At 69.1% G+C, this 44,269-nt stretch carries 45 protein-coding genes and 2 pseudogenes; 17 read left to right on the forward strand and 30 right to left on the reverse strand.

Features of this window, described 5'->3' with window-relative positions; all coding sequences use genetic code 11:
• Positions 1 to 453 precede the first annotated feature (453 nt).
• Both ABS78_RS21830 and ABS78_RS21835 read left to right on the forward strand, forming a co-directional pair.
• Positions 454 to 2,313 (forward strand): ribonucleoside-diphosphate reductase subunit alpha, encoded by a 1,860-nt coding sequence (locus ABS78_RS21830; protein ID WP_293384627.1) that lies wholly within the window; start codon positions 454 to 456, stop codon positions 2,311 to 2,313.
• A 232-nt stretch (positions 2,314 to 2,545) separates the two neighbouring features.
• Complete coding sequence (locus ABS78_RS21835; protein ID WP_293384630.1) at positions 2,546 to 3,598, forward strand: ribonucleotide-diphosphate reductase subunit beta; 1,053 nt, start codon at positions 2,546 to 2,548, stop codon at positions 3,596 to 3,598.
• Between the two features lie 16 nt (positions 3,599 to 3,614).
• Here the strand turns inward: ABS78_RS21835 and ABS78_RS21840 are convergent, their stop codons facing one another.
• The 5 genes from ABS78_RS21840 to ABS78_RS21860 all read right to left on the reverse strand — a co-directional run bounded on the left by ABS78_RS21840 (position 3,615) and on the right by ABS78_RS21860 (position 8,809).
• The gene (locus ABS78_RS21840; RefSeq protein WP_293384633.1) at positions 3,615 to 4,031 is read right to left on the reverse strand and encodes a hypothetical protein; all 417 of its coding nucleotides are present in this window, start codon (positions 4,029 to 4,031) and stop codon (positions 3,615 to 3,617) included.
• Positions 4,032 to 4,079: 48 nt separating this feature from the next.
• The gene (locus ABS78_RS21845; protein WP_293384636.1) at positions 4,080 to 5,519 is read right to left on the reverse strand and encodes a hypothetical protein; all 1,440 of its coding nucleotides are present in this window, start codon (positions 5,517 to 5,519) and stop codon (positions 4,080 to 4,082) included.
• A 9-nt stretch (positions 5,520 to 5,528) separates the two neighbouring features.
• The gene (locus ABS78_RS21850) at positions 5,529 to 7,523 is read right to left on the reverse strand and encodes a caspase family protein (protein WP_293384639.1); all 1,995 of its coding nucleotides are present in this window, start codon (positions 7,521 to 7,523) and stop codon (positions 5,529 to 5,531) included.
• Positions 7,524 to 7,712: 189 nt separating this feature from the next.
• The gene (locus ABS78_RS21855; RefSeq protein ID WP_293384642.1) at positions 7,713 to 8,294 is read right to left on the reverse strand and encodes a hypothetical protein; all 582 of its coding nucleotides are present in this window, start codon (positions 8,292 to 8,294) and stop codon (positions 7,713 to 7,715) included.
• A 110-nt stretch (positions 8,295 to 8,404) separates the two neighbouring features.
• Positions 8,405 to 8,809, reverse strand: a complete 405-nt coding sequence (locus tag ABS78_RS21860; protein ID WP_293384645.1) for an MAPEG family protein — start codon at positions 8,807 to 8,809, stop codon at positions 8,405 to 8,407.
• Positions 8,810 to 8,945: 136 nt separating this feature from the next.
• Here ABS78_RS21860 and ABS78_RS21865 point away from each other — a divergent pair, with 136 nt between their 5' ends.
• Positions 8,946 to 9,152: a KTSC domain-containing protein gene (locus ABS78_RS21865; protein WP_293384648.1), complete on the forward strand. Its 207-nt coding sequence runs from the start codon at positions 8,946 to 8,948 to the stop codon at positions 9,150 to 9,152.
• A 72-nt stretch (positions 9,153 to 9,224) separates the two neighbouring features.
• Here the strand turns inward: ABS78_RS21865 and ABS78_RS21870 are convergent, their stop codons facing one another.
• From ABS78_RS21870 to ABS78_RS21880, 3 genes are all read right to left on the reverse strand, one after another.
• The gene (locus tag ABS78_RS21870; RefSeq protein ID WP_293384651.1) at positions 9,225 to 10,451 is read right to left on the reverse strand and encodes an argininosuccinate synthase; all 1,227 of its coding nucleotides are present in this window, start codon (positions 10,449 to 10,451) and stop codon (positions 9,225 to 9,227) included.
• 69 nt (positions 10,452 to 10,520) lie between these two features.
• Positions 10,521 to 10,892 carry a hypothetical protein gene (locus ABS78_RS21875; protein WP_293384654.1) on the reverse strand — a complete coding sequence of 124 codons (372 nt, stop codon included), beginning with the start codon at positions 10,890 to 10,892 and terminating at the stop codon, positions 10,521 to 10,523.
• Position 10,893: 1 nt separating this feature from the next.
• On the reverse strand, positions 10,894 to 12,828 hold the full coding sequence (locus ABS78_RS21880) for a potassium transporter Kup (RefSeq protein ID WP_293384657.1): 1,935 nt from the start codon (positions 12,826 to 12,828) through the stop codon (positions 10,894 to 10,896).
• A gap of 162 nt (positions 12,829 to 12,990) precedes the next feature.
• On the opposite strand from ABS78_RS21880, the gene ABS78_RS21885 reads away from it, so the two are divergent.
• Positions 12,991 to 13,791: an SDR family oxidoreductase gene (locus ABS78_RS21885; RefSeq protein WP_293384660.1), complete on the forward strand. Its 801-nt coding sequence runs from the start codon at positions 12,991 to 12,993 to the stop codon at positions 13,789 to 13,791.
• 9 nt (positions 13,792 to 13,800) lie between these two features.
• Here the strand turns inward: ABS78_RS21885 and ABS78_RS21890 are convergent, their stop codons facing one another.
• Positions 13,801 to 14,487 carry a MarC family protein gene (locus tag ABS78_RS21890; RefSeq protein WP_293384663.1) on the reverse strand — a complete coding sequence of 229 codons (687 nt, stop codon included), beginning with the start codon at positions 14,485 to 14,487 and terminating at the stop codon, positions 13,801 to 13,803.
• A gap of 60 nt (positions 14,488 to 14,547) precedes the next feature.
• Between ABS78_RS21890 and pyrF the strand changes: the two genes are divergently transcribed.
• On the forward strand, positions 14,548 to 15,270 hold the full coding sequence (gene pyrF / locus ABS78_RS21895) for an orotidine-5'-phosphate decarboxylase (protein ID WP_293384666.1): 723 nt from the start codon (positions 14,548 to 14,550) through the stop codon (positions 15,268 to 15,270).
• Between the two features lie 10 nt (positions 15,271 to 15,280).
• Here the strand turns inward: pyrF and ABS78_RS21900 are convergent, their stop codons facing one another.
• The 3 genes and pseudogenes from ABS78_RS21900 to rdgB all read right to left on the reverse strand — a co-directional run bounded on the left by ABS78_RS21900 (position 15,281) and on the right by rdgB (position 17,032).
• Entirely contained in the window at positions 15,281 to 15,823 is a 543-nt protein-coding gene (locus tag ABS78_RS21900; RefSeq protein ID WP_293384668.1) for a hypothetical protein, read from the reverse strand.
• Between the two features lie 256 nt (positions 15,824 to 16,079).
• A pseudogene (locus ABS78_RS21905) lies at positions 16,080 to 16,436 on the reverse strand (radical SAM protein); the annotation flags it as partial.
• Positions 16,433 to 17,032 carry an RdgB/HAM1 family non-canonical purine NTP pyrophosphatase gene (gene rdgB, locus ABS78_RS21910; RefSeq protein ID WP_293384671.1) on the reverse strand — a complete coding sequence of 200 codons (600 nt, stop codon included), beginning with the start codon at positions 17,030 to 17,032 and terminating at the stop codon, positions 16,433 to 16,435. The gene rdgB and the pseudogene ABS78_RS21905, both read right to left, overlap by 4 nt.
• Positions 17,033 to 17,448: 416 nt before the next feature.
• On the opposite strand from rdgB, the gene ABS78_RS21915 reads away from it, so the two are divergent.
• Both ABS78_RS21915 and ABS78_RS21920 read left to right on the forward strand, forming a co-directional pair.
• Positions 17,449 to 17,976, forward strand: coding sequence for a DUF2975 domain-containing protein (locus ABS78_RS21915; protein WP_293384674.1), 528 nt, complete (start codon positions 17,449 to 17,451; stop codon positions 17,974 to 17,976).
• Between the two features lie 19 nt (positions 17,977 to 17,995).
• Positions 17,996 to 18,235 (forward strand): helix-turn-helix transcriptional regulator, encoded by a 240-nt coding sequence (locus tag ABS78_RS21920; protein WP_293384677.1) that lies wholly within the window; start codon positions 17,996 to 17,998, stop codon positions 18,233 to 18,235.
• Between the two features lie 9 nt (positions 18,236 to 18,244).
• Here ABS78_RS21920 and ubiB read toward each other — a convergent pair whose 3' ends face one another.
• Together ubiB and ABS78_RS21930 are read right to left on the reverse strand one after the other, a co-directional pair.
• Positions 18,245 to 19,738 carry a 2-polyprenylphenol 6-hydroxylase gene (ubiB, locus tag ABS78_RS21925; RefSeq protein WP_293384681.1) on the reverse strand — a complete coding sequence of 498 codons (1,494 nt, stop codon included), beginning with the start codon at positions 19,736 to 19,738 and terminating at the stop codon, positions 18,245 to 18,247.
• A 4-nt stretch (positions 19,739 to 19,742) separates the two neighbouring features.
• On the reverse strand, positions 19,743 to 20,501 hold the full coding sequence (locus ABS78_RS21930; protein WP_293384684.1) for a class I SAM-dependent methyltransferase: 759 nt from the start codon (positions 20,499 to 20,501) through the stop codon (positions 19,743 to 19,745).
• A gap of 150 nt (positions 20,502 to 20,651) precedes the next feature.
• Between ABS78_RS21930 and mutM the strand changes: the two genes are divergently transcribed.
• The 5 genes from mutM to dnaA all read left to right on the forward strand — a co-directional run bounded on the left by mutM (position 20,652) and on the right by dnaA (position 25,486).
• On the forward strand, positions 20,652 to 21,533 hold the full coding sequence (gene mutM, locus ABS78_RS21935) for a bifunctional DNA-formamidopyrimidine glycosylase/DNA-(apurinic or apyrimidinic site) lyase (protein ID WP_293384686.1): 882 nt from the start codon (positions 20,652 to 20,654) through the stop codon (positions 21,531 to 21,533).
• A gap of 11 nt (positions 21,534 to 21,544) precedes the next feature.
• Entirely contained in the window at positions 21,545 to 22,417 is an 873-nt protein-coding gene (locus ABS78_RS21940; protein ID WP_293384689.1) for a TraB/GumN family protein, read from the forward strand.
• Positions 22,418 to 22,462: 45 nt separating this feature from the next.
• A complete protein-coding gene (locus ABS78_RS21945; RefSeq protein ID WP_293384692.1) occupies positions 22,463 to 23,242 on the forward strand; it encodes an enoyl-CoA hydratase in 780 nt (259 codons plus the stop codon).
• A 121-nt stretch (positions 23,243 to 23,363) separates the two neighbouring features.
• The gene (gene rpsT, locus ABS78_RS21950; RefSeq protein WP_293384695.1) at positions 23,364 to 23,633 is read left to right on the forward strand and encodes a 30S ribosomal protein S20; all 270 of its coding nucleotides are present in this window, start codon (positions 23,364 to 23,366) and stop codon (positions 23,631 to 23,633) included.
• 395 nt (positions 23,634 to 24,028) lie between these two features.
• On the forward strand, positions 24,029 to 25,486 hold the full coding sequence (gene dnaA, locus ABS78_RS21955) for a chromosomal replication initiator protein DnaA (RefSeq protein ID WP_293384698.1): 1,458 nt from the start codon (positions 24,029 to 24,031) through the stop codon (positions 25,484 to 25,486).
• Between the two features lie 277 nt (positions 25,487 to 25,763).
• On the opposite strand, the gene pseC is transcribed toward dnaA, so the two are convergent.
• Positions 25,764 to 26,915 carry a UDP-4-amino-4,6-dideoxy-N-acetyl-beta-L-altrosamine transaminase gene (pseC, locus tag ABS78_RS21960; protein ID WP_293384701.1) on the reverse strand — a complete coding sequence of 384 codons (1,152 nt, stop codon included), beginning with the start codon at positions 26,913 to 26,915 and terminating at the stop codon, positions 25,764 to 25,766.
• 5 nt (positions 26,916 to 26,920) lie between these two features.
• The gene (pseB, locus tag ABS78_RS21965) at positions 26,921 to 27,973 is read right to left on the reverse strand and encodes a UDP-N-acetylglucosamine 4,6-dehydratase (inverting) (RefSeq protein ID WP_293384704.1); all 1,053 of its coding nucleotides are present in this window, start codon (positions 27,971 to 27,973) and stop codon (positions 26,921 to 26,923) included.
• A 91-nt stretch (positions 27,974 to 28,064) separates the two neighbouring features.
• Between pseB and ABS78_RS21970 the strand changes: the two genes are divergently transcribed.
• Entirely contained in the window at positions 28,065 to 28,478 is a 414-nt protein-coding gene (locus ABS78_RS21970) for a Tat pathway signal protein (protein ID WP_293384707.1), read from the forward strand.
• 6 nt (positions 28,479 to 28,484) lie between these two features.
• On the opposite strand, the gene ABS78_RS21975 is transcribed toward ABS78_RS21970, so the two are convergent.
• Positions 28,485 to 28,775 carry a 4a-hydroxytetrahydrobiopterin dehydratase gene (locus ABS78_RS21975; RefSeq protein ID WP_293384710.1) on the reverse strand — a complete coding sequence of 97 codons (291 nt, stop codon included), beginning with the start codon at positions 28,773 to 28,775 and terminating at the stop codon, positions 28,485 to 28,487.
• A 9-nt stretch (positions 28,776 to 28,784) separates the two neighbouring features.
• The gene (locus tag ABS78_RS21980) at positions 28,785 to 29,429 is read right to left on the reverse strand and encodes an HAD-IA family hydrolase (RefSeq protein ID WP_293384713.1); all 645 of its coding nucleotides are present in this window, start codon (positions 29,427 to 29,429) and stop codon (positions 28,785 to 28,787) included.
• 73 nt (positions 29,430 to 29,502) lie between these two features.
• On the opposite strand from ABS78_RS21980, the gene ABS78_RS21985 reads away from it, so the two are divergent.
• A complete protein-coding gene (locus tag ABS78_RS21985; RefSeq protein WP_293384716.1) occupies positions 29,503 to 29,874 on the forward strand; it encodes a hypothetical protein in 372 nt (123 codons plus the stop codon).
• Positions 29,875 to 29,921: 47 nt separating this feature from the next.
• Positions 29,922 to 30,677 carry a hypothetical protein gene (locus tag ABS78_RS21990; protein ID WP_293384719.1) on the forward strand — a complete coding sequence of 252 codons (756 nt, stop codon included), beginning with the start codon at positions 29,922 to 29,924 and terminating at the stop codon, positions 30,675 to 30,677.
• Positions 30,678 to 30,701: 24 nt separating this feature from the next.
• Here the strand turns inward: ABS78_RS21990 and ABS78_RS21995 are convergent, their stop codons facing one another.
• A complete protein-coding gene (locus tag ABS78_RS21995) occupies positions 30,702 to 32,219 on the reverse strand; it encodes an MFS transporter (RefSeq protein WP_293384722.1) in 1,518 nt (505 codons plus the stop codon).
• 234 nt (positions 32,220 to 32,453) lie between these two features.
• On the opposite strand from ABS78_RS21995, the gene ABS78_RS22000 reads away from it, so the two are divergent.
• A complete protein-coding gene (locus ABS78_RS22000; RefSeq protein ID WP_293384725.1) occupies positions 32,454 to 32,966 on the forward strand; it encodes a hypothetical protein in 513 nt (170 codons plus the stop codon).
• Position 32,967: 1 nt separating this feature from the next.
• On the opposite strand, the gene ABS78_RS22005 is transcribed toward ABS78_RS22000, so the two are convergent.
• The 7 genes from ABS78_RS22005 to ABS78_RS22035 form a co-directional block, all read right to left on the reverse strand.
• Complete coding sequence (locus ABS78_RS22005; protein WP_293384728.1) at positions 32,968 to 33,555, reverse strand: hypothetical protein; 588 nt, start codon at positions 33,553 to 33,555, stop codon at positions 32,968 to 32,970.
• 53 nt (positions 33,556 to 33,608) lie between these two features.
• The gene (locus tag ABS78_RS22010) at positions 33,609 to 34,268 is read right to left on the reverse strand and encodes a hypothetical protein (RefSeq protein WP_293384731.1); all 660 of its coding nucleotides are present in this window, start codon (positions 34,266 to 34,268) and stop codon (positions 33,609 to 33,611) included.
• Entirely contained in the window at positions 34,265 to 34,888 is a 624-nt protein-coding gene (locus tag ABS78_RS22015) for a HupE/UreJ family protein (RefSeq protein WP_293384757.1), read from the reverse strand. The genes ABS78_RS22010 and ABS78_RS22015 overlap by 4 nt, the downstream gene beginning before the upstream one ends.
• A 131-nt stretch (positions 34,889 to 35,019) precedes the next feature.
• Positions 35,020 to 35,826 (reverse strand): hypothetical protein, encoded by an 807-nt coding sequence (locus tag ABS78_RS22020; protein WP_293384733.1) that lies wholly within the window; start codon positions 35,824 to 35,826, stop codon positions 35,020 to 35,022.
• Positions 35,826 to 37,310, reverse strand: a complete 1,485-nt coding sequence (locus ABS78_RS22025) for an autotransporter outer membrane beta-barrel domain-containing protein (RefSeq protein ID WP_293384736.1) — start codon at positions 37,308 to 37,310, stop codon at positions 35,826 to 35,828. Before ABS78_RS22025 ends, ABS78_RS22020 begins: the two co-directional genes overlap by 1 nt.
• A gap of 187 nt (positions 37,311 to 37,497) precedes the next feature.
• Positions 37,498 to 38,022, reverse strand: a complete 525-nt coding sequence (gene eco / locus ABS78_RS22030; RefSeq protein WP_293384739.1) for a serine protease inhibitor ecotin — start codon at positions 38,020 to 38,022, stop codon at positions 37,498 to 37,500.
• Between the two features lie 270 nt (positions 38,023 to 38,292).
• Positions 38,293 to 39,120: a polysaccharide deacetylase family protein gene (locus ABS78_RS22035; protein ID WP_293384742.1), complete on the reverse strand. Its 828-nt coding sequence runs from the start codon at positions 39,118 to 39,120 to the stop codon at positions 38,293 to 38,295.
• A 146-nt stretch (positions 39,121 to 39,266) separates the two neighbouring features.
• On the opposite strand from ABS78_RS22035, the gene ABS78_RS22040 reads away from it, so the two are divergent.
• Positions 39,267 to 40,448, forward strand: a complete 1,182-nt coding sequence (locus ABS78_RS22040) for a glycosyltransferase family 4 protein (protein WP_293384745.1) — start codon at positions 39,267 to 39,269, stop codon at positions 40,446 to 40,448.
• Here the strand turns inward: ABS78_RS22040 and ABS78_RS22045 are convergent.
• The 4 genes and pseudogenes from ABS78_RS22045 to ABS78_RS22055 form a co-directional block, all read right to left on the reverse strand.
• Positions 40,414 to 41,184: a hypothetical protein gene (locus ABS78_RS22045; RefSeq protein ID WP_293384748.1), complete on the reverse strand. Its 771-nt coding sequence runs from the start codon at positions 41,182 to 41,184 to the stop codon at positions 40,414 to 40,416. The two genes, ABS78_RS22040 and ABS78_RS22045, sit on opposite strands and share 35 nt — an antisense overlap.
• A gap of 108 nt (positions 41,185 to 41,292) precedes the next feature.
• A pseudogene (locus ABS78_RS23965) lies at positions 41,293 to 41,460 on the reverse strand (NAD(P)-binding protein); the annotation flags it as partial.
• Positions 41,457 to 42,509, reverse strand: coding sequence for a DegT/DnrJ/EryC1/StrS family aminotransferase (locus tag ABS78_RS22050; RefSeq protein WP_293384751.1), 1,053 nt, complete (start codon positions 42,507 to 42,509; stop codon positions 41,457 to 41,459). The gene ABS78_RS22050 and the pseudogene ABS78_RS23965, both read right to left, overlap by 4 nt.
• Positions 42,510 to 42,556: 47 nt before the next feature.
• A complete protein-coding gene (locus ABS78_RS22055) occupies positions 42,557 to 43,561 on the reverse strand; it encodes an NAD(P)-dependent oxidoreductase (protein ID WP_293384754.1) in 1,005 nt (334 codons plus the stop codon).
• Between the last annotated feature and the right edge of the window lie 708 nt (positions 43,562 to 44,269).

Raw genomic sequence — 44,269 nt, forward strand, 5'->3', positions numbered from 1 at the left:
GCCGAGAACCGCGGAAGCCCGCGGAGAGACGCGGAAGGCGAAGCTGCGCTTTCCGCGCCCTTCCGCGTTTTCCGCGGTCCCATGACGGAGCCTCCGCTCGCGCGGAGGCTCAGGACAACCAGGCCCCTTGCGGGCCCCTTCCGTGTTTTCCGTGTTTTCCGTGGTTCCAAACTGACTCAGAGACGGCATTCCCACGCCATCCCGTCCGCGGTTCCGCCCCGCCGCACCGCTGTTCACACTCTCGTGAGGCCGGCGCCGACGCATTGGGCGCCCCCGAGGGGGTGCGGCGGCGCGTTAATCCCTCGTTAGCGAAAAAGTTTGGGGACGCCGGGCTCGCCTCATTGACGAGTCCGGGGGGCTCATGTGTCCATATGTGGGCTGGTTCGGGGGGCAGAACCACAACATGTAGGGCTGACGCGGCAAGGGGCCGGGTCATGGGGCAAAGGCAGGGACATGAGTGAAGCGGCGAAGGTTGGGATTGCCGAGACTTCTGAACGGGTTGCGCCCGAGAAGGCGCGCCCGCAACTCCAGCTCGTCCGCAAGGTCGAGGTCGACCGGTCGCGCGACGCGTTGCTGACCGACTTCGGCAAAACGACTCTCGAAGACCGCTACCTTCTGCCGGGCGAGAGCTATCAGGACATGTTCGCGCGCGTCGCGACGGCCTACGCCGACGACGCCGACCACGCCCAGCGCATCTACGACTACATCTCGAACCTGTGGTTCATGCCGGCGACGCCGGTCCTGTCGAACGGCGGCGCCGACCGTGGCCTGCCCATCTCGTGCTTCCTGAACGCGGTGCCCGACAACCTCCAGGGCATCCAGAGCGTCTGGAACGAGAACGTGGCCCTGGCCTCGAACGGCGGCGGCATCGGCACCTACTGGGGCGGCGTCCGCTCGATCGGCGAGAAGGTGAAGGGCGCGGGCCAGACCAGCGGCATCATCCCCTTCATCCGCGTGATGGATTCTCTGACGCTGGCCATCAGCCAGGGCTCGCTGCGCCGCGGCTCGGCCGCCGTCTACCTCGACATCCATCACCCTGAGATCGAGGAGTTCCTCGAGATCCGGAAGCCGTCGGGCGACTTCAACCGCAAGAGCCTGAATCTCCACCACGGCATCAACATCACCGACGCGTTCATGGAGGCCGTCCGCGACGGGGCGATGTTCGGCCTGCGCTCGCCCAAGACAGACGAGGTGATCCGCGAGGTGGACGCCCGCTCGCTGTGGCAGAAGATCCTCGAGATCCGGCTCCAGACCGGCGAGCCCTACCTGATCTTCTCCGACACGGTGAACCGCGCCATGCCGCAGCACCAGCGCGAGCTGGGCCTGTCGGTGCGCCAGTCGAACCTGTGCTCCGAGATCATGCTGCACACCGGCAAGGACCATCAGGGCCTGGAGCGGACCGCCGTCTGCTGCCTGTCGTCGGTCAACGCCGAGACGTTCCTGGAATGGCGCGACCATCCGACCTTCATCGAGGACGTCATGCGCTTCCTCGACAACGTGCTGGAGGACTTCATCGGCCGGGCGCCGCCCGAGATGAAGAACGCCGTCTACGCCGCCCGCCGCGAGCGCAGCGTGGGCCTGGGCCTCATGGGCTTCCACTCGTTCCTCCAGGCGCAGAACGTCCCGTTCGAGAGCGCCATGGCCAAGAGCTGGAACATGCGGCTCTTCAAGACCCTGCGCCGCCAGTGCGACGCGGCCTCGCGCAAGCTGGCGGCCGAGCGCGGCCCGTGCCCCGACGCGGCCGAGCGCGGCGCCATGGAGCGCTTTTCCCACAAGCTGGCCATCGCGCCGACGGCCTCGATCTCGATCATCTGCGGCGGCGCCTCGGCGGGCATCGAGCCGATCCCGGCCAACATCTACACCCACAAGACCCTGTCCGGGACCTTCGCGGTGAAGAACCCCTACCTGGAGAAGCTGCTGGACGAGAAGGGCCGGAACACCTCGGCCGTCTGGGATCAGATCCTGGCCAACGAGGGCTCGGTCCAGCACCTCGATTTCCTCAGCCAGGACGAGAAGGACGTCTACAAGACCGCCTTCGAGATCGATCAGCGCTGGGTGGTGGAGCTGGCGGCCGACCGCACGCCCGACATCTGCCAGTCCCAGTCGGTGAACCTCTTCCTCCCCGGCGACGTGGAGAAGTGGGATCTGCACATGCTGCACTGGCAGGCCTGGGAGCGCGGCTGCAAGTCGCTCTACTACCTGCGCTCCAAGTCGGTGCAGCGCGCCGCGCACGCCGGCGGCGAGACGGTCGAGGTCGGCGAACTCCGCATCGAAGGCAAGACCGACTACGAGGAATGCCTCGCCTGTCAGTAGGGTAGGCCTGCCGGTAGGTTGGCCCTCAAGGAGTCGGGCCGTCAGGTGTGCGTGGCGTCGTCGCTGCGCGGCCGGCCGGCTGGCTGTCGGACTGTCGTCAGAACTTTCCGGGAGATATCCACCGGGTCGTCCGACTTCCTCTGGAAAACCCTAAATGACGTGGTTCCCATGCTTGCCGACCACAAGATGTTGATACACTCTTAACGCAACTCCAGACGAGGCAGGCGACTCGATGACCGCGAAGTCCGATCCCAACATCCGCCAGCTTCCAGGCCTCCTGACCCCGTCCTACGCCTACAAGCCGTTCCGGTATCCCTGGGCGTACGACTTCTGGAAGAAGCAGCAGCAGGTCCACTGGATGCCCGAGGAAGTGCCCCTCGGCGAGGACCTGAAGGACTGGGCCTCCAAGCTGAACGACCGCGAGCGGAACCTGCTCACCCAGATCTTCCGCTTCTTCACCCAGTCGGACGTCGAGGTGAACGACAACTACATGGAGCGGTACAGCCGCGTCTTCAAACCCACCGAGGTGAAGATGATGCTGAGCGCGTTCTCCAACATGGAGACGATCCACATCGCCGCCTACGCGCTGCTGCTCGAGACGATCGGCATGCCCGACGCCGAGTTCACGGCCTTCCTCGACTTCCAGGCCATGCGCGACAAGCACGACTACATGCAGCAGTTCGGCGTGGAGTCGGACGCCGACATCTGCCGCACGCTGGCGATGTTCGGGGGCTTCACCGAGGGGCTGCAGCTCTTCGCGTCGTTCGCGATGCTGATGAACTTCCCGCGCCACAACAAGATGAAGGGCATGGGCCAGATCGTCTCGTGGTCGGTGCGCGACGAGAGCCTACACTGCGAGGGGATCATCAAGCTCTACCACGCCTTCAACAAGGAGACGGGGGCGGTCACCAAGGCCGTGGCGGACGACATCGTCGACTGCTGCCGCACCGTCGTGGGCCTGGAGGACAAGTTCATCGACCTCGCGTTCGAGGCCGGCGAGGTCCAGGGCATGACGCCCGACGACATCAAGCAGTACATCCGCTTCATCGCCGACTGGCGGCTGCGGCAGCTGGCCCTGCCCGAGGTCTACGGCGTCAAGGAGAACCCGCTGCCCTGGCTGCAGTCGATGCTGTCGGGCGTGGAGCACGCCAACTTCTTCGAGGCCCGCTCGACCGAGTACTCGAAGGCCGCGACGCGCGGCCAGTGGCATGGCGGCGAAGGCGTCTGGTCCGAGTTCGACCGCATGATGTCGCGCCGCGGAGAGAACGTCCTCCCGGCGGAGTGATCCGCCGCGGGCCCGGTCAGAAGACCGGCTCTTCCAGCTTGGGCTGCGGCGGGGCGACGGGCTCGGCCTTGGCGACCGGCGGCGGCGGGGCGATCGGCGTCACCACCGATTCCGGACCGGCGGGCGCGCCCTTGGCCGCCTCCGCCTTGGCGAGCGCTTCGGCCTCGGCCTTGGCCTTCTTCTCGGCGTCCAGCGCGGCCTTCTCCTCGGGCGTCAGCTCCTCGGGCTCGGGCCGGCCCTCGATGCGTTCGTCCACCAGGGGCGTGGCGTCCTGGGCCTGGAGGATCTCGGCGTCCACCCCGCCCGCGGCTTCGCCGGGCAGGCGGCCGGGCGGCTGGGCCGTGACGATCCCCATCGCGAAGGCGCCCACGGACGCGAGCCCGAGCAGGCACGCGACGAGCTGAAGCACGGGGCGGGGCATCGACCAGATCATGGCCGGACCCTAGTTCGCCCCGCGGCCGCAAGGAAGGGCGATCCTCGCCTAGCTCCGGCCCAGGTTCGCGAGCATGGCGTAGAGCACGCTCTCACGGCGCTGGGCGCTCTGGATGTCGGTCATCAGGGCCGAGAGCCGGTCCTTGCCGTCGGTGCGGGCGGCGATGACCGACTGGTTGTAGGCGCGGATGTTCGTGGGACCGGCCACTGCGGGCGGCGGCGGAGCCTTCGCCGCCGGCGTCGCCTTGCCCCAAGCGTTGCGCCCCGCGGCCGCCTGTTGCACCGGAGCCGAGCCGGGCGGACCCACCTCGGCGGCGCGGACGAAGCCTGTGGCGCCGCCCACGTCGACTTCCCACCAGCCGCCCTCGGCCTGCGAGGTCTTGGCCTGGATCGAGGTTCCGACCGGCAGGTTGCGCACCGGCGCGGCCGAGGCGACGGGCGCCGAGCGCAGCACGGCGGCGCGGACGGCCACCAGCGCGGGCGGCGGGGCGGCGGGCGGAGGCGCCGCCTGCTGCGGTCCGCCGGCGGGCGCCGGGCCCGCCTGCATCGACAGGCGCGTCGTCGCGGCCGCCGAGGCATAGGCGGGCGTCTGATTGCCGAGCACGTCGGCCTCGGAGGCGTTGTCGGTCATGGCCCGTCCCTGGGTGAAGGTCTTGGCCATGCCCGTGTGCTGGTCGACCACCGACCCGGTGACGTCGATGTCCTTCTTCAGCGCGCCGATCAGGTCGGTTCGTTCGCGCCGGATCGCGCGGCGGTCCTTGTCGGTGCTGGCGCTGGCCAGGCGGGTGTTGATGTCCTCGAGCTGGGTGGCGCGGCACTCCACCAGCGCCTGGCCGCTGCTGGCGATCTCGCGGCTGACGGCGAGCTGGCGTCCGGCGTCCTGGTCGATGTTGAACGAGGCCTTCTTCAGGTCGCCGCCGGCTTCCTGCTCCTTGAGCTTGGCGTAGGCGTCGGCCGTGGCGACGATGGCCACCAGCACCGCCAGCGCGGCATAGGCCTTGGTGTTGTCGCCCCCGCTGAAGCCCACGTTGCTGATGCCGGGCACGTTGAGGCCCATGGCGCCGGTCAGCATGTCCTGGCCGAACATCATGCCCGCGTTGGGCGCCGCCGCCGGGGCGCCGGCCTGCTGCTGGGCGGCGCTCTGCATGGCCATGCCGCCCACGGCGCCCATGATGCCGCCCACGCTGCCGAAGCCGCTGCTCAGGCCGCCGAACCCGCCCCCGGTGGCCCGGCCGCCGATCTGGCCGCTCATGACGCCCTTGGCCAGCACCATGGCCCCGGTCTTCAGCCCTTCGCCGATCGCCGCGCTCATCTTCGAGCGCTTGAGGTCGTCGTACTCCTTGTCGAGCCTGACGAGCGGCGCGCGCTGGGTGTCGCAGGCGTTCAGGACCGTATCGCGCCCGCCCCGCTGCGCCCACGACGGCTGCGCGTTCATGCTGAGAAGGGCGACCACGCTGACCGCGAGCCGGAACCTGCGCGAGTACTCCATCGAAACCCCCTATCGCACGCCGAGGCGCGCCAACTCCTCCCTGGAGACGTCGTCTCCCGCGGCGGCGGCCTTGCGGTACCAGTCGACCGAACGCTTCCGGTCGGCGCGCACGCCCTGGCCGGACTCGTACATGATCGCCAGGTTGCGCATGGCCAGCGCGCTGCCCCGGTCGGCCGCCGCCTGGAACAGGCGCACCGCTTCCCCCGGATTGGCCGACACGCCGGCGCCCCGCGCCGTCAGGCTGCCCAGGCCAAGATAACCGCGCGCATCGCCAGCCTGCGCCGCCAACCTATAGTACTCGGCGGCCCGGCCATAGTCCTGAGGCAGGCCCGCGCCCGTTTCCAGCATGACGGCCAGGCTGGACATGCCCTCGCTGTTCCCCAGCTCGGCGGCGCGCTGATACCAGGTGGCGGCCTGGATCTCGTCCTTGGCGATCGCCTCGCCGTCCTCGTAGGCGTAGCCCAGCCGAACCATGGCGTCGGTGTCGCCGGCGACCGCCGCCCGCTGGTAGAGACCGAAGGCCCGGCGCGCGTCGCGCGGTACGCCCTGGCCGCGTTCATACAGGTCGCCGAGTTGCGCGATGGCGGGTCCGTCGCCGGCGTCCACCGCTTTCTGAAGCCAGCCGGCGGCCTGTCGGGCGTCGGTCTGGACGCCGCGACCGCGGAGGTAGGTCTCGCCCAGCATCCCCATGGCGGTGGCCGAGCCCCGCTCGGCGGCGGTCTGGAGCCAGCGGACGCCGTCCGCCTCGTCGCGCGCCGTGCCGAAGCCGTTCAGCCGGCAGAGCGCCCAGTTGACCATGCCGCCCGAATGCCCCGCGTCGGCCGACGCCTTGAACCACTTCGCGGCGGCCGCCACGTCCTTGGGCGCGCCCTGGCCCGTCAGGGCCATGACGCCGAGATTGTACATCGCCGCGCCGTTGCCCATGCCCGCGGCGGCGTTCCAGTCGCGCGCGGCCGCGCGGTGGTCGCCGCGGGCGAAGGCGTCCCGGGCCGAGGCGACGAGGTCCTGCCCCGGCGCGGCCGAGCGCGAAGCCACCTGGAACGAGCCCACCGGCTGGCGTTCCAGCGCCCGGATGCGGTTGGACGCCAGCTTGCGGAACGAGCCCGTGATCTCGCCCCGGTCCTGGGCGTCCATGTAGGCCTTGAAGTCTGCCGGATCGTCCGAATCCTTGATCGAGGTCCAGAAGACCTGGTCCTTCTCCCACTTGATCTTGGTCAGGTCGGCGGCCGGCGCCGCGGCCAGCTGGGTGCGGCCCTTGGGATCGAAGCTCCAGTGCACGTTGGGCCAGATGCCCTGGAGGTCCGGCGTCTGCTGGCCTTCGGTCATCCGCTCGACCTCGGCCTGGACGTAGCTGGGCAGCTCGCCGACCGTGATGCCGGGACGGGTCATGCCCTGGGTCAGCGCGATGGCGAAGGGGCTGTTGCCGGTCGCGCCGTCCTGGGCCACTTCGCCCGGCCCGGCGGCCATCAGGGTGACGACCTGGACGTTGGCGTTGCTGCTCTCGCGGGCCAGACCCCGCGTGCCGCCCCCGATGCTGCGGGTGGCGGTAGGATTGTTGCGGCAGGCGTCCAGGATGATCAGCCGGACCGACTTCGCCCCGGTCAGGGAGCGGCCCAGGCTGGACGATTCCAGCGAACTGGAGGTCAGGGCCGTCTTGCTGTTGATGATGGCGTCCTTAGGCAGCAGGTAGTTGACGCCGTCGATCATGGCGCCGTGGCCGGCGTAGTAGATGATCGCCGCCTCGGACCCCTGGGCTGCGGACTCGAAGTCGCCCAGGCCTTCGATGAGCTGGAGACGGCTGGGATCCATCAGGACCTTCACCTCGAAGCCCAGTTTCTGGAGCGTCTGCTGGACCAGCTTGGCGTCGCGGGCCGGGTTCGCGAGGCTTGGGACCTTGTCGTACTTGGAGACGCCGATCACCAGGGCGACCTTCTGCGCCGCCCAGGCGCCGCCCGCGGCGGTGGCGTTGAGGGCCACGGCGATCACCACCGCGGTCCAGCGCATGGTCGAGGAATGTTGGCCCCGACGCCGGTCAGAGCGGGGCCGCACCGCCAAACGCATCACTGTCACCCTCCAGCCGAACGCCGGCATCATAGCCGAAAAAGCCAAGCATGACCGCCGCGACGCGATCAAGCGTGCGACGGTCACCAAGGTTATTCGTGCGACGAACCCGTTCGGAGGCGCGGCGAACGCCTACTTTGCGGCGGGATATTGCACGCGGGGCCGGAGATTCTCGATCACCGCCCGGGCGTCGAAGGCGCGGGCCTCGCCCTGCGGCTTGGCGCCCCGCTCCATCACGATCTCGGCCGAGGCCTCGAACCGCTCGACGGTGCGGACGTCCACCCGGTCGGCCCAGAAGGGGTCGCCCCAGAAGGGGTCCCAGCCGCGCCAGCCGTACCCGCGCCCATAGTAGCGCCACGAGGGCCGCCAGAAGCCGTAGCTGCCGTACCAGGGCCGGTAGATGGGATCGGGCTCGACGTAGGTCCGCGACTTGCGGTCGGTGTCGCGCTCGATCACCGAGAACCAGTCGTAGCCGTTCTGGACGGTCAGTTCCGCGGCGCGGAACAGGAGGTAGCCCTCCACGGTCTCGCGGCTGGTGAGCGTGTTGCCGGCGAAGTTGACGCGGAAGCGGTTGGGCTCCAGCCGAACCTCGGAGTAGCCGCCCGAAGTCGATGAGCCCGGCGCGGCCGGCTGATACGGCGTGGGCGTGGCGCAGGCGGCGAGGCCGGCCGCGAGGACCACGGCGACGGCGGCGACGATGGATTTCCTGGACATTTTCAGTTCTCGAACTCGCACGTCCCTCAAGGGCATTCCGGAAGCGTCCCTACCGAGGAAGACGTAATCATCACAACACCTGGCCGCAATTGTGGTTGCGCTTGCGGCCCTCACGCTCCCGTCACCGCCAGCACATACACCAGCCGGCCCAGCGACCCGAACAGCAGCACGGCGACCGCCAGAGCCTGGATCATGAAGCCCAGCTCCCGCTTCCTGGGATCGGCCACATAGCCCCGCTGATACAGGATGCGGCCCACGATCCAGACCAGACCCACGATCGCGGCGACGAGGTCGCTCCAGTAGATGGCGAACAGCCAGAGCGGCACGAGGAACAGCGGCAGCCATTCCAGGGTGTTCACGTGCGCGCGGATGGCGCGTTCGAGCACCGGATCGCCGGTCATGGCCGGCGCGGCGATCCCGCTCCTGCCCCGCGCCCGTCCTACCTGGAGGCCCATCCAGAAATAGGTGAGGAGCGCCAGCAGCGTGACGATGGCGACATAGGCGTGAGACGGCATGGTTCCCCCCGTTGGTCCCTCGTGGTCCGGCGGACGCGCGCCGCCTTGCAAGCGGGACCTTGGCGCCTTATCGGCGCGCTGGGAACCGGCCGCCGCCGCGCCGGGTTGTCTTTCGCATCGCAGGGAGGACACGGACATGGACGTGGACTCGACCGCCATCCGGACGATCGACTACGACGGCGAGCGCGCGAAGCTGTTCGTCCGCTTCGCCAGCGGAGAACGCTACGTCTACGTCGGCGTCCCTCGTGAGGTCTGCCGCTCGTTTCTGGACGCCGACTCCAAAGGTCGGTTCTTCCTGGCCGAGATCCGGGACTGCTACCCCTACAACCGGCTGACGAGCTGAGCGGTCTTTCGGGCGTCGAACTTCGGGAGTCGAACAGAGGCGCGCCACGTCTGTCGGGACGCGCCTCCCCGGTCAGCCCCGCTTGTCGCGCTTGGCGGCCACGCGCAGGCGCAGGGCGTTGAGCTTGATGAAGCCCGCCGCGTCGCGGTGGTCGTAGGCGACCTTACCCTCCTCGAAGGTGACCAGTTCCTGGTCGTAGAGGGAGTAGGGCGAGGTGCGGCCGATCACGGTGACGTTGCCCTTGTAGAGCTTCACCCGCACCTGACCGGTGACGTTCTTCTGCGACAGGTCGATGGCGGCCTGGAGCATCTCGCGCTCGGGCGCGAACCAGAAGCCGTTGTAGATGAGCGATGCGTACTTCGGCATCAGCTCGTCCTTCAGGTGCATGGCGCCCCGGTCGAGCGTGATCGATTCCATGCCGCGGTGGGCGTGGAGCAGGATCGTGCCGCCGGGCGTCTCGTAGACGCCCCGCGACTTCATCCCGACATAGCGGTTCTCGACCAGGTCCAGGCGGCCCACGCCGTTGTCGTGACCGAGCTGGTTCAGCTTGGTCAGCAGGGCGGCGGGCGACAGCTTCTGGCCGTCGATGGCCACGGGGTCGCCGTTCTCGAAGTCCATCGTGAAGACGGTGGGCTTGTCGGGCGCCGCCTCGGGCGAGATCGTGCGCATGTGGACGAACTCGGGGGCCTCGACGGCAGGGTCTTCCAGCACCTTCCCCTCGGAGGAGGAGTGCAGAAGGTTGGCGTCGACGCTGAAGGGCGCCTCGCCGCGCTTGTCCTTGGTGATCGGGATCTGGTGCTTCTCGGCGAAGTCCAGCAGGGCCTCGCGGCTCTTGAAGTCCCACTCGCGCCAGGGGGCCACGACGTGGATGTCGGGTTCGAGCGCATAGTAGGCGATCTCGAAGCGCACCTGGTCGTTGCCCTTGCCGGTCGCGCCGTGGGCGACGGCGTCGGCGCCGATCTTCCGGGCGATCTCGATCTGCTTCTTGGCGATCAGCGGCCGCGCGATCGAGGTGCCCAGCAGGTACTGGCCCTCGTAGACCGTGTTGGCCCGGAACATCGGGAAGATGTAGTCGCGCACGAACTCCTCGCGCACGTCCTCGACGAAGGCGTACTCGGGCTTCACGCCCAGGGTGATGGCCTTGTGGCGCGCGGGCTCGACCTCCTCGCCCTGGCCCAGGTCGGCCGTGAAGGTCGCCACCTCGGCGCCCAGCTCGGTCTGGAGCCACTTGACGATGGTGGAGCTGTCGAGGCCGCCGGAATAGGCGAGGACGACCTTCTTGACGGGCTGATCGGCCATGAGCGTGCGGAAGCCTTCGGGCGAGGGGTGAATCGGTCGCGCGCCTTTAAGGGCACGCGGCGGGCGGGTTCAAGGCCTAAGCGCGCCTTCGGCGTCCAGCGTGCGCACGACGGCGCGCAGCCACAGCATGTGGACCAGGGCGAACACCGGCGCGATGGCCATGCGCACCAGGAAGAGGACCAGGGGATCGCTCGCGTCCAGGCCGGGCGCGCGGGCGGCGGCGGAGAGTCCCAGCCCCACGATCAGCGGGAGGCCCACGGCGAGGGCGAAGGCCGGATTGCGCCGGGCGCGCCAGCCGGGCCTGCCGCCCGCGCCCCACTGCATCGGCAGGCGCGCGTCGGCGGGAATCGTCTTCACCGCGCGGCGGGTCGCCGAGGCGATGGTCGCCATCACGAAGATCCAGACGGCGTCCCCGAGGATGGCCAGGAGATCCAGCGACATCTCAGACCGTCACCTGGGCGCCCATCTCGACCACGCGGCCGGGCGGGATCTTGTAGAAGTCGGTCGGGTTGGCGGCGTTCTTCATCAGGAAGATGAACAGCTTGTCCTGCCACAGGGGCATGCCCGACTGGGCCGACGGCACCACCGAGCGGCGTCCCAGGAAGAACGAGGTGGCCATGATGTCGAACTTCAGGCCCAGCTTGCGGCACTGGCCCAGCGCCTTGGGGATGTTGGGGCTCTCCATGAAGCCGTAACGGATCTCCAGCGTCTTGAAATCGTCGTTCACCGCATCGATCCGGACGCGGTCGTCCTCGCGGACCCGCGGCGTCTCGGCGGTGTGGACGGTGAGGATGATGTTCTTCTCGTGCAGCACCTTGTTGTGCTTGAGGTTGTGCATCAGCGCCACCGGCGCGGTGTCGGGATCCGAGGTGAGGAAGACCGCCGTCCCCGGCGCGCGGTGCGGCGCGCGCGCCTTGAGGATGTCGGCCAGCTCGACCAGCGAGACCGAGTCGCGGCGGGTCTTCTCGGCCAGGATCTGGGCGCCGCGGGTCCAGGTCCACATCACGAGCACGAGACCGCCGCTGATCAGCAGGGGCGCCCAGGCGCCCTGGGGGATCTTCAGGAGGTTGGCGCCCACGAAGACCACGTCCACGAGGCCGAAGGCGCCCGCGCCCAGCACGGCCTGCCACGCCGGGCGCTTCCACATGTGGCGGATGATGAAGAAGAACAGCAGGGTGTCGACCAGCATCGCGCCGGTGACGGCGATCCCGTAGGCCGCGGCCAGGTGGTCGGAGGTCCGGAACAGCGCCACCAGGATCAGCACGCCCACCAGCATCATGATGTTGACCTGGGGAACGTAGATCTGGCCCGCCTGGGTCTCGCTGGTGCGGCGGATGTCGATGCGGGGGAACAGGCCGAGCTGGACCGCCTGCTGGGTGACCGAGAAGGCGCCGGTGATGACGGCCTGGCTGGCGATGATCGTCCCGGCGGTGGCGAGCGCGAGAACCGGCCAGAAGGCGGCCTCGGGGATCATCTCGAAGAAGGGGTTCACGCGCGACTCGGGATGGGCCAGCACCAGCGCGCCCTGGCCGAAGTAGTTCAGCAGCAGGCAGGGCAGGACGACCAGCGCCCAGGCGGCGCGCAGCGGGCCTCGGCCGAAATGGCCCATGTCGGCGTACAGCGCCTCGGCGCCCGTCACGGCCAGGAACACCCCGCCCAGGATCAGGAAGCCCAGCAGGCCGTTGTCGATCAGCATCAGCACGCCGTGGTGGGGCAGGAGGCCGTGGAGGATCGTCGGGTCGTCCGAGATGTGGATGGCTCCGAGCCAACCCAGCGTCAGGAACCACAGCAGCGTGATGGGTCCGAAGAACCGCCCCACGCTGGCGGTGCCCCGCGACTGGAGCGCGAACAGCGCGATGAGGATGGCCACGGAGATCGGCAGGACATAGGGCGCCATCGACGGTCCGATGCCGGGCGCGAGCTTGAGGCCCTCGACGGCGCTGACCACGGAGACGGCGGGGGTCAGCACCCCATCTGCGTAGAACAGCGCCGCGCCCAGCATGCCCAGGGCGAGCAGGACGAACGATCGGCGGCCTTCAGTCACGCGCTGGGCCAGGGCCATGAGCGCGAGCGTGCCGCCCTCGCCCTTGTTGTCGGCGCGCATGAGGAAGACGACGTACTTGATCGTCACGATGACGATCAGCGCCCAGGTGATCAGGGAGACCACCCCCAGCACCGTCGCGCGCTCGGCCCCGCCGCTCTCGGTGTTCGCGAGGGCGACGCGCATGGCGTAGAGCGGGCTGGTGCCGATGTCGCCGAACACCACGCCGATGGACCCGAGCGCGAGCGCCCAGAATCCTTCCTTGCGGGGGTGACCGTTCCCGGAGGGCGACGTGTCTTCGGACGCTTTCTGAGCGTCGACGGCCTGGTCAGCCATCCGATGTCTCCGGAGAGCCCCGCGGGGCGGGGACTCCAAGGCGGCCCTATGCCGTCGCGGCGGGCGCGAATACACCCAATCCAGGCGCCGTTCAATCGCAGGCGGGGCGCCGGTGTGTCGCAGCCCGGCCATGACAGCCCGGCCGGAAGAGGGAGATGTTCGATGACAAGGCGTCTGGCGCTCGTGACGGGCGCTTCCGCGGGCCTGGGGGCGGCGTTCGCGCGCCATCTGGCGGCGCGGGGCTTCGACCTTGCGCTCACCGCGCGGCGGGCCGACCGGCTGGAGGCGCTGGCCGGCGATCTGCGGGACCGTCACGGCGTCGAGGTCCTGAGCGTGGCCGCCGACCTGGCCCGGCCCGAGGCGCCGGAGGCGGTCCTGGGCGAGATCGCGGACGCCGGCCGTAGCGTCGACGTGCTGATCAACAACGCGGGCTACGGTCTGTCGGGGACGTTCGCCGACACGCGCTGGGCCGACCAGGCGGATTTCGTGCAGGTGATGGTGACCGCGCCCTGCGAACTGGCGCACCGCGTGGGGCCGGGGATGGGCGAGCGCGGCTATGGCCGGATCGTCAACGTGGCCTCGGTGGCGGGCCTGCTGCCGGCCGCGGCCGGGCACACGCTGTACGCCGCGTCCAAGGCCTTCCTGATCCGCTTCTCGCAGAGCCTGCACCTGGAAGGCCGCGCGCAGGGCGTCCACGTCAGCGCGCTGTGCCCGGGCTTCACCTATACCGAGTTCCACGACGTCAACGGCACGCGCGAACTGGCCGACGCCTCGACGCCCCGCTGGCTGTGGCTGGACGCCGATCGCGTGGTCGCCGACGGCTGGCGGGCGGTGGAGGCGAACCGGCCGGTCTGCACGCCGGGCGCGGTCTACAAGGTCATCACGGGGGCCGCGCGGCTGATCCCGGAATCCTGGGCTCTCAGCCTCATGGCCGGCCAGGGCGGACGGGTGCGGAAGACCTGAGGCGACCGCTCAGTGGCCATAGGGGTTGGCGACGGCCGGGACGATGAAGCCGCTCGTGCTCTCGGCGAAGCCCTGAAGGATGAACTGGATCGCCAGCGCGCAGAGGATCAGGCCCAGAACGCGCACCACGATGGTGAGGCCGATCCGACCCAGCAGCCGGCTGATGATCGGCGTCGCCAGGAAGGCGAGCAGGGTCGAGAGGGCGACCGCCGCGATGACGCCCACGCCCACCGCAGCACCCTGGAGGCCGTAGTTGCGGGCCTGGCTGGCGTAGATCACGACGCTGGAGATGGCGCCCGGCCCGATCAGCAGGGGCATGGCGAACGGCACGATCATCCGCTCGAACCGCTTGCGGGCCACGGCGCGGCCCGTGCCCTGAGGCGCGTCGGCGGCGTCGGCGTAGGTGGCCGTGAAGTCGTCGCGGGCCATCTCCAGGCCCAGCAGGAACAGGATGATGCCGCCCGCGATCCGGAACGCCGGCAGCGAGATGCCGAAGAACTCCAGCAGGCTGAGGCCCGTGAAGAAGAAGAACGTCAGGAAGCCCAGGGCGAACAGCGAGATGTAGAGCGCGATCCAGGCCCGGTCGCGCGACGCCGCCCCGACCGTCGCCGCGGCGAACAGCGGCACGTTCCCCACCGGATCGATGAGGGCGAACAGGGCGACGAAAAAGTTGACCGCGAACTCGGCCTGGCTCATGCAAGGTGCTTAGCCCAAATCTGCAACGGCGGAACCCCCGCCCCCCAACGGAGCCCCGTCATGGCCGCCGCCGCCGCGCTCGCGCAACCGCCCGTCAAGGCCGATCCGCGGCTGATCGTGCCCCTGGACCTGCCGTCCGCCGGCGAGGCGCGCGCGATGGCCGAGGCGCTGGGGGACTCCGTCTCGTTCTACAAGGTGGGCCTGGAGCTTTTCGCCTCGGACGGCATGGCGCTGGCGCGCGAACTGAAGGCGGCGGGCAAGCAGGTGTTCCTGGACTGGAAGCTGCACGACATCGGCACCACCGTTCAGCGGTCGGCGGCCGTGCTGGCGCAGTCGGGCTGCGACCTGTTGACGGTCCACGGGGAGCCCCAGGTGATGGCTGCGGCGGTGCGCGGGCGCGGCGCGTCCAACCTCAAGATCCTGGCCGTCACCGTCCTCACCAGCCTGTCGGACGAGGACCTGGGCGAGGTGGGCTATCACGAGACCGCCCGCCAGCTCGTGGAGCGCCGTATCCACCAGGCCATCGCCGCCGGTTGCGACGGCGTGGTGGCCAGCCCGCACGAGGCGGCGCTGGCCCGGGCGCTGGGAGGACGGGATTTCCTGGTGGTCACGCCGGGCGTGCGGCCCGACTGGTCGGCGAAGAACGACCAGGCCCGTGCGGCCACGCCGCGCGACGCGCTGACCGCCGGCGCCAGCCACATCGTCTGCGGCCGCCCGATCACCGCCGCCAACGACCCTGCGGCCGCCGCCCGCCGGATCGCCGCGGAGATGGCGGGCGCCTGAGCCGCGCGGCCTACGCCAGGTTCGCCGTGGCGAGTTCGGTGGTCACGCCGTCCAGCAGCCGCCGGCCGTCGGCCGTGGCGCGAAGCCTGAGGGGATCGTCGGCCAGGAGGCCCAGGGCCGTCAGCCGCCGCACCACGGGATGTTCCGGGGCGAGGCCCAGCGCCGCGACCTCGTCGAACCCGACGCCGCGAGCGATGCGCAGGCCGCTGAGCAGGCGCTCCTCGGCGGCCTCGACGGGGCTAAGCGCCTCGCATTCGGCGAAGCCGGCGCCGCCGGCGGCCACCGCGCGGATGTAGTCCGCGGGCCGGTCGTGTGATCGGGTCGCCTCGCGGACGCCGCCGCGGGTGATGCGTCCGTGGGCGCCCGGGCCCACGCCCAAGTAGTCGAGCCCCTGCCAGTAGACCAGATTGTGCCGTGAGCGCGCCGCCGGACCGCGCGCATGGTTCGACACCTCGTAGGCCTCGAAGCCCTCGGCCTCGAGCACGGTCTGCGTGGCGTCGTAGAGGTCGGCGCCGGCCTCGTCGCCCGGTGGCGCGAACAGGCCGCGCCGCACGGCCCGGTCGAACGCCGTGCCGGCCTCGATGGTGAGCTGGTAGGGCGAAACATGCTCGGCGCCGAGGTCGACGACAGCCCTCAGTTCGTCGGCCCAGGCCCGAACCGTCTGTCCGGGCCGGGCGTAGATCAGGTCGACGGACAGGCGGGGAAAGGCGCGCGCCGCCGCCTCGGCCTCGCGCCCGCGGGCCCGGACGACGTTGAAGTCGCAATAGGGGCAGCGACTGGAGTCCCAGCGAAAGCCGGTCGACGCCCGCGTCGGCCAGCGCGGCGAACCGTCCGGCCTCGGCGTCGGTCGGGTTGGCTTCCAGGCTGACCTCCAGGTCGCCCGCCGCCGTCCACAGGCGGCGCGTCGCGTCCAGGATCGCCGCCACTTGGTCCGGCGCCATCAGCGAGGGCGTGCCGCCGCCGAAGAAGACCGACACCAGGGACCGCGGCCCGGTCAGCGCCCGCTGGGCCTCCAGGTCGTCGACGATGGCGCGAGCCAGATCCGCCGCCTCGGCCTCGCGCCCGCGGGCCCGGACGACGTTGAAGTCGCAATAGGGGCAGATCCGCGCGCAGTAGGGCCAATGGACGTAGACGCCCAGCGGAGGGCCGGGCGACGGGGTGCTCACAACAGCGCCGCCTTCAGCTTCTCGAAGGCGCGGGCGCGGTGGCTCATGGCGTCCTTCACCGCGGGCTCCAACTCACCGAAGGTCAGATCCAGGCCCCGCGGAACGAAGATGGGATCGTAGCCGAACCCCCGGTCGCCGCGGGGCGGGAAGGTGAGGGTCCCGTCGATCCGGCCTTCCACCACCACCGCCGGCCCGTCGGGCCAGGCGACCGCCAGGGCCGAGGTGAACCAGGCCGAGACGTCCTCGGCTCCGACTTCGTCCAGGCGTTCCTCGACCTTGGCCATCGCCATGCCGAAGTCCTTTTCCGGCCCGGCCCAGCGCGCCGAATAGATGCCCGGCGCCCCGTCCAGCGCCGCCACGGAGAGGCCGGAGTCGTCGGCCAGGGCGATCAGGCCCGAGGCGTCGGCCGCCGCCCGCGCCTTCAGAAGCGCATTGCCGACGAAGGTGGCCTCGGTCTCCTCGGGCTCGGGCAGGCCCAGTTCGCCCGCCGACACCAGGGAGAACCGGCCATCCAGAATCTCGACCAGTTCGCGGGCCTTGCCGGGATTGTGGGTCGCCACCACCAGGCGCAGGCCGGGTTCGAGCCGCAGGGCCATGTCGTTCCTCCCGTCTCCAGAGGCCGCGGACCCTAGCCCCCGTCGGGGGTTGTTGCATTGCAAAAGTTTAATATCGTTACTCGATATTCACGTGATCGAAAATCGATGCGGATGTATCTCCAATCCCGTCGGGACGCGGTGTCTCGACCTCGAAAATGCTGCAACGCAACAAATATTGGAGACCTTCATGCTTGCCAACCTGATGAACACCCTCGACCGGACCGCCATGGGCTTCGTGGTCGTTCTGGCCGCCATGCCGATCCTGAGCATCGCCGCGCGCGCCATCGTCCTCTAAGTTCGGCGTGCGATCGATGCGCTTCGTCGAACGACCCGCCCCGGCCCGGCCGCGCGCAGCCCAGGGCTGAACGCCGGCGCCGCGGCGGGTCACGACGCAACAAGGGGGAGCGAAAGGACAGATGCGCGCCTTGGGTCCGGGCTCGGTTTCGAGCTTCCTGAAGATCATCCTGGACGTGGTCTTCGCCGCGCTCTGGATCGGTGTCGCGGTCCTCGCCCTCATCACGCTCGCGGCGCTGCTGCTGAGCTTCAATCCCGATCTTCTCGGCGCCATCCGCCTCGAAGGCGAGGCCGCCGAAGTCGCCCGGCGGGGCCCCCTGCTCACCGCTGGCCTCGCGGCGGCGGCGCTCTATCTGGCCGGCATCCTGGTCATCGTGGGTTCGCTGCGCCGGATCTTCACGACGCTGACCGCCGGCGATCCCTTCCATCCCGACAACGTGGCGCGCCTGCGCCTGATCGGCCTGATGCTGGCGGGGCTGGAACTGGGCCGCTATGCGGTCTGGGCCGTGGGCGCCCTGCTGCCGGGCGTGGAGCGCAGCCAGCCGAACATCGGCCTGACCGCCTGGTTCTCGGTGCTGGTGGTGTTCGTCCTGGCCGAGGTCTTTCGCGAAGGCGCGCGCCTGCGCCGCGAAGCCGAACTGACGATCTGAGGGGCCGGTCGAGACAACCATGCCGATCCGCGTAAGCCTGGACCGCGTCCTTCTCGAGCGGCGCATGTCGCTGACGGAACTCGCCGACCGTGTCGGCGTGACCATCGCCAACCTCTCGATCCTCAAGACCGGCAAGGCGCGGGCGGTGCGCTTCTCCACGCTGTCGGCTCTGTGCCGGGAGCTGGACTGCCAGCCCGGCGACCTGCTGGTCTACGAGCCAGGGCCCGACGACGCCCCGTTCGACGACGAGGACGGCTGAAGCCGGCGGCTACAGCAGCGCCCCCACCACGAACGCCGCGCCGGCGGCCAAGGCGCCCAGGGCGAACCACAGCAGTCGCGAGCCGGGCGGCGGGTCGGCCTCGACCGCCGCCGCCGTCCGTGGCTCGGTGAGGCGGGCGAGATTGCGCAGCGCCGTCTCGGCCTCGCCGGCAAGCTGCTTCATCCGGGTGGCGGGCGACAGCTCGCGGGCGATCCAGCGGCGCACCACCGGCTCGGAAGCTCCCCAGATGTCGTGGTCGGGGTCGATGCGGCGAGCGACGCCTTCGACGGTCATCATGGTCTTCTGCAGGAGGACCAGCTCGGGCCGCAGGTGCATCTCGAACAGGGCGGTGATCTCGAAGAGCTGGGTCAGCACGCGGCTCATGGCGATCGTGCTGGCGCTACGCCCGAAGACCGGCTCGCCCACCGCCCGCAGCGCTTGGGCGAAGGCGGCGACGCTGTGTCGCGCGGGCACGTAGCCGGCGTCGAAGTGCACCTTGGCCACCCGCGGGTAGTCGCGTTGCAGGAAGCCCCAGAGAATCTCGGCCAGATAGCGCCGCTCGGTCGGGCCCAGCCGGCCGATGATGCCGAAGTCCACGGCCGAGATCTTCGCCGGCGCCGCGGCGAACAGATTGCCTTCGTGCAGGTCGGCGTGGAACACGCCGTGATCCAGCGCCTGGGCCAGGAACGCCCGGGTCAGGTTGTCGGCCAGCGCCTTGCGGTCCAGGCCCGGCTGTTCCAGCGCCGCAGGGTCGGACAGGGGCATGCCCTCGGCCCAGCCCATGGTCAGCACGCGCTTGCCCACGCCCTCCCACATCACCTTGGGCGCGCTCATGTAGCCGTCGCGGCCCATCACCTCGGCCAGTTCGTCGGCGCCGGCGGCCTCCATCCGCAGGTCCAGCTCCAGTTCGGTGGCGCGGATGACCGTGCGGGCGAACTGGACGGGCTCGAGGCGGCGCAGGGGCGGCGCGAGCCGCTCGATCAGCCCCGCGGCGAGGGCCAGGACAGCGGAATCGGCCGCGACCCGGCGCTCGATCCCGGGACGCAGCACCTTCACCGCCACGCGCGCGCCGTCGTTCAGGGTCGCCTCGTGCGCCTGGGCCAGCGACGCCGCGGCCACAGGCTCGCCGAACGTGGCGAACAGCTCATCGACCGGCCGGCCGATCTCCTGGGCCACCTGGGCGCGGGCCTGGGCGGTGGGAAAGGGCGGCAGCTTGTCTTTGAGCCGGCTCAGGTCCTCGGCGAACGTCCGGCCGAAGATGTCGCCACGCGTGGAGAGGAGCTGGCCCAGCTTGATGGCGACGGGACCAAGGCCTTCCAGCGAGCGGGCCAGACGCTCGCCCGGCCGCCCGTCGCGACGGCTGGCGAAGATGCGCAAGCCGTTTCCCAAGGCGCGGACGCCCGGCGAATAGAAGGCGTCCAACTCGCGCGGCAGAAGGGCGTCGTGGCGGACCAGGGTCCAGCCGGCGCCCATGAGCCGGAAGAAGGCGCCCGCCGAGGCCATCGGCTCAGATCGCCCGGCCGGTATGGAGCGCGGCGACGCCGCCCGAGAAGTTGGTCCAGCCCGCCTGCGAGAAGCCGGCCTCGCCGATCATCGCGGCGAACGTCTTCTGATCGGGAAAGCGGCGGATGCTCTCGACCAGGTACTGATAGCTCTCGCGGTCGTTGGCGACCCGCGCCCCGATCTCGGGGATCACCTTGAAGGAATAGGCGTCGTAGGCCGCGCGGATCGCCGCGCTGCCCGGCCGCGAGAACTCCAGGCACAGGAACCGACCGCCGGGCTTGAGCACCCGGCGGGCCTCGCGCAGGGCGCCCGGGATGTCGGTCACGTTGCGGATGCCGAAACTGATCACATAGGCGTCGGCGGTCGCGTCGGGCAGGGGCAGCCGCTGGGCGTCGCCCACGGCCCAACACATCTCGGGCAGGCCGCCGCGTTCGACGCCCGCGGCGATCATCTCGGCGTTGTAGTCGAGGACGAACACGGTGGCGTCGGGGCCGCCCCGGCGCTCCTGCGCGCGCCGCGCCATCTTCGCGAACCGCCGGGCCATGTCGCCGGTGCCGCCGGCGCAGTCGATGATGACCTCGCCCGGCTGGGGGTTCAGACGCGCCGCCGTCGCGTCCTTCCAGAGGCGGTGCACGCCTGCGCTCATCAGGTCGTTCATCAGGTCGTAGCGGCGCGCGACGCTGTCGAAGACCCCGCGCACGAGGCCGGGCTTCTCGGCGGCGTCCACGTCGCGGAAGCCGAAGGTTGCGGTGGGTCCCGTCATGCGGCTGCTCATAGCGGGCCGGCCGCCGGTCCGCAAAGGCGCGTCTTGCGGCGCGCCGGACAGAAGCTTTGCGAGAAGGGTCGCCGGGGCGCCCCGGGAGCGCCGCCATTCCGCCTTGGCGCAGGCGCCGCGCCGTGCCAAGCCGGGGGCATGCCCGAACTTCCCGAAGTCGAGACGGTGCGCGGGGGCCTGCGACCCGTGCTGGAGGGGCGCCGCCTGGCGCGGGTGGAGGCGCGACGGCCCGACCTGCGGTTCCCGCTGCCGCCGAACTTCGTGCAGATCCTCACCGGCGCGACGGTGGTGTCCCTGGTACGCCGCGCGAAATATCTGCTGGCGCGGCTGGAGCGGGAGGACACCCTGGTCATGCACCTGGGGATGAGCGGGCGCTTCGAGATCGCCCGGCCCGAGGACTCAGAGCGGACAGGGGGCTCAGAGCGGCCCGGCCGGTTTCACTACGCCGCCGATCCCGACCCGAAACACGCTCATGTCGTCTTCGAGACCGAGGCCGGCGACCGCGTGACCTATTACGACCCGCGGCGGTTCGGCTACATGGCCCTGATCAACACCGCGGCCTTCGACCTGCATCCGTGGTTCGCGGGGCTGGGACCCGAGCCGTTGTCCGACGCCTTCGACGCCGCCCACCTGAAGGCCGCCTTCGCGGGCCGCCGGCAGGGACCGAAGACGCTGCTGCTCGACCAGAGGGTCGTGGCGGGCCTGGGCAACATCTATGTGTGCGAGGCGCTGAACCGGGCGCGGATATCGCCCTTCAAGCCGGCCGGATCGATCGGCGCCGCGCGGCTGGAACGACTGGTCCCCGAGATCAAGGCGGTGCTGGCCGAGGCGATCGAGGCGGGCGGATCGTCCCTGCGCGACTTCGCCCGCACCGACGGCGCCCTGGGCTATTTTCAGCACAGCTTCCGGACCTACGACCGCGAGGGCCAGCCCTGCCGCAACGACGGCTGCCGGGGCGTGATCGGGCGGGAGGTCCAGGCGGGCCGCTCGACCTTCTACTGTCCCATGTGTCAGCGATGAGAGGGCCGGCGATGAGGCGCGTGCTGACGGTCCTCGGCGCCCTGGCCGGCGCGGTCCTGGGCCTGGCGCCGGCCGCCCGCGCCGAGCCGCCGGTCTGGATCGTGCGCGACGCCGATTCCGAGATGCTGCTGTTCGGTTCGGTGCATCTGCTGCCGCCGGGCCTGGACTGGCGGCCGCGGGCGCTGGATGCGGCCATCGTGGCCGCCGACGACATCTGGTTCGAACTGGACGTTGGCCCCGAAGCCGAGCGGGAGGTCGCGCGCCTGGCGGCCGGGGCCGGCGTCCTGCCGCCCGGCGGGTCGCTGCTCGCCATGCTGGAGCCCGAGGATCAGACGCGCCTGATCCGTATGGCGGGGCGGCTCGGCGTGCCGATGGCCAACCTCGACCGGCTGGAGCCGTGGCTGGCCGAGGTGGCGCTGGCCACGGCCGCCTATGCCAAGGCGGGGGCCACGAGCGCGGATGGCGTCGAGGCCCAGGTGGCGGCGCGCCTGCCCGAAGGCCTCAGGCGGCGCGCCCTGGAGACGCCCGCCGAGCAGATCGGGTTCTTCGACGGCGCGCCACAGGACGTCCAGATCACCTCGCTGACCCGGACCGTGGCGGAACTGGAGACCGATCCCGACGGCTACCTGGATCTGGTCCGCGCGTGGCTGGCCGGCGACGCCCAAGCGCTGGACCGCGAGGCGTTGCAGCCGCTGCGCGAGGCCTCGCCCGACGCGTTCCGCCGGCTGGTGGAGGCCCGCAACATCCGCTGGACCGCCGAGCTGGACGCCCGGCTGAAGGGCGCGGGCCGCACGGTCGTCGTCGTGGGGGTGGGGCACCTCGTGGGCGAAGGGGGCGTGCCCGAGCGTCTGCGTGCGCTTGGCTATTCGGTCACGGGACCGTAAGTCCCTGCTCGCGGAGAAAAGCCGCGCGAGGAACCGGAGCGCCCCATGGCCTATGAGACCCTGATCGTCGAGACGCCCAGCGCGGGCGTGACCCTGATCCGGCTGAACCGGCCCGAGGCGCTGAATGCGCTGAACAGTCAGCTGCTGGGGGAACTGGGCCAGGCGCTGGACGCGGCGGAGGCGGACGAGTCGGTGCGCTGCGTGGTGCTGACCGGGTCGGACCGGGCCTTCGCGGCGGGCGCCGACATCAAGGAGATGTCCGACAAGTCCTACGCGCAGATGTTCGCCCAGAACTTCTTCGGCGAGGCCGGGCAGCGGGTAGAGCGGTTCCGGAAGCCGATCGTTGCGGCGGTGGCGGGCTACGCGCTGGGCGGCGGTTGCGAACTGGCCATGCTGTGCGACTTCATCATCGCCGCCGAAACGGCGAAGTTCGGACAGCCCGAGATCAACCTGGGCGTCATGCCGGGGATCGGCGGCACCCAGCGCCTGCCTCGGGCGGTGGGCAAGGCCAAGGCGATGGACATGGTGCTGACCGCCCGGATGATGGACGCCGCCGAGGCCGAGCGCGCGGGTCTGGTGAGCCGGGTGGTCCCGGCCGACAAGCTGCTGGACGAGGCCCTGGGCGCGGCGGCGAAGATCGCTGGCCAGTCGCCGCTGGCGGTGATGATGAACAAGGAGCTGGTGAACGCCGCCTTCGAGACCACGCTCTCCACGGGCGTGGCGGTGGAACGCCGGCTGTTCCATTCCCTCTTCGCCTTCGACGACCAGAAGGAAGGCATGGCGGCCTTCATCGAGAAGCGGAAGCCCGACTTCAAGGGTCGCTGAAGCGCGGGCGGGAAAGCGTCCGGGCGGCATTGACCCGCAAGGTCGGTTTCAGTATATCCGCGCCTCCAATTTCGCCTGCCGGGCAACCGGCGGGTGCTTCCCGTTTCGAGAAGAGTCCCGAATGGCCAATACGCCCGGCGCCAAGAAGGCGGTCCGCAAGATCGCTCGCCGCACCGCTGTCAACACCGCCCGCCGCTCGCGCGTGCGCACCTATCTGCGCAAGTTCGAGGAGGCCATCTCCTCGGGCGACGCCGGCGCCGCCAAGACCGCCTTCGTCGAGGCCCAGTCGGAGCTGATGCGCGCGGTGTCGAAGGGCGTCGTGCACAAGAACACCGGTTCGCGGAAGGTCTCGCGCCTGGCCGCCCGCCTGAAGAAGATGTCGGCGGCCTGAGCCGTCGCCGGCGGGGTTCCCACCCCGCCTTCGCCGCTAGGATTTCTGACAGGCAGCGCCCGTTCGGGCGCTGTTTTTTTGTGCCTCGGAAAAGGGCTTCCGATGCGCCGCTTGCGACCGTTTTGCTCAGCCTCTGGACCCGGCTTTCAGCCTTTCCCTTGGACCGAAAAGGGTCCCTGCCGAGTCAACAGAAATATGTCTGGCGGACGCAAAGAATCACCGTTGACCCCCCCGGCCCCCCCAGTAGTGTCAGCCCTCTTACAGGTTCATTCCCTTCGATCCCGGTCCAACCGGGGCAGCGGCGTAGCACATGTGTTCGCCGGATAAGGGATTGTTTGTATTGAATTTCATGTTGGTTGGGGGGTTCGGGGCCCCGGCCTGTCGGCAGTGGTGCGATGGGGTTTCGAGGAATGACGAGCGGGGGGGCTGCGGGAGCTATGGCGAGCGCGCCGGCGATGGCCGTGTGGAGCAAGACGTGCCAGGTTCTCAAGCGCGAACTGGGCGATGCGACGTTCGGGTCGTGGCTCGGCCAGGCGGCTCTGCGCGAGTCCGGGGACGAGGTGTGCCTGGTGGCCGCCACGGGCGTCGCGCGGGACTGGATCCGCAACAACGCCTGGCGCCGCATCGGCGAGCTGTGGGCCCAGAACGACCCGCAGGGCCGCCGCCTGGACCTGAAATGCCGGATGGACGTCGAGGCCGCCTACGCCCCGCCGGTGGCCGTCAACGCGGGCGGGAGCCGGGTCGCGGCCGCGCCGGCCGTCTATGAGGTGGAGGCGGTCGAGGCCGTCGCGCCGACGACCGCCCGGCACGGCCGCCTCCAGGGTCTCCAGGAACGCTATTCCTTCGACACCTTCGTCTCCGGCCCCGCCAACGAGTTCGCCTTCGCCGTCGCCCGCCGCGTGGCGTCCTGGGCCGACGGCCATTTCAATCCCGTGGTGTTCCACGGCCCCTACGGCTTCGGGAAGACCCACCTGCTGAACGCCCTGGCGTGGGAGGCCATGCGGACCGAGCCGGACCGCCGGGTCGTCTACCTCTCCGCCGAGCGCTTCACCTCGACCTTCGTCAACGCGTTGCAGACCCGTCAGACCCAGGCGTTCAAGGACGATCTGCGCAACGCCGACCTGCTGCTGATCGACGACGTCCACTTCGTGGCCGGCAAGACCCAGACCCAGGAAGAGCTGTTCCACACCCTGATCGCGCTGGTCGAGGACGGCCGCCGGGTGGTCCTCACGGCCGACCGCTCCCCTACCGAGCTGTCCGAGCTGGAGCCGCGCCTTCGCTCGCATCTCCAGGCCGGTCTCGTCTGCGGCATCGAGCCCGCCGACCGCAGCCTGCGCCTGGGCATCCTGGAGCGGAAGCTGAACACCCTGGCCCAGGCCCAGGGCTTCCTTCCCGGCGCGCGGCCCGAGGTGATGCAGTTCCTGGCCGACCGCTTCACCGACAGCGTCCGCGAACTGGAAGGCGCCCTCAACACCCTGGTGGCCCGCGTGGGCGGCGACATCGCCCGGCTGACCCTGGACGAGGCGCAGGCCATCGTGCGGCCGCATCTGTCCGTCACCGAGCGCAAGGTGACCGTCGACATGATCCAGAAGACCGTGGCCGAACACTATGCGCTGAAGCAGGCGGACCTGATTTCGGAACGGCGCGCGCGCGCCGTCGCCCGCCCGCGGCAGGTGGCCATGTGGCTGGCCAAGCAGATCACCACCCGCTCGCTGCCGGACATCGGCCGCCGCTTCGGAGGGCGCGACCACACCACGGTGCTGCACGCCGTGCGCCGTATCGAGGCGCTGAAGGCCGAGGATCCCGGTATCGCCCGCGACGTCGATGTCCTGCTGCGCAAGCTGCGCGGCTGAAGCGAGCGTCGGGGAAGGGCCGTAGAGGCCTGCGGACGTGCAGGCGTCTTCTGCTCGCCCCCGGAAAGCACGAACGGGCCGGGTGAGACTTCGAGCCTGCGCGCGAGCGGAAAGTCCCGTCATGGAGCCACGGACCATCACGGACGTCCGTGATGGCCGGTGATGGCACGTGATGGTCCGTGGTCGAAGAGAGGGGGGCGCCGCTTCTCGGCCTTTTCGGGACCGGGCGCGCCTTTTGTGTTTCTCGTGGACAACCTTCGAGCGGCGCCGACGCGCCTCAGAGCCCCAGCACGTCCCGGAGCGCCTCGGCGACGCGGCCCACGTCGTCGTCGGCCATGCCGGGATACAGGGGCAGCGACAGGCAGCGCGCGTACCAGGCCTCGGCGCCCGGCAGGTCCAGGGGGCCGTAGAGGTTGCGGTAGTAGGGCTGGCGGTGGACCGGGATGTAGTGGACCTGGGTTCCGACCCCCTTCGCCTTCAACGCCTCCACCACCTCCAGCCGCGTACGGCCGAGGCCCTCGAAGTCGACGAGCGCCACCATCAGGTGCAGCACCGGATCGCTCCAGGCCGGCCGGGCGGCCAGGCGCACGGCCGGCGCCAGCGGGGCCAGCGCCTCGCCATAGGCCGCGGCCAGGGCGCGGCGGCGGGCCGCGAAGCGCGGTAGCTTGGCGAGCTGGGACAGGCCCAGCGCACAGAGGATGTCGGGGAGGCGGTAGTTGAAGCCCGGCTCGGGCATCTCGTACCACCACGGCTCGCGGCCGGGCGGTCGCACCATGCCGTGCGAGCGGAGCAGGCGCAGGCGTTCGGCCAGGCGCGGATCGCCCGTGGTCACCATGCCGCCTTCGCCAGTCGCGATGGTCTTCACGGGATGAAACGAGAAGGTGGCCATCGCCGAATGGCGCACATCGCCGATTTGTTCGGTCATATCGCCGAAATTCATCGTCGTTCCGACGGCATGAGGGGCGTCTTCCACCAGCACCGCCCCGGCCTCACCGGCCAGTCGCGCCAGCGCGGGCAGGTCGCAGGCGTCGCCACGCAGATGCACCGGCAGCACCGCCCGGAGACGCCGGTCACCCACACGCCCCATCGCCTCGGCGAGCGTCGCGGGCGTCATCAGGCCGCTCTCGGGATCGACGTCGGCGAAGATCACGTCGGCGCCGACGTAGCGGGCGCAGTTGGCCGTCGCCAGGAAGGTGATGGAGGGGACGATCACCGCCTCGCCGGGTTTCACGTCCAGCGCCAGCATGGCCAGGTGCAGCGCCGCCGTGCCGTTGGAGCAGGCTGCCGCGTGGGGCGCGCCCACCGTCCCGGCGAACGCGCGCTCGAAGGCCTCGACTGTGGGGCCCGTGGTCAGGAAGTCGGCCTTCAGCGCCGCGGTCACCGCGGCGATGTCGTCGTCCTCGATGGTCTGGCGACCGTAGGGCAGCATGGCGGTCAGTCGCCAGCGCGCCGGCGGCGGTCGCGCGGCCGGTCGGCGGCCAGCATGCCCATGAGGCCCGGGTGGTCGAGCCACTCGGTGTTGGTGTCGCTGGCATAGCTGAAGTCGTCGGCCAGTTTCGCGCCGGCCAGGGGCTCGCGGGTGTATTCCACGAACGCCGGTTCGATGGCGTAGCGGTCGCCCAGATCCACCGTGTTCCGCGCGTCGTCGGCCGAGATCATCATCTCGTGCAGCTTCTCGCCGGGACGGATGCCGATGACCCGGGTCGGCAGGCCGGGCGCCAGCGCGGCGGCGATCTCGGTCACCTTCATGGACGGGATCTTGGGAACGAAGACCTCGCCGCCGTGCATCCGGTCCAGCGACGAGAGCACGAAGTCCACCCCCTCATCCAGGGTGATGAGGAACCGGGTCATCCGCGGGTCGGTGATCGGCAGGTCCGCGGCGCCGCGCTGGATCAGCCGCTGGAAGAAGGGGATCACCGAGCCGCGCGAGCCGACGACGTTGCCGTAGCGGACAACGGCGAACCGCGCGCCGATGTCGCCGGACAGGTTGTTGGCGGCCACGAAGGTCTTGTCGGACGCCAGCTTGGTGGCGCCGTAGAGGTTGATCGGATTGCAGGCCTTGTCGGTGGAGAGGGCCACCACCTGCTTCACACGGTTAGACAGGCAGGCCCACACCACGTTCTCGGCGCCCAGCACGTTGGTGTGGATGCACTCCGAGGGATTGTACTCGGCCGCGGGCACCTGTTTCAGGGCGGCGGCGTGGATCACGATGTCCACCCCCCGGAAGGCGAGGCTCAGCCGCTCGCGATCGCGCACGTCGCCGAGGAAGAAGCGCATGGCGCCCATCTTCTCGGCCCCAAAACGCTCGGCGAGGTCGATCTGCATCTCGCTCTGCTTCAGTTCGTCGCGCGAATAGACGATCAGCTTGCGCGGCGCGTATCGGGTCAGGACCGTTTCGATGAACCGGCGCCCGAACGAGCCGGTCCCGCCGGTCACGAGGATGACCTTGCCGTCGAGGTCGAGTTTGGTCGGCGCAAATCGGCCCAAGGGGCGCTCCGCGGTCGGTCTTCGAATCAGACCCTTTCGTCGCAGACCCGCGTAAATGGACCGCTAACCATGATCGGTCATGGTGTCGCACATGACCCGTTCCCCGCTCGCAGCGCCGCTCGCAGCCTGGCTCGCGCTGGCCGCCGTGGTCGCGCCCGCCGCGGCGCGAGCGGCCGGGGGCGAGAAGAAGAAGTCCGGCGGCGGCTCGTACGTGCCGGTGCAGAGCCTCATGGGCGCGACCATACGCCCGGGGGGACGCCGCGGCGTGCTGTCGGTGGACCTGGGACTGGACGTGCCGGACGCCGCGCTGCGGACACGGGCGGAACAATCGACGCCGCGGCTGCGCGCCGCCTATCTCCAGATCGTCCAGTCGTATGCGGCCGGCCTGGCCCAGGGCGCCGTGCCCAATCCCGACTACATCGCCCAGACGCTTCAGCGGCAGACCGACGCCATCCTGGGCAAGCCCGGCGCGAAGGTGCTGCTGGGCTCGATCATCGTGAACTGACGCGGGTCAGCCCGCGGCCCGGTCCATGAACGACGCCAGGGTCACATCCAGTTCGGTCACCCCGTCGGCGTCGTGGGTGGTCAGGACGACGTCGACCCGGTTGTAGACGTTGAACCACTCAGGGTGATGGTCCAGTTGCTCGGCCCGGATCGCCGCCCGCGTCATGAAGCCGAAGGCGGCGTTGAAATCCTCGAACCGGAAGGTCTTCGATATCGCGTCGCGGTTCCCCGGGGCCTTCGCCCAGCCGTTCAGCCGGGCCAGGGCGGCATCGGCGCCGATCTTCGCGGGACGCGTCATGGCGGTCTCCTATTCGAAGGCCAGGCCGGTCGCCGCGGCCAGTTCGGACAACGTCTGGTCCACGTCCACCACCTTGATGGCCTTCATGCCCAGGCCGGCGGCCGGCTTGCAGTTGATGCCCAGGTCGTCGAGGTAGACGCAGGTGTCGGGCTGCACGCCCAACAGATCGCACATCATCAGATAGATGCGGGGATCGGGCTTGCGGACTCCCGCCTTGCTGCTCTCGATGATGGCGTCGAACAGGGGCATCACCTGCCCCATGGCGCCGGCCGCCTTCTGGGCGCCGTCCTGGCCGGGCGAATGCACCGAGACCACGTTGTTGGTGATGCAGCCCACCTTGAAGTGCTGCTTGCACGCCTTCAGCGCCGATACCATCCGCGGCCGCAGCTCGCCCGACAGCCGGGGCAGCACGTCGGCGCCCCGCAGCGGGTGACCCAGAGCCGTCGATTCCTCGAGGAAGAGCTGGTCGAACCGCGCCGCGTCGATCTCGTTGCGCTCGAACAGCGCCCAGGCGTTGGTGTCGGGGTTCGTCGCGTTGACCCGCCGGACCAGGTCCTTGGGCAGGCCCCGTTCGGCCTCCAGCCGGTTGAAGGCCTCGAACGGCGAGGACGTGAACACCCCGCCGAAATCCCAGATCACCGCCTCGATCGCCAACACACAGCTCCTGCACCGGATTTAAGGTCGGCGGACGCTAGAGAGACGCAATCGGACGTGCAAGTAAGCGACGATGCTTCCCTACCGGTTTCCGCGCCCGCTCCGGATCGGGCTCTACGTGCTGGCGTGCCTGGTCCTGCTGACGTTGTGCCTGCTCCCGTCCCCGGACCTGCCCGACGCGCCCGGCGGGGATCGGCTGCACCATGTGGTCGCCTGGTTCATCCTGACGGTGACCGGCTATGCGCTGGCGCCGGATCGGCGGCTTGCGATTCCGGCCTTCGCCCTCGCGTTCGGGGCGTTCGTGGAGGTCGCCCAGGGGCTGGCCCCGACGGGCCGCCACGCCGATCTGCCGGACTTCGCGGCGGATGCGATCGGGGTGGGTCTCGGCGTCCTGGCGTTCGCCGTGGTCCGGCGGCTGGCGCCCGGGCGGGTCGGCGCGACCTGACACCGAGGTGATCGACGGCGTTCGCCGGCAGCCCTATGGTCGGCGCCATGTCCGAGACGCCCAGGCCGTTCATCTACCTCGCCGTACCCTGCTACGGCGGCCAGCTCACCCTGCACTTCGTCAGTTCGCTGCTGCGCCTCCAGGAGGCCTGTCGCGAGCGCGATATCGGGCTGCACGTGGAGATGATGGGTGGCGAGGCGCTGATCACCCGCGGCCGTTCGCGCCTGGCCGCCCAGTTCCTGGCCCATCCCGACTCGACCCACATCCTCTTCGTGGACGCCGATATCGGTTTCGCGCCCGAGAACGTCTTCCGGCTGCTGGAGTCGAAACGGGATGTGGTCGCCGCCGTCTGCCCACTGAAGCACATCGACTGGGAGAAGGCCCGGGCCGCGGCCAAGGCCGACGTGGCCGACCTCCAGTCGGTGGCCATCGGCTATGTCGTCCGTTTCCTGCCCAATCCGCAGAACAGCGTCGAGGTGGACGACGGCTTCGCGAAGGTCGCCTACGGCGGCACGGGCTTCCTGATGATCTCGCGCGAAGCCATGCAGCGCATCTGCGACGCCCATCCCGAGTTGCGCGCCCGGATGGGCGACATGGCCGACAAGCTGGCGCCCGAGGCGGTCATGGTCTTCGACACCATGATCGAGCCCGAGACGGGCCAGTACCTCTCGGAAGACTACGCCTTCTGCCGCCGCTGGCGCGACCTGGGGGGCGAGATCTGGGCCGACGTGACCGCGCGCCTCACCCATGTCGGCCACGCGGCCTACACCGGCAGTCTCATCCAGGCGCTGCGCCCCGCCTGACGCGTCTCCGACGGTTCCCGACGGTCACTCGGCCGGCGCGGGGGCCAGGCCGCCGTCCGGGGCGGTCCGGGTGGGAGCCGACGAGGCTGCTGCTGCGGCGGCGCGCCGTTCCTCGAGCGCCGCGCGGGTGCGCTCGTAGCTTTCGCGGTTGATGCCGTAGAGGGCGTAGAAGCCCACGGCGATCACACCCGGAATCGCCGCCAGGACGCTGTCCCAGAGCGCGAGGTCGAACAGCACGTCCGCCGGAACGTCGGCGTGGGTCCTGGCGTCCCGCGGGAACTGGATGAGCGTGATGACCGCGCCGGCCAGGGCGATCCCGATCGCGTGGTCGATTTTCCCCGCCAGGGTGCGCGTGGCGTAAAGCACCCCCTCCTGCCGGACGCCGAACTTCAGTTCGTTCTCGTCGGCGATGTCGGCCAGGGCCGACATCACGCTGATCTGCAGTACGCTGATCGCGCCGTACTGAACGGCGGCGAAGGCGATCAGGATCGGGGCCAGGCCCGGGGTCGAAGGACTGAGGATCCCCATCATGCCCAGCACCAGCGGGATGGGCGGGATCACCGCATACGCCAGCGCCGAGATCATGATGGTGCGCTTCTTGTCGATCCGCCCGTGCAGGCGCGGGGCGAAGTAGAAGGCGCTGAGATAGCCGGCGAGGCTGCCGAGCACGAACCAGCTCAGGGTCTCGCTGGAGAGGTCCCAATAGAACGTCGCCGCGTAGAGGCGCAGCCCCTCCCGCAGGCCGATCATCAGGGCCACGAAGAAATAGGCCGCCAGCAGCCAGACGTAATTGATGTTGCGCAGCGCCTTGCCGATGTCGCCGAAGAACTCGCTGAAGCTGAACAGCTTCGTGCCCTCGGGGGCCTTCGGAAGGAACGGGATCCGGTCCTTGGTCAGCCAGGCCGAGGCCAGCAGGCAGACCGAGGTGACGACGCCGATGGCGATGGCGTAGGACGGCCATGGTCCGGGGTTCATCAGGCCGCGCGGATATTCGGGCGTGCTGGGAAAGAACAGGCGCAGGGCCATGATGGTGGTGAGCGAACCCCCGGCCCAGTTGAAGAAGCTGAAATAGCCCATGACCTTCGACCGCTCGGTGTAGTGCGGCGAGAGTTCCGCCCCGAGGGCCAGGTGCGGGACATAGAAGAACGTCATCGCCTGCCGCATGAGGATCACCGACAGGGTCAGCCAGACCAGCAGGCCGGTGTGGTCCAGCCCCTGGGGCGGGCTGAAGATCGCCCAGCCGGTCACGCCGATGGGGATGGCCGCTGCGAACAGATAGGGATGGCGTCGACCCCATCGCGAACGTGTCCGATCCGAGATCGAGCCCACGACGGGATCGGAGAGCGCGTCCAGGATCAGGCTGGCCGAAAGCGCCAGTCCGACCATGTGGGCGGGTACGCCCAGGACCTGACTGTAGAACAGCAGGGCGAAACTGGAGACCGAATAGAGCACCACCGTTTCGGCGGCCCCGCCCAGGCCGAAGCCGAGTTTCGTGCGCATGGGCAGCCGCTCGGATGCGGCGCCCGCTGGTGCGGCCGTCATGCAGTTCCTCCCTGCGCTCTCTGGCGCTTTGGGAGGAGCGAAGCGGAGATCGCGCGGCCCGTCAATTGTGCCATACCGCGGCTTCGACTATCCGACGGGGGCCGAGGATCACGATTTCGGCGCCACGGGATGTCCGTGCGGCGAGTCTGTAACGGAGCCGCTACCGTTCCGTACGGTGCGGGTCGGGTCGCGGGGGCTAAGACGGCCGCGCCATTCCGGTCATGGGAGTACGCCTTGAGACATCTCGCGACGCTTGCGGCCACCTTCGCACTGCTCGCCGCCTGCTCCAAGGCGCCGGGCGGCGGGGACGCTCAGCCGGACTTCAACACCGACGTGCCGATGAGCGAGTTCATGCTCCACTTCGTCGACCCGGCCGCCTTCATGTACTGGCGTGGCTCGGGCGTGGAGGTGACGGAAGCGGGCGAACGCGACCTGTCCCCCACCACCGACGAGGGGTGGGAGACCCTGGTGACGGGCGCCACCATGCTGGTCGAGGCCGGGAACCTGATGCAGATCCCCGGTCGCACCCGCGCGCCCGAGGCCGACTGGAACAAGTACGCCCGGATGCTCACCGAGCGTGCGCTGGTCGCCCGCGACGCCGCCGAGAAGCGCGACAAGCAGGCCGTGTTCGACGAGGGCGGCCGCGTCTACGAAGTCTGCGTCGCCTGCCACGAGCAGTTCGTCATCGCGCCGCAGGAAGAGGCCGAGGCGCCCCTGCCGCCACACGATCCGCCCGCCGGCAGATAGTTCAGCGGAGTCGCGCGACGCAGCGGCCGTGCGGCCCGCCGATCATGTCGAGCGGTCGCGGCGGCGCGAGCCCCTCGAGGTCGCAGCGCTGGCGGTCGGGGCCGCCAGCCCATCCGCCCCCCAACCGGTCGCCTGCGAACCTGTCATCTACGAAACGGCCTGCCCCGAACCGGCCTCGCGTATCCTGTATGGCGACGCTGAGCGTGCCGCTTTCGCCCACCGGCATGTCCGCGCGGGCGTAAAGGCTGCGATAGCCGCCCGTGCCGACGCCGACCGCCACCTCGCCGTGGACCCGACGGTCGCGCTTCGGCACGACGCCCGCCACGGCGTCGGCCTCGTCGGCTTCCAGCGCGGGCGAACTCCTGAGATAGGCGTCGATCTGCTCGGCCACCGTGGGGTCGGCCACCCCGGGTTCGGCGACCGGGGGCTCGGTAACCTGGGGTTTGGGCGCCGTGGGTTGGGCCGCCGGCAGGACGGAGGCCGTGGCGATCGGCGCATCGCCCGCGCCGGTGGCGAGGGCGGGCATGGCCACGAAGGCGAGGGCCAGCGCCACGATGGTGGGCATGGCCGGGACGGGGCGCAGACGCATGGAGTGCTCCTTCGCCGCCATGAAACCCGTCAATTGCGGCGAAGGTGTTGCAGTCAGGGGCGCGCCTGCGCCGCCGCGACGTTGGCGACGATCCCGGCCTCATTGCCCGGTTGGCCCGCCGGAACCAGTTCGTAGAAGCCGGCCAACCGCAGGCGCACCACGACGGGCCGTTCGCCCGCGTTCGAGAACTGCCAGCCCTGGATACCGTCGAAGGGCGCCGTGATCGCGCCCTGCTGGCGGAGGCCGAAGCCCCGGCGGAACGACGACACCTTCATGCCTTCGCCGGGCTTCGGCGTGGTGTGGCCGTGCTGGTCGAAGGTGAAGTCGCGCGGGTCCACGTCGCCCACCACCTCCCAGGCGTAGGTCAGGGTGGCGTCCTTCCGCATGCGCACCTTGTATTCCAGGCTGGAACGGTCGGCGCCCGCCATGAACTCGCCGAGCGGGATCTCGACCACGTCGGTGCGGAAGGCGGTGTCGTACTCGCGCGCACGAGGCGCCGAGCCCGAGGTCGCGCCCACTTCCTGTTGCTCGGGCGCCCACAGGCGCGACAGGCCGCTCAGCCGGCCGAGGCCCAGGGGATCGCGGTTGAACTCGGCCGGCAGGATCGCGCCCAGCACGATCAGCGCGCCCAGCGCCGCTGCGCCGAGCGTGGAGGCGATCAGGGCGCCGCGCCCCATCGGCCGGCCCGGTGGCGCGTTCGGCGTTTCGGTCATGCCGGATCTCCGATGAGGAGGTAGCCCGCGAACTGCTGGCCGGCCAGGACGAAGCCCGCCAGCATCAACAGGATGTTGGCCGCTGTCGCCGTTCGACCGAACAGCGGCGTGCGCCGCCAAAGCGTCATGGCCGCGAGGATCAGCGACAGAGCCAGCACCTGCCCCAGTTCGACGCCCACGTTGAAGGCCGCGAGGTTGATCAGCAGGCCGTCGGGATTCAGCGACATCGCCTGCAGCTTGGTGGCCAGGCCCAGGCCGTGGATGAGACCGAAGCCCAGGACGGCCGCGCGGGTGTCGGGCTGGACGCCGAACAGTGTGCGGAAGCCGCCCAGGTTGTCGAACGCCTTGTAGACGACCGAAAGCCCGATCACCGCGTCGACCAGGAACGCGTTGGCGTGAAGGTCGAAGAACACGCCGGCCAGCAGGGTGATGGAGTGGCCCAGCGAGAAGAGGCTGACATAGAGGACGATCTGGCGCAGCCGGTAGAGGAAGAAGATCACGCCCACCAGGAACAGCAGATGGTCGTAGCCGGTGACCATGTGCTTGGCGCCGAGATAGGCGAAGGGGATCGGATCGCCGCCGCGCGCGGCGGCGACGAACGCGGCGTCGGTTCCGCCAATGTCGTGGGCGGCGGCGAAGCCGGCCCCTGCGAAGGCGGTCGTGCAGGCGATGAGGCCAAGAACCAGGAGGCGAGCGTTCCCCACGCCCCAGGCATATCCGCGATTCGCGGCGCCGACTAAGGTCGGGCCTGCTAAGGTCGGGCTTGGCGTTCCAGCGCCGCGACGGCCTCTCCGACCCGGTGGGGCCAGCAGCAATCGTGGGCTTCGTCCGCGACCTGGGCCTCGACGCCCAGGCGGCGCGCGGTCTCCAGGCCCTCGCCAGGCCTCACGGTTCGGTCGCGGGCGCCCAGCAGGTGGACCTGTGGAACCGGGCTCCGCGCCGAACCGAGGCCGCGCACGGCTTCGGCCTGGGGCAAGGGGGAGAGGCCGCGCGCGGTCGTCCAGTGATCGATGTCGAGTGGGGCGGCGAAGGTCACGAGGCCGGCCACGTCGTCGCGCGCCGCCGTCAGGGCCGCCGCCATCGTCCCGCCGCCCGACCATCCCACCAGCCGCACCTGCCGGGCGCCGGTCGCGGCCTTCAGCGCATCGACGCCGGCGTCGAGGGCTGCGAACGCCGCCGGTCCGAACCGGTCGCGTGACCAGGTCTCGGGGCGGCAGGCGGGATCGCGGGCGCGGGTGAACTGGCAGGGTCGCGCCAGCCAGGCCACCGGACCCGTGGGCCAGGCCTTGGCGATGGCGAGGCCCACGGGCCGGCGCGGCGTCGGGTCGGCGCTGGGCCGGCCGGCGGGATCGTGGGCGGGCCCGTCGCCCTCGATCACCACCGTCAGCACCGAGCCCGGCCGCTGGGCCGAGGGCGTGGCGGCGGCCAGCAGATGCCCGCCCGCGGTCACGTCGCGGACGGTCCAGCCCTCCGGAGCCGGCGGTGCGGTCGCGCAGCCGGCCAGCAGCAACAGCGGAGCGAGGGCGGCCGCCAGGGCCGCGCCTCGCGGGCGGCGCATCAGAAGCGGCCGCCCAGGGTGGCCCCGAACATGGTCTCGCGTTCGCCCTTGCGGCTCACCGTGGTGCTGCCGCCGACCGACAGGTAGCTGCCGGGCGTCAGGTTGAACGAGATGCCGGCGCCGAGGCGGCCGTAGTCGTTGTCGGTGCCGATCTCGTCCTTGAGATAGTGGTCCCAGGCGGCGCTGACGTAGGGCGAGAACCCTTCGAAGTGCCGGAACAGGGTGGCGCCGACCCGCAGGATCGACATGCTGTTGTCCACGGCGCCGATCGCGCGGCCGGCGTTGTCCACATAGGCGTCGGTGTCGGACTTCGACAGGAACAGCGAGGCCGCCGGCTGGAGCGACCATTCGGGGGCCAGGGCCACCGAACCTTCCACCGTCAGGCTGCCGAACCACTGGTCGCGCTCGGTGTCGCCCCGCGACGACAGGATGCCGAAGGTGCGGGCGTTGAAGACGTCCTGCTTGTTGTAGCCGACCATCCCGGTCACCGCGACGTTCGGCAGCACGAGCACCGAGCCGTACACGCCGCCGGTCCAGCCGTCGGACTCGTGCTCGACGAAGGGGCCGTCCAGGTCGGTGTCGCCATAGGCGGCGAAGACGCCCAGCATCGAACTGGAGAAACGGTAGTCGGCGCCGACGGCGACGCTGCGCGACCAGCCCTTCTGCTCGCGACCGGGACGCTTGTCCTTCAGGCGCACGCCCGTGGCGTTGACCCACAGGCCCAGCGGCGCTTCGGCCTCGCCCGCCGACATCCCGCGATAGCCATCCAGCGACGCACGGCCGCCCCCTCGGGCGCCGGCCGACAGCACCAGGGCGCGGGCCGCCACGAAGGCCTGGCCGTAGCTGGACGACAGGGCGTCGCCCAGCAGCGAGTTGAGGAACTGGTCGGTCTGCACCGCGGTCAGCAGCAGCAGGTTGCCCGTGGCGATGGTGATCACCGTGCCGTCGGGCGCCACCATGGTGGGCTCGGGCGTGGGCGGCGGCGTGGTGGGCGGAGTCGTCGGCGGCGTGGTCGGCGGCTCCGTGGGCGGCGTAACAGGGGGGGTGACAGGCGGCGTCACCGGCGGCGTGGTGGGCGGCGTCGTGCTGCTGCCCCCGAGCGCGTCGGCGCAGGCGCCGCTTCCCGTGACGGCGCCCGTGGTCGAGTTCACGGTGCAGGTGAAGGGCGAGGTGGTCCCGCCCTGCGTCACGTCGCCGGTATAGGTCTGGGTGGTTCCCGACGAGGTGATGTTGGTGAAGTTCACCGTGACGGGGTTGCTGGCGTACTCGCCGCCGCTGATGACGATCCGCAGCGAGGTCGGGCCCAGGACGGTGGTTTCGATCCGGGTGCCATCGGGACGCGTGATGACGGTGGTGCCCAGGCCGCCCGGGACCGTGACAGGCGGTGTCACCGGCGGCGTGGTGGGCGGCGTCGTCTGGGCCAGGGCTTCCCCCGCCAGGGCGGCGGCGGACAGGCCCGCAGTCAGGCCGATGATGCGCTTCAAGACAGAACTCCCCTCGATACTTGAGGGGGCGTGGCTAGCTGCGCCGTGGTGCGGATTCATCCCCCGATCGGGGGTGTGACATTCATCCCAAAGACCGTTGTTCGATTTTGGTGGCGACGTTCCGGGCGCTCGGACGGCCCGTATATGTCCGGCTCGGGCTCGGGCGGTTCCCGGCGGCTATCCGCGTTCAGTCGACGCTTTGCGGCTCGCCTGCGCGCCAGATCCTGTAGCGGACTTCGACGTCGGCGGGTGTGTACACGACCACCGGCAGCCGGCTGTTGTAGCGGATCAGAGTCTCGTCCGAGCTGCGTACGAACGCATCATGCTCCGAGCCCGGCGGGCAGCCTTTCAGAGTCGAGGCGGCCTGACCGAGATCCTTCAGGACATAGTAAGTGTAGCCCCAACCCTGGACAGTGCGCTCGGCGACCCGACCGCCGAAGAAGCGGATGTTGCAGTCGACCCGCATCGTCTTGCCGACGATGATCTCGACCTTCATGTCGGCCTCGGCGTCGGCCAGGGCGGGGAGCTGGATGACCGTTCGCTTCTGTCCCTTCGCCGCCGCAGGGTAGGGCCGTAGATCGGCCGAAGCCGAACTGCCGGCGGCCGGCTTCGGCGCCGGCTTCGGGGCCGGATTTGCGCACACCGGAACGGCGATGAAGGCGGCCAGGGCGAAGCCCGACGCGCCGACCGTGAGAGCGGAGCTTGTCTTCATGCCGACCAGAATTCTTCGGCGCGACCTTGGTTGCAAGACCGCAAGGGCCGGTTCGGCCCAATGTCCTTCAAAGGCTTCCGCGCCGGAGACGGCTGAAATCCGCCGATGGCGGATAGTCCTGTGAAGGCGACTGCGGATCGGACGGCAGCCGCGGTCGATGGCGCGATGAATGGACGCCCGGCACCAACTTCCAAGCTCAACGGCTGACGGGGACATTCCGTCACCGGACAGAGCACCAAGTCCTCCGGCGCGCGGCGTCAGGCGCAGCTCTCAATGGTAGCGCTGCTGCCAACGCCATCCAGGTGACAACGCCTGTAACTCTCCATTGAGCACCGCCTTGACGCGAACGGCCGCCGGCATCCAGGCGAAAGCTCCCCGGCTTTTCAGAGCAAAGGTCCGAAGATCGTCTGTTGGATCGACGGCCGTGCGACCTCGCAAAGGCCCCTTGCCGCCCTGGCGCAGCATCTGCGGTCGGTCGGAAAATACGAATCGGTATCCCACCCGGACTGCGAGCTCGACAACGCGCTTGTCGTAGTCGCCGTAGGGAAGGGACAGGAGATCGACGGGCCGACCAAGGGCGCCTTCCAGCGTTGCGCGGGATCGCGCCAGTTGGTCCTCGATAGCCTCATCGGTTAAGCGGCTCAGGTGCAGGTGATCGACAGAATGAGATCCGAGCGTCACCAAGTTTGGGGGCAAAGCGGCTAACTCGGCGAGGCTCATGACCACCTCCCCACCATCCCATTTGTCGTGCCGGCTCCACGCTGGTTCACGTCCGGTCCAACCTGTAGGCACGAAGACAGTCACCGGGATGTTGTGTTCGATCAGAACAGGCAATGCGTGATCGCGCACTGATCGAAACGCGTCGTCGAAGGTTACGGCAACATTGGGCCTCAAGGTGTCCAGTGGTCCCTCATAGGCCGCTGAGACGATGCTCGACGTCCGCTTCAGGTAGGCGATCTGCGCCTCAAACGCTCGACCATGTTCGGCTGTGACGGCATGGAAGTAGAGCACCGTCAGGGCGGGCGACCGCGGCAAAAGCCGCGCACCTGAGTCCCAGGCGGCTGCGACCGCTGTCTTGAAGCCACCGTCGGACGCCATTCTCGCCTCTCTAGGCACGGACCAGCTCTACTTTACACCCGATTTTTTCCATGGGACGAGGCGCGAAGCCAACCCTCTCCTCTATTGGGGTTTTGATGTTTCGCAGTTCCCCGAGGCGTCAACGCCGGCTTCGCCGCTGCGTCATCGTGGTCGAGAACCTTCCGGTTCCTCTGGACCGCCATGTCTGGCAGCAGGCAATCGCTCTTCGGGACGCCGGATGGCGAGTTTCTGTCATTTGTCCAAAGGGGAAGGGCGCCCGCGCCGGCCGTGAAATACTTGAGGGGATCGATGTATATCGCCATCCTCTGCCGCTTGAAGGCTCGGGCCTGACCGGCTACGCGCTGGAATACTCGGCCGCGCTGGCCTGCGAGTTTTGGCTGCTCATCCGGATCTTCCTCAAGCAGGGATTCGATGTCATCCACGCCTGCAACCCGCCCGACCTGATTTTCCTCGCCGCGGCGCCGTTCAAGCTGCTTGGCGTGCGCTTCATCTTCGACCATCACGACTTGGCGCCCGAGCTGTACGAATCCAGGTTCGGAAATAGGCCTCTCCACAAGATACTTCTCTGGCTCGAAGCGCTCTCGTTCCGGATGGCGGACCACGTGATATCGTCCAACGAGAGCTTTCGCGAGATCGCGTTGAAGCGCGGCGGAAAACGGCCGGAATGCGTCTCCGTCGTTCATACGATACCTGACACCAGCCGGCTGAAGCGCGTCGCTCCGGACCGCAGCGCGAGAGCGGGACGCGGCGTAGTCGTGGGCTATCTGGGCGTCATCGGGTTTCAGGACGGCCTCGACCATCTTGTTGACGCCGCTGTTTCGCTTCGTGACGACTATGGCCAAGAGGATTTCCAGGTCGTCGTCGTTGGAGACGGTCCTGCCCTTGCATCCACCCGCGATCAAGTGAGCAAGTTGGGGCTCGAAGCGCATTTCACCTTCACCGGCTATCTCTCCGGCGAGGCGCTGTGGGCGCATCTCAGCGATTTCGACATTGGAGTGATCCCCGACCCACGCACGCCCTTCAACGATCGTATCTCGATGAACAAGGTCTTCGAGTACAGCGCCCTTGGTATCCCGATCGCGAGTTACCCCCTCACCGAGACGGTGCGCCTACTGGGTGACGCCGCCGTCTATGCAGCGGAAGGGAGTCCGCGCGCACTCGCCACGGCCATTGGAAGCCTTATCGCCGATCCCGACTATCGGGGTGCAATGGCCCGCCAAGCCCTCGCAGTAGCGGAGGCCCGCTTCAATTGGGATCGAGAGCGCGCCGCGCTGCTTGCAGCCTACGACGGGCTCATGCCGCCGCCAGCCGATCCCGCCGATCTATGAAGCCCTCGGCGATGTCCGTCGTAGGCAGGCCCTCCACTCGACCCATTGAAGCGCGCTCCAGTCGCTTAAGAGTGGCGTTCGTAAGGGTCTCCAGCGTCACGTCGGTCCGCACGGCGTCCACCACCTCCGGCAGTGACTCCATCAGTCTCGTCTGGGTAAGGTCCGCGACTAGCGTGCAAGCATCGGCGATCGCGTCGTCGCTCATGGTCGAACGATGCTGCACGCAAAGGATCCGCTCCTGCGGATCAACGGCCGGCGTCACCAGTGGACTCAAGTCCCGTAGTCTCTTGAGTCGAGGGTGCCCCAGGACCTCCACATAGGAAAAGCGCCGCTGGCCGCCGCCACGAAGTCGCATCACCAAGTTGCGGCAGATGCCGCGTTCAATCGTCAGCGGCTGGTTGACGCCGCCGATGCTCACCGGCGCAAACGCGCGCGAAGCGACCAGGGCGCGAGACGTCCGCAACGCACCCGAATCTGTCTCTACCCGGACAGCGTCGGCTTCAATGTGCAGAGCCTCGACCTTGGCGCGCATTCGGATGGCGCCGCCGGCGGCGATCAGGCGCCGGCACAACGCGCCGACAAGGTCGGCCGCCCCGGCGGTCGGATAGCTGTAGGAAGTCCCAGAGATGGCGGAGCGCGCGGCTGATTGCCAGGCGCGCGCATACTTGTCGAACTCCCCGCGCGCTAGGGCTCTCATTCCGACGGCGACATGAAATCCGGAGCGAGTCCAACGCATGGGCAATCTGCAGCCCCCAACAAGGCTCTCGCACGGGTCGTACGCCAGCGGGACGTCAAACTCATTCCGTAGCGTGCGATAGAGACCCTGCCGATTCTCAAGGAGGTGGGCGCCGAACTCCACGTTCCCGTAACCGAGTAAATCCCGAGCGCCCCAGGCCCCTCCCGGTACGTCGCCTTGGTCGAGCAGGGTGACGGCGTGGCCGCTCTCCGCAAGCCGAACCGCTCGCAAGAGCGTCAGGGGGCCTGTGCCTATTCCGACAACAGTTGGCGTCACGCGACCCCGAAGAACCTGCGGACGGCAAGAGCGATGCGCTCGACCTCCTCGTCGGTGAGTTGCGCGTGGATCGGAAGGGAGAGCGCGCGATGGGCATGTGACGAGGCGGCCGGAAAGTGGTCGTCAGGTTGCGCCCCGAACAGTTCCTCGCGATGAAAAGGGCGCGGATAGTGGACCATGGTCGGAACGCCCGCGGCCGCCAAATGCGAGGCCAGGGCATCGCGTCGATCCAACCGAATAACGAACTTGTGCCAGGCATGTTCGACCCGTGGATCGAGCGCTGGCTGTTCGATGGGCAGGTCAGACAGGGCGGCGGAAAGTTGGGCGGCGATCTCACGCCGCGTCACCGTCCAGGCGGGGTGATGCTCCAGCTTCGCCGACAGAACCGCTGCCGCCAGACTGGGTAGCTGAGAGTTGTAGCCTAGCTCGACATAACGCCCATCCTCGCGACCGTGATAGCGCAGCCTCCGCGCATGGGCGGCGAGGTCGTCGTCGTCTGTCAAGACTGCGCCGCCGCTCCCCGGAGCACTCAGTACCTTCATAGGATCGAAACTGAGCGCGGAGACAGCGCCCAGAGCGCCGGCGGGCGTGCTCCCGAACCGTGCGCCAAAGGCCTGGGCGGCATCTTCTAACACCTGAAGTCCATAACGTTCGGCGAAGTCACAGACACGGGCTGGATCCGCCATTGCGCCAAATAGCTGGACGATCAGTATGGCCCTTGTCCGCTCAGTAACGGCCTCGGCGGCTCTACACAGGTCGATCAAGCAGCCAGGATCGACGTCCACGAGAACGGGCCTAGCACCAGTTCGAACGACCGCCGACGCCGTGGCGATGAATGACACGTCAGGGACCAGCACCTCGTCGCCAGGCCCGATACCGAGGCCGACAAGCGAAAAGAAAAGGGCGTCGGTGCCAGATGCAACGCATATGGCGTGCTTGCGCCCGCAAAGCGCCGCCAAGTCGGCCTCCAGACGCGCCACCTCGGGGCCCTGTAACATCTGTCCGCTGGCCAACACCCGGGCGACGATTGGCGTCAGCTCGGGGGCCATCGCCGCCTGTTCACGTCGGCACGCCGCGAACTCAATTGGAGGGAGGCTCACGTTGATACGAGGTCTTGCAGCGTTGTAGTCGATCCGACGAGCCGTTGGCGTATGAAATTGAGGTATTTTTGAACTCCGAGCTCTAGGTCGACCTGGGGTGCATACCCGAGCAACCGCCTGGCTTTTTCGATGCCCAGGGCGCCCCTGCGGGGCCGATACGCAAGCTCAGTATCTGTTGCTACAACCCTGAGGGCGCCGCCCGTCTGGCATGAGACGACACCAATAAGGTCACTCAGCGAACGCGCCTTTCCCAACGTAAGGTTGAACGTCTCGCCTCCGGCGGTTGGCGAGGTCGCAGCCAACAGTATGCCTTTGGCGAGATCGCCTACCCAAGTGAAGTCGACGAAGGTGCTTTCGGGGTTGTTTGCGACAAAGGGTTCGCCGGTCACGGCGGCTTCGCAGCATTTCTGGACCACGCGACCATGGATATCGGTGGGGCCGTAGACGCCAGACGGCCGCACGATCACGGCTTCATGCGAGGTCCGGTCAAGATAGGTTCGGGTCAGGATCTCCCCCGCCAGCTTCAAGCCTCCATACAAGTTGACAGGAGTGGTCGGCGCGTCCTCGGTGATGGGGTCGGCGGTGAAGTGTCCGTAGACCATGCTGGAGGAGGTGTAGACGAACCGGATCGAGCGGGTCTCTCTGCGTATGAGTTCCAGGCAGTTCGTTAGCCCTGTGGTCATGGAATCGGTCGCCTCGGCCGGATTGGCATCCACTTGATGCACGAGGGGCTGGGCAGCGAGATAGCAGACGCAGTCGGGTTCGAACTGGCGCATCGTCAACGCCAACTGGGCACGATTACCCACATTGCCCCGCACCCGACCTGCTCCGGCGAGCAGGCGTGATGATCGCTCCCGTAAATTCGCAGTAGCCGTCGGCGTCGTGTCGAAGTCGGAGAGATCCGCGATATCGAACACAGCCACGTGATGGCCGGCGTCCAAGAAACGACGGGCGAGATGGGCGCCCAGAAAACCTGCGCCTCCTATGATCAGCACGCGCATCAGCTTTCCCCACGCCGCCAAGCGACGGTAGCGCTTAGATTGCGCAGGTGGAAAGTGCAGTCGCCTTCAGGGCGAGCCCGCGTGCGTATTCACACGCCTAGAGCGGTCCCGCTCCAGGAGGAAGCGACATCCAGCGTAGCCATAGCGTGATAACGGCGAGGTGGGTAAGGCTGGTCGCCTGCTCGACGCTGAGCTTGGTGAAGGTGTTCATGGTCGTCGGTCGCATTGGAAGTCGCGCCAGCAAGTCCCGACGTTTCGACGACACCTCCGATACACGCCCGCAACGCCATCTCAGCAAGACGCCGCATGGCGCCGCTAGGGCTCGCTTTGATCGGCGGTAGGAAGCCTTGCTTGCCCAGCACTGGCACCAGCACCCTCGCAGCGCTTGTTCGTGCTGCTCTTTCGGCGTTTTAGGGGACGGTCGTCAAACGGTCCCATGGTTGTGCAAGTTGGTCGATTCCGCAGCCGTTGCACATCTCAGGCGTGCCCGAGACCGCTCGCGACGTTGCGAACGCTGCGCCTTTTGGCTCTTCGGTGGTAGCTGGGTGGTGACGAGTGCCTTGGAGATCGCACCTCGAGATTGCCCAAGCCGTTGATTTCGCTGGCGCACCCGACACGATTCGAACGTGTGACCTTTGCCTTCGGAGCAATTTAGCCTGCCTATCCTAAATGCACGACAGGGCACGCTACAATGCGATATGTAACTGA

The organism is Phenylobacterium sp. SCN 70-31, assembly GCF_001724605.1.
Taxonomy (GTDB): Bacteria; Pseudomonadota; Alphaproteobacteria; order Caulobacterales; family Caulobacteraceae; genus Phenylobacterium.

Coding starts and splice junctions, on each gene's coding strand:
- ABS78_RS21890 (WP_293384663.1), bottom strand. CDS start 14,487: ATGAGCCAGGCCGAGTTCGCGGTCAACTTTTTCGTCGCCCTGTTCGCC.
- ABS78_RS21975 (WP_293384710.1), bottom strand. CDS start 28,775: ATGACGCGTCCCGCGAAGATCGGCGCCGATGCCGCCCTGGCCCGGCTG.
- ABS78_RS22020 (WP_293384733.1), bottom strand. CDS start 35,826: ATGCGCCGCCCGCGAGGCGCGGCCCTGGCGGCCGCCCTCGCTCCGCTG.
- ABS78_RS21830 (WP_293384627.1), top strand. CDS start 454: ATGAGTGAAGCGGCGAAGGTTGGGATTGCCGAGACTTCTGAACGGGTT.
- ABS78_RS22055 (WP_293384754.1), bottom strand. CDS start 43,561: ATGCGCGTGCTGATCATAGGAGGCGCAGGTTTTCTGGGCGCCCATCTC.
- ABS78_RS21850 (WP_293384639.1), bottom strand. CDS start 7,523: ATGCGCTGGACCGCGGTGGTGATCGCCGTGGCCCTCAACGCCACCGCC.
- eco (WP_293384739.1), bottom strand. CDS start 38,022: ATGAAGACAAGCTCCGCTCTCACGGTCGGCGCGTCGGGCTTCGCCCTG.
- ABS78_RS21990 (WP_293384719.1), top strand. CDS start 29,922: ATGTCCGAGACGCCCAGGCCGTTCATCTACCTCGCCGTACCCTGCTAC.
- ABS78_RS21940 (WP_293384689.1), top strand. CDS start 21,545: ATGAGGCGCGTGCTGACGGTCCTCGGCGCCCTGGCCGGCGCGGTCCTG.
- pyrF (WP_293384666.1), top strand. CDS start 14,548: ATGGCCGCCGCCGCCGCGCTCGCGCAACCGCCCGTCAAGGCCGATCCG.
- ABS78_RS22045 (WP_293384748.1), bottom strand. CDS start 41,184: ATGCGTTGGACTCGCTCCGGATTTCATGTCGCCGTCGGAATGAGAGCC.
- ABS78_RS21860 (WP_293384645.1), bottom strand. CDS start 8,809: ATGCCGTCTCACGCCTATGTCGCCATCGTCACGCTGCTGGCGCTCCTC.
- ABS78_RS21875 (WP_293384654.1), bottom strand. CDS start 10,892: ATGTCGCTGGATCTCCTGGCCATCCTCGGGGACGCCGTCTGGATCTTC.
- ABS78_RS22010 (WP_293384731.1), bottom strand. CDS start 34,268: ATGACCGAAACGCCGAACGCGCCACCGGGCCGGCCGATGGGGCGCGGC.
- ABS78_RS22050 (WP_293384751.1), bottom strand. CDS start 42,509: ATGGCCCCCGAGCTGACGCCAATCGTCGCCCGGGTGTTGGCCAGCGGA.
- ABS78_RS21930 (WP_293384684.1), bottom strand. CDS start 20,501: ATGACGGGACCCACCGCAACCTTCGGCTTCCGCGACGTGGACGCCGCC.
- ABS78_RS21945 (WP_293384692.1), top strand. CDS start 22,463: ATGGCCTATGAGACCCTGATCGTCGAGACGCCCAGCGCGGGCGTGACC.
- pseC (WP_293384701.1), bottom strand. CDS start 26,915: ATGCTGCCCTACGGTCGCCAGACCATCGAGGACGACGACATCGCCGCG.
- ABS78_RS21920 (WP_293384677.1), top strand. CDS start 17,996: ATGCCGATCCGCGTAAGCCTGGACCGCGTCCTTCTCGAGCGGCGCATG.
- ABS78_RS22035 (WP_293384742.1), bottom strand. CDS start 39,120: ATGGCGTCCGACGGTGGCTTCAAGACAGCGGTCGCAGCCGCCTGGGAC.
- ABS78_RS22005 (WP_293384728.1), bottom strand. CDS start 33,555: ATGCGTCTGCGCCCCGTCCCGGCCATGCCCACCATCGTGGCGCTGGCC.
- ABS78_RS21995 (WP_293384722.1), bottom strand. CDS start 32,219: ATGACGGCCGCACCAGCGGGCGCCGCATCCGAGCGGCTGCCCATGCGC.
- ubiB (WP_293384681.1), bottom strand. CDS start 19,738: ATGGCCTCGGCGGGCGCCTTCTTCCGGCTCATGGGCGCCGGCTGGACC.
- ABS78_RS21970 (WP_293384707.1), top strand. CDS start 28,065: ATGACCCGTTCCCCGCTCGCAGCGCCGCTCGCAGCCTGGCTCGCGCTG.
- ABS78_RS21985 (WP_293384716.1), top strand. CDS start 29,503: ATGCTTCCCTACCGGTTTCCGCGCCCGCTCCGGATCGGGCTCTACGTG.
- ABS78_RS21870 (WP_293384651.1), bottom strand. CDS start 10,451: ATGGCCGATCAGCCCGTCAAGAAGGTCGTCCTCGCCTATTCCGGCGGC.
- ABS78_RS21840 (WP_293384633.1), bottom strand. CDS start 4,031: ATGATCTGGTCGATGCCCCGCCCCGTGCTTCAGCTCGTCGCGTGCCTG.
- ABS78_RS21855 (WP_293384642.1), bottom strand. CDS start 8,294: ATGTCCAGGAAATCCATCGTCGCCGCCGTCGCCGTGGTCCTCGCGGCC.
- ABS78_RS21845 (WP_293384636.1), bottom strand. CDS start 5,519: ATGGAGTACTCGCGCAGGTTCCGGCTCGCGGTCAGCGTGGTCGCCCTT.
- dnaA (WP_293384698.1), top strand. CDS start 24,029: ATGGGGTTTCGAGGAATGACGAGCGGGGGGGCTGCGGGAGCTATGGCG.
- ABS78_RS21865 (WP_293384648.1), top strand. CDS start 8,946: ATGGACGTGGACTCGACCGCCATCCGGACGATCGACTACGACGGCGAG.
- ABS78_RS21885 (WP_293384660.1), top strand. CDS start 12,991: ATGACAAGGCGTCTGGCGCTCGTGACGGGCGCTTCCGCGGGCCTGGGG.
- mutM (WP_293384686.1), top strand. CDS start 20,652: ATGCCCGAACTTCCCGAAGTCGAGACGGTGCGCGGGGGCCTGCGACCC.
- ABS78_RS21880 (WP_293384657.1), bottom strand. CDS start 12,828: ATGGCTGACCAGGCCGTCGACGCTCAGAAAGCGTCCGAAGACACGTCG.
- rdgB (WP_293384671.1), bottom strand. CDS start 17,032: ATGGCCCTGCGGCTCGAACCCGGCCTGCGCCTGGTGGTGGCGACCCAC.
- ABS78_RS21835 (WP_293384630.1), top strand. CDS start 2,546: ATGACCGCGAAGTCCGATCCCAACATCCGCCAGCTTCCAGGCCTCCTG.
- rpsT (WP_293384695.1), top strand. CDS start 23,364: ATGGCCAATACGCCCGGCGCCAAGAAGGCGGTCCGCAAGATCGCTCGC.
- ABS78_RS21915 (WP_293384674.1), top strand. CDS start 17,449: ATGCGCGCCTTGGGTCCGGGCTCGGTTTCGAGCTTCCTGAAGATCATC.